46 protein-coding genes and 1 pseudogene (1 of these 47 running past the window's edge) are annotated in these 57,671 nt (G+C 59.2%); 26 read left to right on the plus strand and 21 right to left on the minus strand.

What is annotated here, in order from left to right:
- On the minus strand, positions 1-1,322 hold a 1,322-nt coding region (locus NKJ58_RS28570; RefSeq protein WP_352854457.1), incomplete at its 3' end, for a cadherin domain-containing protein.
- 1,125 nt (positions 1,323-2,447) lie between these two features.
- A complete protein-coding gene (locus NKJ58_RS28575) occupies positions 2,448-2,747 on the minus strand; it encodes a hypothetical protein (RefSeq protein ID WP_352539204.1) in 300 nt (99 codons plus the stop codon).
- A 93-nt stretch (positions 2,748-2,840) separates the two neighbouring features.
- Here NKJ58_RS28575 and NKJ58_RS28580 point away from each other — a divergent pair, with 93 nt between their 5' ends.
- Together NKJ58_RS28580 and NKJ58_RS28585 are read left to right on the plus strand one after the other, a co-directional pair.
- Positions 2,841-3,365, plus strand: a complete 525-nt coding sequence (locus tag NKJ58_RS28580; protein WP_023750889.1) for a hypothetical protein — start codon at positions 2,841-2,843, stop codon at positions 3,363-3,365.
- Between the two features lie 18 nt (positions 3,366-3,383).
- Positions 3,384-3,608 (plus strand): site-specific integrase, encoded by a 225-nt coding sequence (locus NKJ58_RS28585; RefSeq protein ID WP_023707394.1) that lies wholly within the window; start codon positions 3,384-3,386, stop codon positions 3,606-3,608.
- 756 nt (positions 3,609-4,364) lie between these two features.
- Here the strand turns inward: NKJ58_RS28585 and NKJ58_RS28590 are convergent.
- Complete coding sequence (locus tag NKJ58_RS28590; RefSeq protein ID WP_352519623.1) at positions 4,365-4,562, minus strand: hypothetical protein; 198 nt, start codon at positions 4,560-4,562, stop codon at positions 4,365-4,367.
- 451 nt (positions 4,563-5,013) lie between these two features.
- Positions 5,014-5,178 carry a KTSC domain-containing protein gene (locus NKJ58_RS28595; RefSeq protein WP_352519639.1) on the minus strand — a complete coding sequence of 55 codons (165 nt, stop codon included), beginning with the start codon at positions 5,176-5,178 and terminating at the stop codon, positions 5,014-5,016.
- A 661-nt stretch (positions 5,179-5,839) separates the two neighbouring features.
- On the opposite strand from NKJ58_RS28595, the gene NKJ58_RS28600 reads away from it, so the two are divergent.
- Both NKJ58_RS28600 and NKJ58_RS28605 read left to right on the plus strand, forming a co-directional pair.
- Complete coding sequence (locus NKJ58_RS28600) at positions 5,840-6,031, plus strand: hypothetical protein (protein ID WP_023670878.1); 192 nt, start codon at positions 5,840-5,842, stop codon at positions 6,029-6,031.
- A gap of 638 nt (positions 6,032-6,669) precedes the next feature.
- Positions 6,670-6,855 carry a hypothetical protein gene (locus tag NKJ58_RS28605; protein WP_023681021.1) on the plus strand — a complete coding sequence of 62 codons (186 nt, stop codon included), beginning with the start codon at positions 6,670-6,672 and terminating at the stop codon, positions 6,853-6,855.
- Between the two features lie 748 nt (positions 6,856-7,603).
- Here NKJ58_RS28605 and NKJ58_RS28610 read toward each other — a convergent pair.
- Positions 7,604-7,975, minus strand: coding sequence for a response regulator (locus NKJ58_RS28610; RefSeq protein ID WP_023670881.1), 372 nt, complete (start codon positions 7,973-7,975; stop codon positions 7,604-7,606).
- A 486-nt stretch (positions 7,976-8,461) separates the two neighbouring features.
- Here NKJ58_RS28610 and NKJ58_RS28615 point away from each other — a divergent pair, with 486 nt between their 5' ends.
- On the plus strand, positions 8,462-9,154 hold the full coding sequence (locus NKJ58_RS28615) for a N5-glutamine methyltransferase family protein (protein ID WP_023689767.1): 693 nt from the start codon (positions 8,462-8,464) through the stop codon (positions 9,152-9,154).
- Between the two features lie 54 nt (positions 9,155-9,208).
- Here NKJ58_RS28615 and NKJ58_RS28620 read toward each other — a convergent pair whose 3' ends face one another.
- From NKJ58_RS28620 to NKJ58_RS28640, 5 genes are read right to left on the minus strand one after another with little or no spacing between them, the layout of a single operon-like run.
- Entirely contained in the window at positions 9,209-9,475 is a 267-nt protein-coding gene (locus NKJ58_RS28620; RefSeq protein WP_023670883.1) for an acyl carrier protein, read from the minus strand.
- A 55-nt stretch (positions 9,476-9,530) separates the two neighbouring features.
- Positions 9,531-11,087: a class I adenylate-forming enzyme family protein gene (locus tag NKJ58_RS28625; RefSeq protein ID WP_023830100.1), complete on the minus strand. Its 1,557-nt coding sequence runs from the start codon at positions 11,085-11,087 to the stop codon at positions 9,531-9,533.
- The gene (asnB, locus tag NKJ58_RS28630) at positions 11,077-13,104 is read right to left on the minus strand and encodes an asparagine synthase (glutamine-hydrolyzing) (RefSeq protein WP_023815049.1); all 2,028 of its coding nucleotides are present in this window, start codon (positions 13,102-13,104) and stop codon (positions 11,077-11,079) included. The genes NKJ58_RS28625 and asnB (NKJ58_RS28630) overlap by 11 nt, the downstream gene beginning before the upstream one ends.
- Before the next feature lie 6 nt (positions 13,105-13,110).
- Complete coding sequence (gene nadE / locus NKJ58_RS28635) at positions 13,111-14,091, minus strand: NAD(+) synthase (RefSeq protein ID WP_280790677.1); 981 nt, start codon at positions 14,089-14,091, stop codon at positions 13,111-13,113.
- Positions 14,088-16,838, minus strand: a complete 2,751-nt coding sequence (locus NKJ58_RS28640; protein WP_023815051.1) for a non-ribosomal peptide synthetase — start codon at positions 16,836-16,838, stop codon at positions 14,088-14,090. Before NKJ58_RS28640 ends, nadE begins: the two co-directional genes overlap by 4 nt.
- A 341-nt stretch (positions 16,839-17,179) precedes the next feature.
- Between NKJ58_RS28640 and NKJ58_RS28645 the strand changes: the two genes are divergently transcribed.
- Complete coding sequence (locus tag NKJ58_RS28645; RefSeq protein ID WP_023670888.1) at positions 17,180-17,905, plus strand: AAA family ATPase; 726 nt, start codon at positions 17,180-17,182, stop codon at positions 17,903-17,905.
- A 79-nt stretch (positions 17,906-17,984) separates the two neighbouring features.
- Here NKJ58_RS28645 and NKJ58_RS28650 read toward each other — a convergent pair whose 3' ends face one another.
- Positions 17,985-18,197, minus strand: coding sequence for a DUF768 domain-containing protein (locus tag NKJ58_RS28650; protein ID WP_023670889.1), 213 nt, complete (start codon positions 18,195-18,197; stop codon positions 17,985-17,987).
- An 87-nt stretch (positions 18,198-18,284) separates the two neighbouring features.
- Entirely contained in the window at positions 18,285-19,763 is a 1,479-nt protein-coding gene (locus NKJ58_RS28655) for a M10 family metallopeptidase C-terminal domain-containing protein (RefSeq protein ID WP_023681029.1), read from the minus strand.
- An 856-nt stretch (positions 19,764-20,619) separates the two neighbouring features.
- On the opposite strand from NKJ58_RS28655, the gene NKJ58_RS28660 reads away from it, so the two are divergent.
- From NKJ58_RS28660 to NKJ58_RS28685, 6 genes are all read left to right on the plus strand, one after another.
- Positions 20,620-21,846: a glycosyltransferase family 4 protein gene (locus NKJ58_RS28660; protein ID WP_023727383.1), complete on the plus strand. Its 1,227-nt coding sequence runs from the start codon at positions 20,620-20,622 to the stop codon at positions 21,844-21,846.
- On the plus strand, positions 21,843-23,102 hold the full coding sequence (locus NKJ58_RS28665) for an O-antigen ligase family protein (protein WP_023691498.1): 1,260 nt from the start codon (positions 21,843-21,845) through the stop codon (positions 23,100-23,102). Before NKJ58_RS28660 ends, NKJ58_RS28665 begins: the two co-directional genes overlap by 4 nt.
- A 1-nt stretch (position 23,103) precedes the next feature.
- Positions 23,104-25,101: an asparagine synthase (glutamine-hydrolyzing) gene (asnB, locus tag NKJ58_RS28670; RefSeq protein WP_352854461.1), complete on the plus strand. Its 1,998-nt coding sequence runs from the start codon at positions 23,104-23,106 to the stop codon at positions 25,099-25,101.
- Between the two features lies 1 nt (position 25,102).
- Complete coding sequence (locus NKJ58_RS28675) at positions 25,103-27,304, plus strand: GumC family protein (RefSeq protein ID WP_352854463.1); 2,202 nt, start codon at positions 25,103-25,105, stop codon at positions 27,302-27,304.
- Positions 27,305-27,373: 69 nt separating this feature from the next.
- Entirely contained in the window at positions 27,374-29,542 is a 2,169-nt protein-coding gene (locus NKJ58_RS28680; RefSeq protein ID WP_027048988.1) for a polysaccharide biosynthesis C-terminal domain-containing protein, read from the plus strand.
- A 220-nt stretch (positions 29,543-29,762) separates the two neighbouring features.
- The gene (locus tag NKJ58_RS28685) at positions 29,763-30,968 is read left to right on the plus strand and encodes an acyltransferase family protein (RefSeq protein WP_352561497.1); all 1,206 of its coding nucleotides are present in this window, start codon (positions 29,763-29,765) and stop codon (positions 30,966-30,968) included.
- 46 nt (positions 30,969-31,014) lie between these two features.
- Here NKJ58_RS28685 and NKJ58_RS28690 read toward each other — a convergent pair whose 3' ends face one another.
- Positions 31,015-32,154, minus strand: a complete 1,140-nt coding sequence (locus NKJ58_RS28690; RefSeq protein WP_081839761.1) for an NAD-dependent epimerase/dehydratase family protein — start codon at positions 32,152-32,154, stop codon at positions 31,015-31,017.
- A gap of 159 nt (positions 32,155-32,313) precedes the next feature.
- Complete coding sequence (locus tag NKJ58_RS28695; RefSeq protein WP_023689781.1) at positions 32,314-32,991, minus strand: helix-turn-helix transcriptional regulator; 678 nt, start codon at positions 32,989-32,991, stop codon at positions 32,314-32,316.
- Positions 32,992-33,245: 254 nt separating this feature from the next.
- Here NKJ58_RS28695 and NKJ58_RS28700 point away from each other — a divergent pair, with 254 nt between their 5' ends.
- Entirely contained in the window at positions 33,246-34,964 is a 1,719-nt protein-coding gene (locus tag NKJ58_RS28700) for a sensor histidine kinase (protein WP_352519614.1), read from the plus strand.
- 101 nt (positions 34,965-35,065) lie between these two features.
- On the opposite strand, the gene NKJ58_RS28705 is transcribed toward NKJ58_RS28700, so the two are convergent.
- Positions 35,066-35,743: a LuxR C-terminal-related transcriptional regulator gene (locus NKJ58_RS28705; protein WP_023670902.1), complete on the minus strand. Its 678-nt coding sequence runs from the start codon at positions 35,741-35,743 to the stop codon at positions 35,066-35,068.
- 634 nt (positions 35,744-36,377) lie between these two features.
- On the opposite strand from NKJ58_RS28705, the gene NKJ58_RS28710 reads away from it, so the two are divergent.
- The 9 genes from NKJ58_RS28710 to NKJ58_RS28750 all read left to right on the plus strand — a co-directional run bounded on the left by NKJ58_RS28710 (position 36,378) and on the right by NKJ58_RS28750 (position 46,948).
- Positions 36,378-37,106, plus strand: coding sequence for a nucleotidyltransferase family protein (locus NKJ58_RS28710; protein ID WP_023681041.1), 729 nt, complete (start codon positions 36,378-36,380; stop codon positions 37,104-37,106).
- Positions 37,107-37,155: 49 nt separating this feature from the next.
- A complete protein-coding gene (locus NKJ58_RS28715; RefSeq protein ID WP_352519613.1) occupies positions 37,156-38,307 on the plus strand; it encodes a DegT/DnrJ/EryC1/StrS family aminotransferase in 1,152 nt (383 codons plus the stop codon).
- Complete coding sequence (locus NKJ58_RS28720; protein ID WP_023681043.1) at positions 38,304-38,978, plus strand: sugar transferase; 675 nt, start codon at positions 38,304-38,306, stop codon at positions 38,976-38,978. The genes NKJ58_RS28715 and NKJ58_RS28720 overlap by 4 nt, the downstream gene beginning before the upstream one ends.
- A 44-nt stretch (positions 38,979-39,022) precedes the next feature.
- Positions 39,023-40,027 carry an SDR family NAD(P)-dependent oxidoreductase gene (locus NKJ58_RS28725; protein ID WP_023681044.1) on the plus strand — a complete coding sequence of 335 codons (1,005 nt, stop codon included), beginning with the start codon at positions 39,023-39,025 and terminating at the stop codon, positions 40,025-40,027.
- Positions 40,024-41,301 carry a hypothetical protein gene (locus tag NKJ58_RS28730; RefSeq protein ID WP_352519611.1) on the plus strand — a complete coding sequence of 426 codons (1,278 nt, stop codon included), beginning with the start codon at positions 40,024-40,026 and terminating at the stop codon, positions 41,299-41,301. The genes NKJ58_RS28725 and NKJ58_RS28730 overlap by 4 nt, the downstream gene beginning before the upstream one ends.
- Positions 41,288-42,547, plus strand: coding sequence for a polysaccharide biosynthesis/export family protein (locus tag NKJ58_RS28735; protein WP_352519610.1), 1,260 nt, complete (start codon positions 41,288-41,290; stop codon positions 42,545-42,547). The genes NKJ58_RS28730 and NKJ58_RS28735 overlap by 14 nt, the downstream gene beginning before the upstream one ends.
- Positions 42,548-42,618: 71 nt before the next feature.
- A complete protein-coding gene (locus NKJ58_RS28740; RefSeq protein ID WP_352561493.1) occupies positions 42,619-43,533 on the plus strand; it encodes a class I SAM-dependent methyltransferase in 915 nt (304 codons plus the stop codon).
- A gap of 335 nt (positions 43,534-43,868) precedes the next feature.
- Positions 43,869-45,581, plus strand: a complete 1,713-nt coding sequence (locus NKJ58_RS28745; RefSeq protein ID WP_352519608.1) for a type I secretion system permease/ATPase — start codon at positions 43,869-43,871, stop codon at positions 45,579-45,581.
- Positions 45,582-45,652: 71 nt separating this feature from the next.
- Positions 45,653-46,948 carry an HlyD family type I secretion periplasmic adaptor subunit gene (locus NKJ58_RS28750; protein ID WP_352519638.1) on the plus strand — a complete coding sequence of 432 codons (1,296 nt, stop codon included), beginning with the start codon at positions 45,653-45,655 and terminating at the stop codon, positions 46,946-46,948.
- A 171-nt stretch (positions 46,949-47,119) separates the two neighbouring features.
- Here the strand turns inward: NKJ58_RS28750 and NKJ58_RS28755 are convergent, their stop codons facing one another.
- On the minus strand, positions 47,120-48,550 hold the full coding sequence (locus tag NKJ58_RS28755; protein WP_352519607.1) for a coiled-coil domain-containing protein: 1,431 nt from the start codon (positions 48,548-48,550) through the stop codon (positions 47,120-47,122).
- Between the two features lie 775 nt (positions 48,551-49,325).
- On the opposite strand from NKJ58_RS28755, the gene NKJ58_RS28760 reads away from it, so the two are divergent.
- Positions 49,326-49,553, plus strand: a complete 228-nt coding sequence (locus NKJ58_RS28760) for an aminotransferase class I/II-fold pyridoxal phosphate-dependent enzyme (RefSeq protein WP_352519606.1) — start codon at positions 49,326-49,328, stop codon at positions 49,551-49,553.
- A 1,076-nt stretch (positions 49,554-50,629) separates the two neighbouring features.
- On the opposite strand, the gene NKJ58_RS28765 is transcribed toward NKJ58_RS28760, so the two are convergent.
- On the minus strand, positions 50,630-51,097 hold the full coding sequence (locus NKJ58_RS28765; protein ID WP_245275317.1) for a response regulator: 468 nt from the start codon (positions 51,095-51,097) through the stop codon (positions 50,630-50,632).
- A gap of 223 nt (positions 51,098-51,320) precedes the next feature.
- Between NKJ58_RS28765 and NKJ58_RS28770 the strand changes: the two genes are divergently transcribed.
- Positions 51,321-51,617: an ATP-dependent DNA ligase gene (locus tag NKJ58_RS28770; RefSeq protein ID WP_023681052.1), complete on the plus strand. Its 297-nt coding sequence runs from the start codon at positions 51,321-51,323 to the stop codon at positions 51,615-51,617.
- A 309-nt stretch (positions 51,618-51,926) separates the two neighbouring features.
- Positions 51,927-52,172, plus strand: coding sequence for a hypothetical protein (locus NKJ58_RS28775; RefSeq protein WP_023714697.1), 246 nt, complete (start codon positions 51,927-51,929; stop codon positions 52,170-52,172).
- Between the two features lie 1,269 nt (positions 52,173-53,441).
- Here the strand turns inward: NKJ58_RS28775 and NKJ58_RS28780 are convergent.
- A pseudogene (locus tag NKJ58_RS28780) lies at positions 53,442-53,776 on the minus strand (sunset domain-containing protein).
- 798 nt (positions 53,777-54,574) lie between these two features.
- On the opposite strand from NKJ58_RS28780, the gene NKJ58_RS28785 reads away from it, so the two are divergent.
- The gene (locus NKJ58_RS28785; RefSeq protein ID WP_023681059.1) at positions 54,575-54,985 is read left to right on the plus strand and encodes an acetate/propionate family kinase; all 411 of its coding nucleotides are present in this window, start codon (positions 54,575-54,577) and stop codon (positions 54,983-54,985) included.
- 317 nt (positions 54,986-55,302) lie between these two features.
- On the opposite strand, the gene NKJ58_RS28790 is transcribed toward NKJ58_RS28785, so the two are convergent.
- The 3 genes from NKJ58_RS28790 to NKJ58_RS28800 form a co-directional block, all read right to left on the minus strand.
- Complete coding sequence (locus NKJ58_RS28790) at positions 55,303-56,055, minus strand: GGDEF domain-containing protein (RefSeq protein WP_023681060.1); 753 nt, start codon at positions 56,053-56,055, stop codon at positions 55,303-55,305.
- A gap of 165 nt (positions 56,056-56,220) precedes the next feature.
- On the minus strand, positions 56,221-56,928 hold the full coding sequence (locus NKJ58_RS28795; RefSeq protein ID WP_245263023.1) for a thermonuclease family protein: 708 nt from the start codon (positions 56,926-56,928) through the stop codon (positions 56,221-56,223).
- 13 nt (positions 56,929-56,941) lie between these two features.
- Positions 56,942-57,671: the 3' portion of an ABC transporter substrate-binding protein gene (locus NKJ58_RS28800; RefSeq protein WP_352519605.1), read on the minus strand. It continues 470 nt past the right edge of the window; only the last 730 of its 1,200 coding nucleotides appear in the window; its start codon lies beyond the right edge, outside the window — the gene reads right to left on this strand; its stop codon occupies positions 56,942-56,944.

Raw genomic sequence — 57,671 nt, forward strand, 5'->3', positions numbered from 1 at the left:
TCGGTCGAGGTCGCCGTGATGCCGACCGTCGCCCCGTTGGCGACGCCTTCCGAAACCGTGTTGGCCGCGCCATTGCCGTCGGTCGGCTGCGTCGGCGCAACGTCGGTCACATTGATGGTGAAGGTCTGCGAGCTGGTCAGGGTCCCGTCACTGGCAACCGCCTTGATTGTGTAACTGCCGCCACTGCTCTCGAAATCGATCGTGCCGGCGCCCGCGGCGCTCACGCTCACCACGCCGGTGGTCGAGTTGATTTGGAACCGCCCGCCGGCATCGTCGCTCAGCGAGTACGTCACCGTGCCGCCATGGACGTCGCTTGACGAGGCCGTCACCCCGACCAGCGTGCCTGCGGTCGCACCCTCTGCAACGGTGTTGGCCCCGGCGTTGCCGTCCGTCGGCGTCGAGGGTGCCACGTCGGTCACCGCAATGGTGAAGCTCTGGGTAGTTATCCCGCCGTGGCCATCGTTCGCCTGTACCGTAATCGTATGGCTGGTCGCCGTCTCGTAGTTGAGTAGCGAGGCGTTGGCCACCGTCACCACGCCGGTGGTGGCATTGATCCCAAACCGGCCGCCGGCATTGTCGGTTAGGCTGTAGGTGACCGTGTCGCCGTCAGCATCGGTTGCAATCGCCGTGATCCCGACCGTGGTGCCATTGGCAGCGCCTTCCGAAACACTGCCGCCGACGGCACCGTCGCTGTCAGTCGGCGTCGAGGGTGCGTGATTTGTTGTTCCTTGCTCGTTGAGAACTACAATCTGCTCAATACCGGTGATTTTAAGATCGAGCGTCTTGAAGGTGTAGACAGAGCTATCAGCCTGGCCAGTTTGCGCGCTGATGTGTGCGGGAAGCCAAACGTTTTTGACGTAAGCGATCTCTGCCGCAATGGCCGAGTCGCTGAACTGAGCTGCGCTCAGCCAAATCTGCATAGTGTCGACGTCGGGTGTGGATCCAGTCTTACCGAGCTGCGCCGCGCCGTTTCCGCCGTCATACGAATCATAACCCGAAAAAGTGGTCCCGCCCAGCAACGTTTGAGTAGGCACGATGCCATTGGTGGTCTGGTCTGTTCCAGAATACAGCGTCCCGCCTGTCACCGTCTGGGTGGAACTTGTGAATGTGCTGCCAAGGCGGTACTGATTTTCATAGGCCTTATAGATCAGCGTGTCCGTCCCTGATCCGCCGAGAACAGTATCGAAACCGCTACCGCCATTGAGGATGTCATCACCCGATCCGCCATTCAGGCGATCGTCTCCAGCGCCCCCCGACAGTATGTCTACACCGCTACCGCCGACCAGATTGTCGTTGCCGCTTGTACCAGTTGCCGTTGCCATACCCCGTCCCCTATCTCGCTAGTTGTTCTTGTCGATCGAGAAGTGCCGACATTGACCTGCCGCTTGCAGCGGCGTCGCTCAAAAATTGTGAACCTATGAGGGCAAGTTCGCCTTCGCCAACAAACGGCTTGATCCTGGGCGAGAGCGCCGGACCAAATGAGTTCGCATCCAGACCAATGGCATGTGTACCAATGCCAAACGCCCACGCTCGCGAGTCCGGCAAACACAGCTTGATGCCTGCTGAATCTGCGCAGGCAACAGCGGGCTTCTTCGGATCGGTCGAGGCGGAAAACTCATCATTTGGAGAGCAAGTGTGATTTCGGCCAGATCGCAACTCGACCCATCGAGAGATATAATGGTCAGAACGGTGGAAATGGGGACGGGCGCATTTTCGGCTAAGCGGTAGGTATAGTCTCCGCCCTGTGGCGTATCGGGAAGCAACGTCGACATTCCGTCGGCGTTTATGATTTGAGAAGCAGCCATTATAACCCCCTTACTCATACACAGATGCCCCCACATCCGTTTACCGACCGCACTGAAAAGACAAAGCACTCGCTATCAAAACTCGTAGACTTCGTCAGCCCACCAAACCGCCGCTATGTTACGCCTTGCGAACGGCTGACTCAGCAGTACCGTTTACGGATGGCGGCTCGATGTTGATGATGATGATGATGTTGCGACGAGATTGGTCGTCGCGCTGCGTCTCCCCATTGCGTCGGCAAACTCGTCGGCTGCCGATCATGTTTTTAAGAAAATGCTTATATTAGGCGATTATTAACTCTTCCGAGGGGGAGTCGTCAACATTCGACTAGCGTGACAGTTAACAGTCAAAATAAAACGTGCACGGAACCGGCTGCGGACCGCCTTCCAGAAACGCATGCCTCAGCGAGGGGAATGTGTAGCAGCAACGGCCGATCTCATGGACAATTGCGTTTCACTGTGTCGGTTGCTGTAACCTGAGAAGGTCCCAAGAGTCCGAATTTCCGCACCTTGGCCTTGTCTTTCGATCAGGAAGGGCAGGGATGGTCTGATTTCGATGCATCGTCTCCGGTAGGAGAGGTAATTAGGCGCGAGCAATATCCGGTTTCGATCATTCTCAGGCCGGCTCGAATTGTCCTGGAAGTCTTAATTGGCATCGAGAAGGTGATGAGGCTGCCCGTCAAGGATCTGCTCCAAGCAGTTATCCAAAACCTCACGAATCTTTTGGAAAACGCGGCGGCTGAAAAGGCGGGAGCAATCCAAAATGGCCGGCACACTGATCTCCTTCAAAATTGCCGATATTGCGCGCGGATCAAGAGCGCACGCTAAGGCAACATGGAGCCTGGCAGGGTAGAAATAGATCCGGCGACGGGCAAGATCGTGGTCATCGCCGCTACACATACGAGCGAACCGGAAAACCCCGTCGACCAGTATATAAAAAATCATGCGCGTTCGTCTTAAGGGGCTGAACAGCCGCGCCAAACAACTCGCCGACGGCAGCCTCGTCACCTACTAGTGGGCTTGGAAGGGCGGGCCACCTTGCCTGGCAAGCCTGGAGATCCCGAATTCATCGCAGCCTACAAAGCTGCCGCCGCGACCAAGGCCAAGCCGCGCCAGGGCGTGCTGCTGTCCGTGCTGAATGAATTTCAGGCCAGCTCGGATTTGGATGACCTGGCGCCGCGCACGCAAGCCGACTATGTCAAGCTGATCAAGGTTATCGGAAAGAAATTCGGTGACTTCCCGCTGTCGGGCATGAGCGACCGCCGCACGCGCGGCATCTTCATGGAGTGGCGCGACGAGCGCGCCAAGGCATCGCGCCAACAGGCAGACTATGGCTGGCAGGTGCTGGCGAGGATCCTGTCCTGGGGACACGGTCGCGGCCTTGTGTCAGCCAATCCTTGCGAGAAGGGCGGGCGCCTCTATCGCGGCACCAGGGTGGCTAACGTCTGGTCTGCCGCCTACGAGGCCGCATTCTATGCCAGCGCTCCCGCGCACCTGCATCTGCCGCTCACACTGGCCTTGTGGACCGGCCGGCGCCAGGGCGACCTGCTGCGGCTCACTTGACAGCAGTATGACGGCAAGGTGATCCGCCTGCAGCAATCCAAGACCGGAACTCGTGTGGTCATTCCCGTCGGAGGGCCGCTCAAGGCTGCGCTCGAGGCGTTGCGCGACAAGGTCGGGCAGATACTTTTGAACAGCGACGGCGTGCCATGGACCTCAGATGGCTTTCGATCATCGTGGCGCAAGGCCTGCGCCTCGGCCGGGGTGGTCGGAGTGACCCTAAATACATTCGCGGGACTGCTGTAACGCGCCTGGCGCTCGTCGAGGCCTGGGTGCCGGAAATCGCAACGATCACCGGCCACAGCCTTCCTCAACCGAGATCCGGCGCTCGGCGAAAGCGCCATCCGCAAGCTCGAAACGGGAACAAAAATTACCGACCGTGCGTCCGACTGACACGAAATGTTCTAATGATCAAACGGAAAAATCGCTTTCTGGGGAACCTGGATTCGAATCATAGCTGCAGGTCACGTCGCACCTTTACCGGATAGCCGTCGGCATCCTTGCGCTTGTCGAACTGCTTGGCGCGGCGATTGCAGCGGCATCGAAGTAGTCTGCCGGCCAGCGAACTTCACCGGAGGGCAGGGTGCGCTTGCGGACTTTAGCCATTCCTATTCCTCGCGGTACTTTGGATTAGGTTGCGTGGTGTGGGAGCGAGCTTGCCAGACCGGATAGCGTTCCGCCTCTTTCGCCAACTCTCTATCATTTCTTTCCGCGACGCTCCGATGGCCTCAAAACCTCTTGGCCGATGGGGACGTCTCCGGAGGCGTATTCATTCGCAAGCTTGATTGCTTCGCCCAACTTTGGATTGTTGGCGAATGGCGCAAGTTCAACCAAAAGATTGAACAGGTTATCCAGACCGGAACATTAGCGGCGACTAACGGTTAATGTCCGGCAGTGTCCGAGAGCGATGGCGGTACTGGCGCTCGATCTTGTCTATTTTTTCGGCCCGACCCTAGGCGACCTGCTGGGCAGCGTCATTTCGTTGCTGGCGTGTTTGGTGCTTTACAACGCTTTGGCTACGGACCGCCCGAACCGATAGGTCGGGTATAACCCGCGATCGCCAATTCCGAAGCCAAGGTCCAGGGCGACGCCAAGGAACAGCTTGCCGGCCATGTCGATGCGCGAAGGCGCATACAGGGCGCCATGCGTCTGTGCGGGCGCTCTGAGGCCGTTGCCGACGTCATCGAAGATCGTTTCCATCGGTCGAGTCTCCGAATCTGTGAATCCTCTGTTTGATCCGTCAAAGTCTAACGATCAGGGAAGCGCCATGAAAGCACGTGCAGTAACGGTTGATTCAACCATTGCTGGTATAAGTGTGGGGTGGGTGGCGGCTCCGACAGCTCGGGGGTGGAACTGAGTGCCGAAGCCGCCTGCGCAGCCAAGGTTGGGGTTTGACCGCGCCGTCCTATTCTGGGACAGCGCGGTCAACGATTCGTTAAAATTTTCCGGACCTAATTAAGTCGGTGCTAATTGCGCCCTTTGGCCTTTTTGGGTCAGCCGGGAACATCCCCGCTCCGAGGCTGTTCGGTCACACCCGGCTCGTTCTCAGCGGTCCCTGCCGGTGACCAAGATGGCCCCTCACTCATCATGGTCGGCCCGCGCTCGGAAGCAGGCGCGGGCCATCCCTGCACAAACCCGGCGTCTCCAGATGTCAGCGCCCTGGCGCGAGCCGGACTGCATAACGATTGCGGATGTGCCTGTTAAAATAGACGCCCTTGGCAAAGGCAACTTTGAACGCAGCAACGGCATCAGCAGGTACGTCCAAAACCTCGTAATGCTTCCCGCACCACTGCGGCCGTTCTAGAGCATGCCTCAGAACGTTCTCAAACGAGGTTAGCTGGAGTGGACTTCATAGCGTCACGGGAAACATACGGAACGATACGGGAAGATTTCTGATTTTGGCCCAAGAAAAAACTAACAAAATCAAGGATTTTTAGACACCCTCCGGGCCACCAGTCGCCTTCATGCACAAGGCTTTGCGTCGAGGGTAGACAACCTGGTTAGACAGTGGGTTAGACAAACCGCTTCAGAAGCTTCGCCATGCCATCCACGGCGAGCCGCTCCTGCTCCGTCCTTGCTGTAAAGCTCTACGTGGTCCAGGACGTCGTGGCCGAGAATGCCTGCCGATTGTTTCGAGGTCGCGCCCTCCTTGGCCAGGTACTTCCCCAGCGTCTTCCGAAGTCCATGCAGCTTGCAGCCGGGCCCCATGCCCGCCATCTTGGTTCAGTGCGCCATCATGCCGGTCAGCGACTTTCTCAGAGAAGGAATTGCCGTAGGCGTTCAAAATCACCGTGTCGGCCGAACCCCAATGCTTCGGTGAGCACATAGGTGATCGTTAGCGCACTTCAAATGCGATCCGCTGCTCACTAATTACTTGATCCCGTAAATTACATGATCACGTATCGACTTTTGCATTGAAATCCCGAATTCGGTGGCCTTACAAGACCGATGTTGCCATTGCTCGTAGGTCGGCTGTGATGGATAACGTGGTTCCATTCCGCAAGGCCGTGCCTTGCGTCGAAGTGACAGAAACCTGCGGCGAATGGTTCGTCCGCGTGGTTGAGAAAGATCAGGAAATTGCCAGGTCATTCAATCAGGAATCGTTCGCGTTGTCCTTTGCAGAAGGCCAGCGGATACGCCTAGGGCTAGCGAAGGTCGTGCGCCTGTAGGGCGCTGTGGGGCGGCATTGTAGGCATTCAAGCATGAGCGGAACCTAATTTGCAGCCGCAAATTAATGTCCAATGAATGAACTCCCAAACCGGAAAAAACTCGTGCCTGACCCTCAACCTCGGCGCGGCTCCAACAAAGGTGTGTTGCTAGCGGCTGCAGCGCTGCTGTTTGCCTTTCTCGCTCTTATTCTGTTTGGGTTTTTTCAGTAAGTGCGCGCGGCGCCGGCTTCCTAGAGAGGGCAGAGCACCTGCCGACGTGATCTTCGATCGCTCGCGTCCTTGCGGCGGGGCGACTATCCAAGCCGGCTCGGTTCGTCGCTCCTGACGGGTTCGGCGGTCCCACCACAGCAGGATGATCATTCGGCAATTTTTGGCAGCGCCGGTATTCAACTCACGCCCAAAGCGATTGAACTGAAGCTGGCCGTCGATGTCGTGACTGACGCAGCATGAGCCGAACAGGCGAGGCAAGCGCAAGCCTTGGGGCCCAACCTCAGACAGACGAAGCACGCTCGTGCAGTCTGGAGACAGCGCAACGAGTTATTCATTCGGGCGCCTTCGCATCACCAGCGGAACGAAAGAGTTAACTGGCGGTTTACTAGGGAAGGATTGCAGGACGAAAAACATTGAGGATTTCTGCCATGACAATGTTGTTCGAACCACTCGACTCTGAAGGTTACAAGCGCAGCGTGGTCTACCATGCGGCACGCTTGTCCATGCTCCACAATCGAATGCTGAAGCGTTTCGACAAGGTCGATAAAGCGGCTGAAAAGGTTGAAGCCGAGGTGGAGTTGTTTGATGAAGCTGTTCGCACTCTCTACGAATGAGCGGCATGTTGACCGCCGACGTTCCTGCTAGCGCGTATACGGGCGCGGGGTTCACCGTTGCGTCACCAGGCGATGTCGCGCCGCGTATTTGGGCTTGATAAGCACGATCTAATATATACGATTCACCCAGCCGGCCTGGCTCCCCCGCCATCGGGCCGGTCAGGCCCGACGGTTCAACGCACCACCCCAAACGACTGTCGGGCCGCTAGGACTCTCACTGCGCAGCCGGGTTCATGCTTTGCCTTTTTTTCTCGAAAAGCGCGAGCTTGGTCATATAACCAATTCTGATTTTTGCATGGCATTGGGTGCAGTTGAAGTTGGATATCACCTTCAACCACGATCCCTTTTTTATGATGACATGAGAACAGTTTGGACATTCCAGTTCCAGGTACTCGTCCCCCATATCGTTTGAAATCGGCACTACGACACTCCCCAACAGTTGCCCGTGAAACTTGCGCTTCGAGATCGGCCGGCACCTCCGTGCTCAAACCCCGAACGTGGGTCCTTGGCAGATGTTCCGCAATCCGACCTCTGGCGACCGGGATCGGACCTAAGTCCAAATCGCCGCCAACAGGCCGAGAAGTGGAACCCCGGCGGATGCTTTTTGAACGCTGAATTTCCGTCCTCGCCGGTCGTAGTCCGCCGTCCTCATGGCCAAAGCGCCAATGTTGCCCTTTGTGAGACTGACCTCGTCCGGCCTACCAGGTCGCCAGGGCGCAACTCCGGTAATAATGCGGCGGAGCGAATGTCAGCGCGAAGCTGTGCGCAGGGACGCCAACTCGCTGACAGCAGCAAGGATGACAGCATCGGTTGCCGGCTTCGGCAGGAATCTGCAGTCGCGGAAAGCCGCGGGAACGTCGGCGGGGCCAAATCCCGACAAGAAGGCAAAGGGGATGCCTCGCGCCTGCAATATCCTCGCCACCGGCAGACCCGTTTCACCGTTCAGCTGGATGTCTAGCAACGCCACGTCAATCTTGTCCGATTCGACAAGACGCAGAGCGGCGGATACCGACGGCACAGGTCCGACCACCTGATAACCGGCGCGACGCAGCCGCGCGGCAGTGTCCTGCGCGACTAGCCATTGATCCTCAACAATCAGAACACTCACGCTTTCGCTCACGGCCCCTCTCTGCGATTGACCGGAAATGAGATGTCGATCCGAGACCTTCGGACAGTTGTTTCGACATGTCCGCAAACCTATAGGTAACCTCTCCATGCAGCAAGGTGAGGCTGATGCTGGAGCGGAGGCGCTTCCACCGACCACTTGCTGAATTACCGGAGCCGAAGATTAGCGCGTCAATGGAGCTGCGGTCCGCGCCTCCGCTCCATCAGAGTTGGATAGGCGTTTACCCCTCTCCACGATCCACAAAATCTAAAAGCCGCCGTACCGCGCCATTGGCTCTTCAAAGCATGAGCAGCACCTCTCTCTCCATCTTTGGCGACCTGAGATTGCAATCGGTCAATGAGCGTCAGAAGTGCGATGCACCGAGTTTGTGCCTGCAGTTTTTCGAAGGAAAGGCTTGAGAATTCATGATTTCGGAGCAGGTTTGGCTGGCGCATGAGCGCCGCAGATCTATACTGGGGAGATCAAGCGATGGGGTCGGCCATGAGCAAAGAGTTCAGTGTAGCTGATGCCTATGGCGCCGGCCGCGCCATGTTCATGGGACTTGAACTGCTGGTTTCGCCCGGTGCGCTCGTCCCCAGACCTGAGACCGAGTTGCTCGGCAAGACCGCGCTTGGTGTGTTGCATCAGATGAACCTGCCGGCTCCGCGCATAGTTGATATGTGCTGCGGCACTGGGAATCTGGCGTGCGCGATCGCCTACCATGTGCCCAGCGCCCTTGTCTGGGCAAGCGATCTCACCGATGAATGCGTCGAAACGGCACGCCGCAACACCTCACATCACGGCATGGCTGAGCGTCTTTCGGTGCTTCAGGGCGACTTGTTCGACTCTCTCATCGGCCTTGGGTTAGACGGAACTATCGACGTAATCGTCTGCAATCCGCCTTACATTTCTGAAAAGCGGCTCGAGGGCGACCGCGCCCATCTGATCGAGCTTGAGCCGCGCGAGGCGTTTGCAGCCGGCCCTTACGGCCTGAGCATTCATATGCGCGTACTGAAAGACGCACCGCGATACCTGCGGCGTGGCGGCATCCTGCTCTTCGAGGTCGGGCTTGGCCAAGACCGACAGGTAGCGGGTCTGCTGGAACGCAGCAAGGCATTCGAGAACATCCGTTCGGTCTCGAACGAAGCGGGCGAGGGCCGGGTGGTTCTGGGGCAAGTCAAGACGCAGGCATGAATCCTGCGACAATCAGACCAAATACGGGGCTGCTCTGGGCGTTACGCTTACCCATCAGTTCATTTTGCGGATGATGTATTGCTCGATCCCCTGGATGGAATCGAGGTTTTCAGGCAGAAGTTCGCTATCCTCGACGGTAATGCCAAAGGTCTCCTCGATGAAGCCGATAATCTCAAGCACACCCGTCGAGTCGACAATGCCTTGATCGAGCAAGGATGCGTCATCCAGCAATGCCTTGACGTCGCTGACGTAGAAATTCGAAACCAAGAAACTACGAATCTGCTCGCTGTAGATTCCGGTGCGTTCCTTGATGGTCAACATGAATTCGTCCTCCGTGGCGTCACCATTAAATCAGCGACTTGGTTCTGGCCCCGTATCATGACAGCGCCGTTTTCTTGAGTTTTCCCGTGTCCGTCATCGGCAGGTTCGCCACAACGACGATGGATTTCGGGACCATGAAGTTTTCCAGACGCTTCTGGCACTCCTTCTGCAGTTCCCTTTCGCCAATGGCTCTTCCATGCTCCATCACCACAAAAGCTTTCACCGCTTGCCCGAGGAGCTCGTCGGGAACACCTATGACAGCCGCTTCTCGGACTCCTGGAATGTCCATCAGTACATTTTCCACTTCCCTTGGCGCAACCTTCTCGCCTCGCGACTTTATGATCTCATCCCCACGGCCAACGAAGTAGAGGTAACCCTCCGTATCCATCCGGCAGTAGTCGCCGGTGTATAGGACCTGCTCGCCGGGCAGCGGGCCGGGTTTGAGTTTCCTGGCCGTTGCCTCGGGCTTGCCCCAATACCCGTTCATCACCGTTGCGCCGCGAATGACGAGTTGGCCGACAACGCCTGGGCCTATCCGCCTGTCATGCTCGTCAACGATCCACATCTCCGTATTCGGGATTGCGATCCCTACGCTCAATGGCTTTCGCTCGAGGTCCTCTGGCGGCAAATAGGTGCAACGTTTGCATTCGGTGAGACCGTACATCGAATAGATGCGTGCACCCGAAAACAGCTCGCGAAGCATGAAAATATGCTTGAGGGGTAGGGCTGCCGCAGTGTTTGTGACGTAGCGGATGCTCGAGAAATCCTGGTCTTTGAGGGACCTGAGTTCGGAGAGTGCGGCAAAGATTGTGGGCACGCCGGGAAAGCCCGTAACTCCCTCCTGCCTGATCAACCCGAGGATCTGTGCCGGGAAAGCGAACGAGCGTTCGAGCACCAGCCGGGCGCCGGTACGAAAAGCCATGATCATCTGGTACAGTCCATAATCGAAGGCGAGGGGTAGGACATTGAGGATCACCTCGTCCTCGGCAATCGCCAGGTAGGAAGCGACAGACGCGCACGCGGCCATCATGTTTCTGTGCGTCAGCATCACGCCCTTGGGTTCGCCCGTCGACCCGGACGTGTAGATGATGGCTGCCAGATCAACATCGATGCACTGCCGTGCCGGCGGCGTATCCGCGCCATTGGCGAGGGCGGCGTCCCAGCGCACGGCAAACGGCAGCTGGGCGAGTTCGACGTCGTCGATCGGTCCCGATACGATCACCCGCAGAAGTGACGGGCAGCCGCGCGCCGGCTCGCGGAAGATCGCTTGCAGATGGCCGTCCGTGATGAGCGCCGTCGGCCGGCAGTCGTTGAGCAGATAATCGAGCTTGTCGCTCTTGGTGAGCGGGTTGACGATGCACACCACCGCATTCGCCTTTAGCACCGCCCAGAAGCTAACCACCGTCTCGACGGTGTTGTCGGCGAAGATCATCACGCGATCACCGCGAACGACTCCGGATGCGGACAGGTCCCAGGCGATCGCGTTGGCTCGCGTTTCGAGTTCGAGGTAGGTGACACGCTGCCTGTTGCACACCAGCGCCACCTTACTTCCGTGTCGGACGGCGGAATGGGCGAGGTAGTCATGCAGCAATGGTACGGCATCATGCAACATACAGGCGCTCTTCCCGATGTTCGCAGTCGACGTCGACGCTGAGCGTGCATTCGAGCGTTGCACTGGGACAACCCGCGACGAACTGCTGATGAAGAAGTTGGGTCGACAACACGCCGACCAGCGCCATGTTGTCGGCATTGGACAGGTCGCCATCGCCAGTTCTGGCCTGGCATTTGGCAAGCAGGTGCGTGACCCCCTTTGGATCGAAGACATTCGCCTCGCGCAGGGCCTTCTGCGAAACCGCCTCGCGAGCGTAATCCGGAGCGTCTGCGCCGACGAAGCAAAGCGCGTTGGGCGCGCGGAAGGGCTGCTTCTTGCGGGCTACGATCTCGGAGGGCAGGATGGGTGCCGCCATGCGCTTCAGCACGTGCTTTTCGTCGAGGCCGCGGAGTTTGAAGGAGGGCGGCAGCGAATTCGCGAGCCTCACAAGTTCATCGTCCAGGAACGGGAAGCGCCCCTCGACGGAGTGAGCCATCAGCATCCTGTCGCCTTGCGAGGAGAGCAGATAGCCCGACATCAGTGTTTGCACCTCGAGATACTGGTCCTGCGCAAGGGGACTCCAACGGGCAAACTGCGCGGGCAGACGGGCGAGCAACTCGGACACGGCGTCGCGGCCCTGCGTTCGAGCCCGCATATCGGCCGTAAACAAGCGCTTGATGGCCCTGGTGGTTTGCCAGCGGGTTTCATGAGCAAAGCCCGGCGCGTCGTAAGCCTGAATATTTCGCCCGAAGAACTGACGCGCCATCGCCTGCTGTTGCACCGGCGAGCGGGTGAGATAGGGGTAAAGGCGTTCCAGGAGCCGAGAGCGTCGTGTCGAAGTCGGGTGGCGCCCCCAGAAGCGGCGGACCTTGCCTTCGCGGAACAGGTCGTAGCCGGCGAACATTTCGTCAGCGCCTTCGCCGGTCAGCACGACCTTGATTCCACGCTCGCGCACTAGGCGCGAGAGCAGGAAGAGTGGCGCCGGGGCAGTCCTCAGTATCGGGCGTTCGGTGTGTCGGATTACCTCCGGAAAGATTCCGGCTATATCTCTGCGCGAAACGACCACTTCATGGTGCTCACTGCCGGTCGCCTCGGCAACCATTCGCTGGAAGCGGGTCTCGTCATATTCGGCGTCGGCAAAACGCAAGGAGAAGGTTTGGAAGCGATCGCCCGCGAAGCGCCTCGCGAGCGAGGCCACAAGCGAACTGTCCAGCCCTCCGGAGAGGTAGCACCCGACAGGCACGTCGGCGCGCACCATTCTGAGCGCCGTCGCGGCCTCAAGAGCGCTAGACACGCGGTCCACCGCGTCGTTGGAGGACCCGGGGAACTCGCCCTGCCGCGATCCGAAATTGTCGGGATAGGAAGGCTGCCAAAAAATCCGCTCACGAACGGTGCCATCCTGATAGATGCGGACACGACCCGGCTCGAGTTCGTTGATTCCGTGGAAAACTCCTTGCGGCGGAACGACCGTCCAGAGCGTGAACGTCTGATCGATGCCGGCTGGATCAAGGGCGCGAGGTATGGTTCGATCGGCCGCGAAAATGGCTTTCACTTCGCTGGCGAAATAAAGCCGGTGCGCATGCTCGCTGAAATACAGCGGGCAAATGCCGAAGCGGTCGCGCGACAATATAAGACGATTGGCCACTGAATCCCAGATCGCAATTGCCCATTGGCCGTTCATCCGCTCGAAGGCCGTTTCTCCCCACTCACGATAGGCGTGTAGCGCGACCTCCGTGTCGCTGCGGGTTCGGAAGCGGTGGCCGAGCGCCGTGAGTTTTTCACGCAATTCGACGTAGTTGAATATCTCGCCGTTGAACACGATCCACGTCGTATCGCCTGTGTCCGCCATCGGTTGCTGGCCACTGGAAAGATCGACGATGGACAGGCGCACATGCGCCAGCCCCGCGCGTCTGTCCCGGTAGAGACCGCGCCCGTCGGGGCCGCGATGCGCCAGCGCGCCCATCATCTGCATCAGCGCCTGCCGCGAAGGAGAAGCCGCTGTGGCATTCAGCGCCACGATTCCAGCGATGCCGCACATGCTCGGTCAATCTCCGCCTTCCGCGGACAGCAAAGGCCGCGCGTGAAGATAGTGGGCCGCCCTTCGTTTCGCTTCGATGTCCTTGAACACTTTCTGAAGCTGGGGCTCGGTGAGGCCAGCAACCGCCGCGAGCTCATTGCTGGCGACCCCGTGGTTCAGGCCGTAGAGGCATAGATCCATCAGGTGATAGGGCAGCGCGAAATAGAATTCTTCCTGGCTTTGGGTCATGGAAAAGGTGTCGGTGGTCGGTGGCCGCTGCCGGATTTCATCATCCACCTCGAGATATTCCGCGAGTTGATAAACCTGGGTTTTGTAAAGGTGAACGATCGGCATCACGTCGGCGGCTCCGTCGCCCTGCTTGACGAAAAAGCCCTGGTCGTACTCGAGGCGATTTGGAGTGCCGACAACCGCGTATTTGAGGCGGTCGGCGTGATAGTATTCCGTCATCTTGCGCAGGCGCTGCTTGTAGTTTGTCGCAGCAACGATCTGCAGATAGGCAGCTGGCGGCAGACGCACGGTATCTACTTTACCCTGCGGATCCTGGACCGTGAGGCGGGTTATATTGAGCCCGCTGCTCTCCAGAACCGACGCGATCACCAGCTTGCATTTCCACCCTTCCCCATAGTCGGGAACGACGGTCTGGATCGCATCGATCTGCCGGCGGTAGGCCCCAATGGCCTCCAGTGCCGGTGCTATGTCCTCAAGGACGCTTTCAATGCCAAGCTGTGCCGCGACGCGGCGGCCAAGTCTCAGGGAGTCGCCGGAAGAATCCCGCTCCGGCATGAACAGTCCCAGGACCTTGTCTTTCCCGAACGCGCGCATGCACAAGGTCGCGACGACGGAGCTGTCGATACCGCCGGAAAGACCGACAACCACGCCGCGACGATGCAGGGTGCCGAGAACCTGAGTGCGCAAGGTGTCAACGATGCGATCGACCTCCGCGCGGGCATCGAGCGTCAGCATGTCCTTGCTGAATTCCGGAATTATGTCGATGACAAGTCCTCCCTTTTGCGAGATTCGGCGGGGGAATAGGTCTGCACGATGGCCGTCTCGATAAGCGGACGGTTGGTGGCAAGGTTTGGTTCGACGACAAGGTCGATGTGGCTGCCCGTGATCGAAATGACGTCCAGGTGTGCCAAGACGCTGTCCCAGCCCAAGGCCCGCGGCATTCCCTCCCTGCGACATCGGAACAAGGTACCGGAGAGGGGCAGAGCCGGTTTCGGTGCCTCAAGCCATTGGAAGAATGACTTCGCCCTTAAAACCTCCTGCAGTTCCAGTTTGGTCCTGAAGATCGTCGGGTTGAACTCTCCATTGGCAAATCTGTCCAGAATCCTGGCCAGACGCGCTTCGCCGCCCACGGCGACGGTGATCTTCGCAAGGGCTCTGCAAGCCATCCGATGCGCGGATATGCGGTTGGTGCGAATACGATAGAACGTACGGGTAAGTGTCTCCCAATGGTTGCTCGGCTCGTCCAGAAGGCTCGTGTCGAGGATGCCCAGGAACCGCACCGTTCGCCCGGCCTTCATGAGCCGTGCGGCAACCTCGAATGCAACCGCGCCACCCAGAGAATGGCCGAGAAGTCGCACGGGGCCCGCAGGTTGGATGCGGCTTATCTGCTCGAGTGCGGCGCCAGCCATGGCGCTGAGGGTGTTGTGTCCGTCCAGTATCGCCGCAAGGCTCGGATATCGGATCGGGTTTACACGGGCGACTTTCCCTATGGCGGCTGCGAACGCAGCCAGGCTCGGACCATAGCCAACGGACCCTGGAAACAGGAAAAGAACCGGGGGGTGGTGCTTCTTTTCGCGCCCTTCGCCCGACCGTGCAGAGACGACCGCCTCAACCATCTCGTCCAAGCTCATGCCGACGGTGAATGCTTCGAGGCCCAGCTCTTGCCCGATGGCGTTTTCGATCGCCATCACGCAGTGCAGCAGCTGCAGCGAATCTCCTCCAGCATCATCCCAGTTTCCCGTGGCAGTGCCTGTGTTGAGAACCTGCGTCCACGCGTGCTGCACTATTTGACGTGTGTCCTTTGCTCCTCCGGCGGGCGGAGCATCGAGAGTGGACGACCGGGCGACTCGCGCCCTCCTTCCGTGCGAACGATCTATCTCGGCCAGTGTTGCCAAATCGACCTTACCTCCCGACAGGCGTGGGATTGCGTCAACGGGGTGCAATCGCAAGGGACGCAATGGTGCCGGCAAGGTCATTCTGAGGAGCTGGCGAAGGTCGTCTGCAAAAGCGCCGCCTGCGAAGCGCTGGGGAACCGCGAAGGCGATGAGTTCCTGCGCGGCCGTTACCATCACCACGGCATCCGCCACCGAAGGCGCGCAACGCAAGACCCGTTCGAGTTCGGCGGGCTCGATGCGTCGACCATTGATCTTGATCTGGCGCCCTTTGCGGCCGACGATCCTCAAGATGCCATCATCGTCGAGCCGAACGAGGTCCCCGGTCGAAAAAAGCCGAGCCTCGGGATCGTCGGGGTCCGGCTGCGCGGGAACGACCACACCGTTCTCCCAATGACCAAGCAGGACATAGCGGCTTTTGATCAGAAGCTCTCCACTTTCGCCTGGCCCTACATTGCGCTCCGCTTCGTCGACGATAGCGAATGTCATACCAGGGAGCAGCCTGCCGACGGGAACCGACGCGTCTTGCTCGGGCCAGTCAGGCGGCAAGAACCATTGCGAACCGATGGTTTCAGTCGATGAGTAGCCGATCTGGATCAGACACTGGTCCGAAACGGCTTTGCGCAGCAAAGCGATGTCCATCCATGACACTTTCTCCCCACCGATCCGGGCCACTCTGAGCGGCCAGGAAGCGTCGGCGGGCGCCTCAGCCAGGAGGGCTCGAAGCAGTGCCGGCACAAGATAGGCGATCGTCACACCTTCGGACTGCAATCGAGCGCGCGTAGCGCGCAGGCCGACAGCCTCCACTTCGAGAAGATGCAACGTGGCGCCCGTCAGCAGCGCCGCAAAGATCTCCCGGCAACCGGCGATCGTGGCTGGCCCGGTCAGCGGCAGGAAAACGTCATCCGCGCTGATATGGCACGCATCGACATATTGCCGGACCCGCCATAGCAGGCTGCGTTGGCTGTTGACGATTCCCTTGGGGCGCCCGGTGCTGCCCGAAGTGTAAAGCACCAATGCGGGCGCATCGACCGAAACCATAGGGGGCTTATGCTGCTGTTCTGGGTGTTGATCGTTGGACGCCACGGCGGCCGCAATTTCGATCCAGACGATCTCTTGGGCCAATTCGACCGGGCGAACATTTTCGGCGCCTATAATCGCGCCGAGCCCCGCGGCACTGACTATATCGAAAATGCGAGAGGCGGGATCTCTTGTGTTGAGCGGGACCGAAGGCCGTCCCGCCGCCATGGTCGCCAACATCGCCACAGGATACCAAGCGGAGTTTGCTTGCAGGATGCCGATGGCCTGCCCTTCGGGGACGACGGCAGCGATATGAGTTGCCAGCGTCTCGACCGCCCGGAAAAGCTCAGAAAAAGTCAGGCGGTTCGCGCCGTCGCTGATTGCGAGCTTGTCAGGATACCGCCTGGCGACATCTCCAAGGTGGTCGAAGATTGGAGTGTCCGCAAATTTGGCACCCATCTGTCGGTAACGGCGCCAGACTGGCCCCCCTTGGTCAAGATCATATTCGGGAACGACTGACCACTTTCGGGTGGGTCGCAGATCCACCTGTAGGTTTTGATTTGCCACTTCCGAATGCAAACACACTGAGGACATTCAGGGCCCCGCCAAGCTGACGGTCGAACATCGCTCGCCGCGGAGATCTTTTCATCAATCATTCGGATGATGCCTCGATCTTGCCTAGCCAGCGCTTCCCGAGCGTCCTTCAGAAGTTTTGCCATCTGTGTCCAGCACCGGTCGTTTTTCCTTGCAAGCTCCGTCGAGCGCAAGACGGCTTGCCCAGGCGAACGGAGCGATCGGCATCTCCGCTAGAATCCGGGCTCGGTGCCCAGATTCACTGACTGGAACAATCATTCAAATGAACGTTGGTGTGATCTGAAATCCGGCTAAGCTTGATCCGTAGGGGAATGACTGCTCGTTCGGAGACGCTTGAGCATATGATCATCGAGTTGTTTGGGCCGCCTGGCGCGGGTAAAACCACGCTGCTTCGCGGCCTCTGCCAAGGGCTGGCGAGACACGGCATCAATGTGAAGACAGTAAATGGGTATCGCCTGATTGAACCTGGATCGGCTCAGGATGACGCTCCGGAAATCCGCCATGGCATAGGAAGAATTGGCAAAAAGATTGCCACATCCGGTCCTATCTTGCTGTCGACCTTGCCAAAGGACAGTGTCGCGGCCCGGCTTCTGGCATCGATCCCTCTTCGAAGCCGCGTGTGGTCATGGCGAATGAAGGTCGACATCGCCCAACTGTGCCAGTCCTGGCGCCAAGCGCGGGAGTCGCCCGGTTGCTTCATCTTCGAAGAGGGCATGATTCAGGCTTTGTGTGCGCTGGGTGTGCTGGCTAGAACTCCAAGCCTCGACGCGGTCCGCGAGTGCCTGGCGTTCCTGCCGCGGCCGGATCTCGTTGTGCAACTCGACGCGCCCCAGGAAACGTTACGCCGCCGTCTTGTGGATAGGCATGCGCAGCAACCGCTCCTCGAGGTTATGCTGTTCGAACTTGGCGTGGACAAAGGATTAAGGCAGGCCGAAATCTCAAGAGAGGTCGGCGAGTGCCTGCGCCAGGACCGATGGCCGTTGATACAAGTCAATGGTGCTGAACCTCACGACGTGGACGGGGTCGTCGCGCGCGTTCTGGGAGAGCATGTTGGTCATGCTGCCTAGGCTGGCCCATGACCTATGATCCATGACACATTTATGCATTTGGCGCCAAGCCGGGCAGCATCTGCCGCCAAGCGCGCAATCATGTCGAATCGTGCTGATCGAGCACTTCGAGCATGGTCGTCAACATGCTTCCGACTTCCTCAGAGATTTCCTCGGGGCGGATTCCCGCTCTGATGGCATCCGCCGTTGCTTGGTCCGCAAGTTTCGCCGCAAGAGCCGGATCGGCCTTGGTGTAGAGTGGGATCTTATCCTCTACCCATTTCTGCAGGAATTCGATGCCGCGCGCGCTCATACCAAGTACAAGCTCGGCGGGGCTTCTTGGTTCCGTCAGCCATATTCAAGAACGTCAGACCATCTTGCTCAGGCTGACGTCCCACGGTCACGTCACGATGAACGAGGACGCCGTCAGAGCCAGATGTGGCGATAGAGTGGCAAATTGGATCTGATGTGCGCCGCCCGAGCCGTCGCTGTCAAAGGAAAGCGCGCCGGTCGTGCTGTTATAGACGATGTGATCGCCGCTGTCGTGCGCGGCCCTGCCGGCGTAAAACGCCGAAGAGGGAAGGGCGCCTGTATGCAGGCCGGCAAACACGGTGTGGTCGAGTTGGATCTTGTCGTGGCCCACTTTGAAATCGGTGACCTTGTCGATATTGCCGACCTTGAGAGCCGAATCGAAGACAAAGACGTCGTTGCCGCCATGTCCGGTCAGAACGTCTCTCCCGCCACCGCCGTTGATAGTGTTGCTCCCGGAATTGCCATCGATGGTTTGGGCGAATTCGTTTCCCGTGAGCTTGATGGCGGCAGTTCCCAATTTGCTGGTGGTCGCAAGATGCTCGACCTGCGAGCCGGCCGACAGCGCGTAGCTCACCGATGCCAGCACGCTGTCGTTGCCGCTGTGCCGCAGTTCCACCACCTTGTCGCCGGCGTTGTTGACATAGTAGGTGTCGTTGTAGCCGCGGCCCATCATCGTGTCCGCGCCAGCGGTGCCGCGAAGCACATCCGCGCTACCCGTGCCGTAGAAAATGTGATCGCCGGTGCTGGTCGGAGGGACACTTGTGGGCGGAGGCGCTGTGCTGGTAGGCGGCGGCGTCGGTTCGCTGGCCGAAGGACCGCTTGCGGTGCTCTGGTTGTGTTGAAGGAACAGAGCCTGCAGCGTCGGCGAGCTCTCAAGCGCCGTGTCGCCCTGTTGAGAACCCCAAGCATAGGCATAGTCGAAGGCCGGCGAAGGCGCTACCTTGGCCCAGTGGTCCAACATGGTCTTTTCCTGAGCAACGCTGGGCAGGACATAGCGACCGCCCGTGTCGGTCGTCCAGTCGCCGCCGCCGAAGGTCTGATACACGGGAACGACCTGACTGAGCGGGATGCCCGAGGCGACGGCCGCCGCCACAGTCCTGTCGATCATGTTGTAATCAATCGTGCTTGTTCCGGTCCGTACCGGGTAGGGATCCAAGCCGTAATAGTCGATATGCGTGTTGGCAGGATTGAAGGTGTTTGAAAAGTCGGGGTTAGCGGAAGACCCCATGTTCATCATTGTTATGAAGGTCTTGGCGCCGGGCAGGTGGCTGTGGATCCAGTCTGACTCCGCCTTCAGATCAGCGGCGGTGGCATAAGTTCCCCATTTGCCGGTCGGGTCCGGCTCATCGACGAGGAAGAAGCCAAACACTTTCGGATTGCCGATGAAGGGCGTGACCTTCTGGATAAAGGAGGAGGTTGCACCATCTGCTTCATTGAGCCACACCAGGCCTTTCTGGCCGGCCGGCAAGGCGTTGAGCTGGTCCAAGGAAGATACATCAACAAGATTGAATCCGGCTTTCGCGACCTCGGAGGCCGACCCGCCCGAGGCGTAATGGAGTGTTGTCATTGACATACCCTTCGTCCGATTCGGTAGGCGCCCCACACCTGCCTAGGGAAAGGATCCATTAGCGACAAATCAAATACCGGCGTCCCTTGATAGAATCTTTGATCATCGTCCGGAAAACACAACAGCCTCGATGCTACGCTTGCGTCAGAGGTTTGTAGATGATCCAAGTATGTCGGGCGCTCAAGCCTGCAACGAAAGCATTGCAGCGAAGTCTGCCGGAGCGCCTGCGCATTTGCAGTGGCGGCAATCGGCCAATGCGCGCTTCGGTTGCGCGAGCCACCGCCCAAATGCGCGCTTCCGCAGGATTTATTCGAGCTCAGACCGCAAAAGGAACCGCGTCCTGGCGAAGCCTCCCATTGCAGCCGCTCGATGCTCCTCAACGCGGTCGCCTAGCCGCGGGAAGATGCGGCTGGTGGGTCCGACCATATCCAGAGACCGGGTGAAAGCCTGTTTCCAGACGAAGCGATCGGGAGAACTGGCGGTGCGAGTCATCACACCGCCTGGTCGCGATGTTGATCCGGCGAGAGAAGGCGGGCGGAAGTTGCTTTGAACGCGGCGCGCGGACCTTTCGAACACAGCCCTTTTTTATATCCGGCCCGCCGTGTCGTACGCGAAGATGTCGTCCTTGCACCGTCAGACCGGATGATCCAACGCACTGACCGAGGCGACAGCGATTGTGGCTGCATTGCCGCATCGTTGATCAGCTTGCTTCATGCAAACAGACGAGGACAGCACGAAAGCCTCCTCCTAGCGTGGGACTGGCTGTTGTGTGTTCAGGGGCGATGAAACCGGCCATGGAAACCGCGGATAGGATCAGCTGTTTTAAGCGATTGGTATCGCATCCAGGAGCGACAGGATGAGTCCGCATCTGGTTTGCGTTGGCGGCGAGGATCATAGACTAAGAATCCCGTTTCTTTTGGCGCTTCGCGAAAGGGGTTTTCAAGTCACTGCCGTTTCGAGTGATCTCGGAGCCGCCTTTTCACCCCATGGCATTGCCCATCGCCGATTCGGGTTCGACCGCTTTGGCAGCGGCGGTGCAGAATGGGGTGCTGTCAGCGCGATCCGTGAACTGATGTCCGAACTGCGTCCGGACATCATTCAAAGTTTCGACACCAAGCCCAATCTCCTAACTCCACTGGCGGTGCGCGGGCACGTTCCCGTCGTTCGCACCATCAACGGGCTTGGTTGGACATTCTCGTCGCGGGAGCCGCGGGCCCTGGCATTGCGTCCTTTCTTTTGCGGCCTTCAGGGGGTGGCGTCTCGTTGGACAGCCATGACCGTCTTCCAGAATAGTGATGATCAGGCCTTCTTCGAGCGCTACCGGCTGGTGGCTCGCGGCAAAGGGCGACTGATCCGGAGTTCTGGCATCGACCCCGATGCATTCTCGATGGCAAGGTATCGTGGTCCTTCGGCTGCCACGATGCGCGAGGAACTTGGCCTACAATCGGCCCAGGTCATAATATTTGTCGGTCGGCTCACGCGGCAGAAGGGGATTCCAACCCTCATCGAGGCGGTTCCTCGCGTTATCCGCGAGAGGCCCAACGCGCGTTTCGTACTTGTCGGCCCGCAAGACTCCGAAGGTCCGTTTGCCGTCAGCAGAGCCGATATCGAGCGCCATGTTCCCCACGTTGTCGCATTGGGGCCAAGGCGCGACATTCCAGCCCTCCTGGGGATGGCGGATCTGTTTGCGTTTCCGACGCAATATCGCGAGGGAATTCCGCGTGTCCTGCTGGAGGCGGGATTGTCCGGATTACCGATCGTCGCCTCCAACATGCCGGGCTGCAACGATGTGGTTGAGGATGGCTGGAACGGCTATCTCGTGGCGCCGCGCGATGCGGATGGCTTGGCCTCCCGGATAGTCGATATTCTTTCCGACCCCGCCCGTGGCAAGACCATGGGGAGCCGTTCCGTCGGATTCGTGCGGGAGCGGTTCTCGTTGTCGTGGGTCATCGACCAGTATTGCGACCTGTACAAGACAATCCTGGGTGGCAGATATCGCAGCAGGCTTGTTCAAGCTGCGCAGGCGAATCCGAGGGAAGAGGCGGTGCCGAGCCCCCATCGACTGGGCGAGGCGCGGCAATGATGCGTGATGCGCTTCTGGCCTTCGGCGTCGCGATGTCCTACGCGGCGCAACTCAGCATCCCAGGGCTGCCCTTCGGCTACAGCGAACTGTGCCTCACGCTCTGGATAATGCTGTCGATGACGCGAATCCTTGCTGGCGGCCAACTGGAGGTTACGCCGGCACTGGCCAAGCTTGGGCTTTTCTGGCTGATCCTGGCGCTTGCCATGGGCGTGGGTTACATCATCGGTTTTCTGACAACCACGTTGTTCCTGGATCCGTTGTTGCACGACACGCTGGCCTATGTGCTGTTGGCGTGCGTCACCTGTCTGGCCGCTGCGGAGCCCAACGCGTCTTTCCGTTTGCGTCGTATCGCCTGGTGGATGGTTGCTGTCGCGAATGCGGGCTTCATCATTCAGGTAGGGCTTGGTTTCGGCTGGCTCCATCAGGCTGGGGTCGAACCCTGGTACTGGGACCGCTTCTGCGGGTGGTCCGACAATCCGAACCAGCTTGCGCTCTACTGCGCCCTACTCGGTCCACTGGCCTTGCATCTTGCCACAACCACCAGCAATAAATGGGGAAGATGCCTTGCCCTATGCAGCCTCATATTCACCGTTTACGTCGGAAGGCTGACAAAAAGCGATACCTACCTTTATACCACGGTCCTGGCTTGTCTGATCCTTCTCGGGCTGCGGGTCCGGGCCTGGCTGGCGAGCGACGGCAATAAGGCGAGCCTTTCAAGGCAGCTTGCCGTCCTGATGGCCGTTGGCTTCCTGCCGCTGGCCCTGTCTATAGCGCCCTATGCCCTCAGCGAGGCCTCCAGCGCCGAAGACTTCGCCAAGAGCCTGACCAAAGACAAGGGCGGGGAAGCGACTGCCCAAACCGCGGCGCTTCGCCTCTACCTCTGGAATGCAGCCTTGGAGAAGGGGGCACGATCGGGATCGCTTGGACTGGGTCCGGGCCCGCATCTAGATAGTCCGCCCGTGGTCAATCAACAGTTTTTGCCGCGGCCCTTCGAGGCGCACAGCACCATCCTGGATCTCTACACTCAGGGCGGCCTGATTTCGGTTCTAGCCCTGATGTGGATCTTCGGCTCGGCTGCGTTGTCCGCCTGGCGGGCGAAGCTGGACGCTCTCGTGGCGCTCGTGGCATCGATCGCCGTTTTCAGTGCTCCGCATTTGGTCATCCGCCATCCGATCGTGTGGTTCTGTCTGACCCTCTGCCTTGCCGCCGGGACGCCGGAAGCGATCCCCGCGATTGTTCGCCAGAGGAGATGCTAGAATGTGTGGGATCGCCGGAATTTTGTTGGCGCCCGATGCAGCCAACGCAAGTGCGCTCAGGGCCATCGAACCGATGGCGACGACGCTTCGTCATCGCGGACCTGACGGTGAGGCCTTCTGGGTGAGCCGTGAAGGGGGGGTAGCCTTCGGCCACCGGCGACTGGCCATCGTCGACCTGTCCGAAGCGGGTCGCCAGCCAATGCTCTCCGCGAGCGGTCGGTATGTCATCACGTTCAATGGCGAGATATACAATTTTCGCGATCTGCGCCGTGAACTGGAAGGGGCGGGCCATCATTTCCGCGGCGCCAGCGACACGGAGGTCATGCTGTGCGCGATCGAAAGCTGGGGCCTTGATGCAGCCCTCGCGCGCTTCGCTGGCATGTTTGCTTTCGGGCTGTGGGACCTGGAGAACCGAACGCTTCAGCTTGCCCGCGACCGAATGGGCAAGAAGCCACTCTATGTCGCCTTGACACGTGACGCGCTTGTCTTCGCCTCGGAGCTGAAGGCGATCACTTGCTTCCCAGGCTTCATCCCGGAACTCGATGTCGATGCGGCGACGACGATGGTTTCCAACGGCTGGGTGCCGGATGACCGTTGCATTTGGCAGGGCGTGTTCAAGTTGCCGCCTGGTTCAGTCCTGTCGGTCACTGCGGCGCAATTCGCCGACGCCCGAGGCACCGGTTCGCTTGCGCATCGCATTCACCCTTGGTGGTCGCTGGCCGATGTCGCCGGCAAGGGACAGCGCGATCCGATAGCCGCCAGCGACGAGGACCTCGCGACCGAGCTCGACAGCCTGCTCCGACTGGCCGTCAAGGAACGAATGGTTGCAGATGTGCCGCTGGGCGCCTTTCTGTCGGGCGGGATCGACAGCTCGACTGTCGTCGCCCTGATGCAGGCACAGTCCCGAAACCCCGTTCGGACGTTCACCATAGCGTTCGGGGAAGGTGGGTTTGATGAAGCTCCCCATGCGGCCGCGGTTGCTCGGCATCTGGGCACCGATCATACGGAACTTCATCTCTCGCCGGCTGCCGCGCTTGAGGTCATTCCGGAGCTGCCCCGGATTTGGGACGAGCCGTTTGCCGATGAATCGCAGATACCGACGCTGCTGGTGTCGCGCCTCGCGCGGCAACACGTAACCGTGGCGCTTTCAGGCGATGGCGGCGACGAGTGCTTCGCAGGCTATTCTCGACACTTCCTGGCAACCCGCCTCACAAAGCAGCATGAGCTGCCATTGTCATTTCGCCGGCTGTTGGCATCGGGGGCTGGGTTGCTGGCCCAAGCCTCTCAGAAAGATATCTTCGGCAATCTGCCGCTTTCGGCGAATATGCGGCATGGCTTGCGCGGTGACCGCCTGGCTCGCCTTGCCCGCCTGCTCGCGGCGCGAGATGAGGACGAACTCTTTCTGCAACTGACAAAATCTTCAGCCAACGACCTTGTTCATCGCAAGCCGTCGACAGCACCTACCGACACCACAAAGCTCGACGGCCTGCTCTCGCGTCTCCTATTCGCCGACATGACAGGCTATCTACCGGGCGACATTTTGGTGAAGCTCGATCGAGCCACCATGGCCAACAGCCTCGAGGGGCGATGCCCGATCCTGGACCATCGCGTCGTTGAATTCGCCTGGCGCTTGCCAGCCCGTGCCAAAGTCCGAAACGGGAAGGGCAAATGGTTGCTTCGCCGACTGCTTGATCGTTATGTACCACGCCGACTGGTCGACCGGCCCAAGCAAGGTTTCGACGTTCCGGTCGGGACTTGGTTGAAAGGGCCCTTGCGCGGCTGGGCAACCGATATCATTGCCACGATCGGCCGCTCCGGGGACGGGGTCATCGACCGTGAGAAGGTCGACGCATGCTGGCGCAATCATCTGCATGGAAGCCAAGATAATTTCCGCGACCTGTGGCCGGTGCTCATGTTTCAGGCGTGGCGCAACGAAGCCATGCGGCCATCGACGGTCGCCACGCACCCTTCTTACCATATCGAACTGACAGGGGATTGAGATGGAAGGTTCCATAGCCAACCGCGCCCGGCGTCCGCGCGCCAAGCAGATGGAAGTTGGGACACTTGAAACCAATCTGCGCTTGATGCGGCCGCCACGCGAGCCAACGCAATCGTCACCCTTCCACCAGCTCGTCATCATCCTGACGACGCGAAAATGGTTCTTGCTTGCCATGGCCCTTCTGGGCGGCATCCTGGCCGGACTGGCAGGCTTCACCCGCCCGGTGCTGTTCGAGGCAACGACCCAGGTCATTATCGATGCCCCGAGCAGCAGTGCTTCGGGCGGCGTGGCATCCGCCCAGGACTCGCTGGAATCGAACATCGATGATCATCTGACGATGCTCTCCTCGCAAGGCCACCTGCGTCGGGTCCTGGCAGCACTCCGCAAAGCCCAACCAGTCGACGGTAACGGAAAGACCGTCGTCAATGCCGTCCCGCCCGCGGCTGGCTCGTTCCTCATCGATCTCCTGAGCAGGGCCTGGAGACAGGATAACACGGTGGCGGAAAATCCGGACGCAGCGGACGCGCCCGAACTGAAGGCGCTACGCAACGGAATGAGGGTCGGACAAGAGCTGCGATCACGCGTCATCACCATCGGCTTCACCGATCCAAGTCCGGCGCGTGCGGCACTTGTCGCGAACACGTTTGCCCAGGTCTACATTCAAGATCTGGTACAAAAAAGCCGGGCATCGGATCAGGTTAATCTGGATTCGATAGTCGCCAGCCTTCCGCAAGTACAAAGGGATCTTGTCGAAGCGACAGATCGGCTGGAGACATACCGGCTCACGCATGGCGCCGTCGATCAGACTGCGGCCAACAACGCAGCCAGTGAGACAGCGGAACTCGGCCGGCAGATATTCCTATCGAAAGCCAGTCTTTCCGCGTCGGAAGCGCGCCTTCGCCGTATTGAGGACCTGCGCAAGGCGGGCGCCCCGGTCACGGCCATCGCTGAAGAAATCGGGTCGCCCGTGTTGACGGACCTGGTGACACGCCAGTCGGGTGCCGCCGCCGACGGCGATCTGCGCAACGCGATCGCCCGCGAAATGGAGCAAAGCGTTGCCCGAATCGCTGCCGAGGCAAATGTCTACCGGTCTCAGGCTACGGCTCTTGAAAGTCGCAAGGCGATGCTCGACGCGGCCGTGGCCGACACGGCGAGCCAACTTTCGGGGCTGCGTTCCCTTGAGCCTAGGGTAGCCATCGTGACGCAGCATTACAACGAACTCCTGAGCCGGCAGCAGGATCTGATACGTCGCATCGCCGCTCCTTCGCCAGGCGTAGCGGTCCTTTCGACCGCCTGGCCGCCGTCGACCCCCGTGACGTTGTCGCCGATTTTCCTGATTCCCCCCGGCATGGTCGTCTTTGGTCTCATGGGGGCGGTCATTGTCCTGGTCCGCAACGGTTTCAACCAAACCTTGCGCAGTGAAGCCGAAGCCGAGGCCGAGCTTGGGGTCCCGTGCGTAGGACTGCTTCCCAGGGTTGCGGGACTTAATGCCAGAAAGCTGCGGCATCTGGTTCTGAGCCAGCAGAACTTGCCGTTCAGCCGCGCCGTGACTTCGCTGCTCGTCACTGCGGCGCCAACTCAGGGGAAGCGGCAGCCGCCGCATATCATTCTCGTGACGTCCAGCATCCAGGACGATGCCAAGACCGAGTTGGCATGGAGCCTGGCGCTGGCGGCAACGCGGCTGGGAGGAAGAGTGCTTTTCCTCGATCTCGATCGCAAGGATGTACGGCTCACGAACGGGTTTCGTGGTGAATTCAGCACCGACAAGGCCCGGAACTCCTTCGGCGACTATGTGAATGAACGTTGCGTGCTGAAGGATGCAATCACGAGGATGCCGGAAATCGGTATCGACCTCATGGCCGCTCCAGCACCTTCCGATGATCTCCTGACGCTTCTGTCCACCGTCGACAAATGCCAGTTCACCGAGGAGCTGCGTTCGGCCTACGACGTGGTCATCATGAACGGTCCCCTGGGCCTCGGGGGGCCTGAAACCAGGCTGCTTAAGCGCTGGGCCGATTCGGTGCTTTTTGCCGTTCGCTGGGCAAGGACGAGGCGCAGCATTGCCCGTGGTGCTCTGGATGCAATAGGGGCCGGCGGATCCGCCACCGTTCCAGTAGGGAGTGTGCTCACCCGGGTGAACCTGAAGAGGCTAGCCGGCTCCAGGCTCGGAGACAACGCCGATCTTCTGTTGGAGAGGGTTTGAAGATGCGTGTGCGATCTTCAACAGAAGCTCCAGGGAGCGATCGCGCCCCTAAATCGAGCCAGCTACACGATGATCATTGAATTTTTCGGACCTCCAGGATCCGGCAAAACAACCTTCGCACATGCGCTTGCGCAGCAGCTGCGCGGGAAAGGCTATCACGCCAAGGTCGCTCTCAGCTACAAGCCAAGCACCAGGGCCGCCAAATATGACCTCGGAATCTTTCTATTCATATCACGGATCGTATCGGCGATATTTTCAACCTCCAGAATACTGCTTTTTTCGGCAGGGCGAGCCGATGATATTTCCAATTCCTTTGCAATGGTGAGGATGATACCGCCAAGAAACCGAATTTGGCGCGCGCGAATCTGGCGATACATCCTGCACCTTTCGCGTTGCTGGAAGTCTGCTGAGCAATCGCCCGAAATTATAATTTTCGATCAAGGATATGTTCAAGCGATTGGTTCGCTTGCGATGTTTAATGGGAGCACCAACCCCAGAGCGCTGGAAAAGGCGCTCAGCCTCGCACCGGCGGCCGATCTCACCGTCAGGCTCTTGGTGCCAGCTGCGGTCGTGGAAAGTCGCCTTCGTCGGCGGATGGAGCTTGAGCCGCCGGCGGAACGGATTTTCGAGGCCGACTTGAACGTGAACATGCGCTCGTTCGCCGTTTTTGAAGCGATGCATGACCTCCTGACAACATCTGGCCGGGAAATCATCTCCGTCGAAAACACCGATGGTCCATCGACCTTTAAAAGTATTTGTCGGATTGAGAGACAAATACTTTCTGCATTGTCGCGCTTCGATAGGGCGGTCGGCGAAAAGCAAATTGAGTTGCCGGCTCATCGCGCAGATGTAACTGGTTCAGCAACCGCACCGCCGCGCAACAAGGACATGGGCTCGCGGCTCGCTTGGGCAAGCATATTCGCCTTGCTGATCTATATTGGTGGCGCTGGTTTGACCAGTCTTGCCCAGTTGGCAATTGCACGCCTTATCGGACCTCACAACTACGGCATCTATTCCTACGTTCAGGCTTGGACGTCAGTGCTCGCCTATCTGGCAACGCTTGGTTTTAATGTATCATTGTTGCGTTTCCTCCCGGCCTATAGGGCCAGTGGCAGGCTTGATCTGGCCCGCGGCGTGATAAGATTCGCGCTGCAGAGATCGCTGATAGCGGCAACCTTGTTCGGGATGATCGGCGCTGCGTCCGTCCTGTTCCTTTCAGATCCAACGGAAAGAGGGCTTGAGACAAGCATCGTGCTCGGCATGATGGCTGTGCCCTTGGTTACGGCCTATGCTCTCGGAGCCACGCTTGTGCGTGCTTTCGGCGGCGTTGTCTCGGCGTTGTTGCCGGAGCGCATCATGCGAGACGGGCTCCTGCTCGTGTTGGTAGCGCTCCTGGCATTGTCGGGATTTCGAACAGTGGATGCGCCCTCGGTGACGCTGGCGGTGCTTGTGAGTTCCGCTTTCACAGCGGCGCTGGTGTTCATCATCGCTAGGAGGTTTGAACCACCCGGCCTGGGACACGCCAAGCCAAGTTATGCCTCGAGGGAATGGTGGCTTGCCGTCCCCCCGCTCATGCTCATCACTGGGCTCGATGTTTTCGTCAGTCGGGCAGGAGTCCTGGTTTTGGGCTGGACAAGCCATATTGCTGAAGCGGGTATTTTCGCGCTGGCCTTGAATGTCGCGATGCTCGTGGGCCTGTCCCGTATCGCCGTGGCAACCATGTTTTCGCCAACAGCAGCCGATCTCTACGTCAGAGGCGATCGCAGAGGCCTACAACAGCTGTTCGCGCGCGCAACCCTGCTTTCTGCTGGCGGTGCCATCCTGGTGGCCGTCCCAATGATGGTGATAGTCGAGCCGTTCTTGAGCTATTTCGGTGAGGGTTATAGCGCGGGAGCGCCGATCGCACGGGTTCTGATTTTGGGATATGTCTTTGTCGCGCTGTGCGGGCCCCAACAGAATCTCCTGACCATGACTGGAAATGAATGGGCTGCGGCAACGACGATGGTAGCGGGTGCTGTGGCCAATATAATTGCCTGTGCAGCCGGAGTTGCGGTGTACGGCCTGCTTGGCGCTGCGGTGGGTGTGGCACTTGCACTGAGCATCTGGAGCATTGCCATGGCCGTTTATATCCGCAAGCGACTGAAAATCATGCCAGGCTTGGTTTTTGCCTTGCTGTCGATGAGGCCGAGCGCGGTCGATGCCCGTCAATGGCATTGGTTCTTGAGGGCGAGCAAATGAGACCACTGTTTTCGCTACGGTGATCGCCGTCGTTCGGGCAGGAAGTCACGAAGCCCGGATCGCACAAAGGCCATAGGGCTGCGCAGACGCTTCGGCGTATACCTGTTCCGGACACCCGCTCCCCGCGGGCAGCCGATACTTTGCGGGCGGTGTCCGTCATTTGAAGGATGCATCAGTTTCGGAGGTGCACCACGGTGTGCTCACAATCTGCGGAGCATCCATGGAACAAGCCCGAATGGCGAGCGCCTCGGCGCCTGCAGTGCGCCGTCGCTCGGAGAGATCGACGCCTGTCGAGCGCAGCCAACGCGAAACCCTCACCCAGGTCCAGGTCCTGCGCGCCCTCGCGGCTAGTTCGGTCGCGCTGCGACACGCCCAGCATGATGCGGCCACCCTGGAATTACAGGCAGGCCGCACCTTTCAGAGCTGGAATCCGATACCATGGAGCGCTGGAGTCGATATTTTCTTCGTGATTTCCGGGCTTATCATGGTGCATACGTCGCGACAGCTGTTCGCAAAGCCCGGGGGCGCGCGTCTCTTCATTTCCCGCCGGATCGCGCGAATTGTCCCGCTATATTGGGCGCTCACCTCGCTCTACATTGCGGTAGCGGTGGCCGCCCCAAATCTTCTCAACCAGAGCTACGTCGATTTCAGGTTTGTAGTCGAATCCTACTTATTCGTTCCGGCCAGTCGCCCTGACGGCGTCGTTCAGCCGGTCTACGAGTTGGGTTGGACGCTCAATTATGAGATGCTGTTTTACGTGCTGTTCACGGCGACGATCGTGCTGCCCATGCGGTGGGCAGTTACGGTCCTGCTCGCGATCCTGGTTGGGATGGTGCTCTCGGGCGCTCTTGGGGCTCCTTTGCCTGAGCCCTGGGGTTTCTGGACCAATCCGATCATCCTCGAATTCGCTTTCGGCGCGATGATCGGGGTCATGTGCGCCTCAGGCCTGCGGCCTTCCGGCCCAATCAGGGCCTGTATGGCCGCAACGGGACTGGGTGCCCTGATGCTTGCGGCGGCGTTTCCCGATATCTCGGCCGGCTTTGGTCGCTCTGTTGTGTATGGCATTCCGGCGTCTCTAATTGTTTGGAGTGCTGCCTTGGCACCCCCGGGTAAACTGAGGCATGACAGCCTGGCGGCGAGGTGGGCCGCTGGCGTTGGCGATGCGTCATACGCTCTTTACCTCATGCATCCATTCGTGATCCGCGCCATGCGCATATTGTTCTGGCGTACAGGCTTGATCTTTGTGCTCGGCCCGTGGGCCTTCATCGGTTCCGCCTTGGCGATAACCGTGGGCGTGGCATTTATCATCCACCGTCTGTTCGAGAAGCCGCTCACCCGCCATGCGCGGCGCCTTTTGGGGGTCGGGCACGGCACAGGACGGCAGCTTGGGTCCCTTCCATTGCCGGCGTATCCCAAGACGGATTGAAGGCGAGCCGCGACCCTGCCACACCAAGGAAATGCCGCTGTTGTGCTCACAATGCCGTTGCCGGAAGGCCAGCTGGTCGCACCTGTCCGACAGGGCGTGCATGGAATTCCCGATACCATTCCACGAAACGTTGCACGCCGTCCTCCAGTGTTGTCGCCGGTGCGAAGCCAACGGCGCGGCGCAGGTCCCTGACATCGGCGCGGGTTTCCAGGACGTCACCTGGCGGTAAAGGTACGTTGACGCGAACGGCCCGGCGACCAAGCGCCGTCTCGATGAGCGCTATCAGATGGTTGATTTCTTCCGGCCGATCATTGCCGATATTGTACAGCCGATACGGCGCCGAGCTGGTGGCAGGATCGGCAGCGCGACCGTCCCAATCGGGATCCTGACACGGTGGTTTGGCGAGCACGCGAACAACCCCCTCTACGATGTCGTCGATATAGGTGAAATCCCGCCATACGCGCCCGGCATTGGCGATTTCGATCGTTCGGCCCTCGGCGATGGCATGGGTGAAAGTATAGACAGCCATGTCGGGCCTGCCCCAGGGACCATAGACGGTGAAGAAGCGCAGTCCGGTTGCGGGCAAGCCGAACAGATGGCTGTAGGAATGCGCCATGCACTCGTTGGCGGCCTTGGTGGCGGCGTAGAAGCTCACCGGATGATTGGCACCATGATGCTCGGAAAAGGGTATGCGTCGATTGGCACCATATACGGAGCTCGACGAGGCATAAACGAGATGGCTGACGCCGGCGTGTCGGCAGCCCTCCAGAACGTTGAGAAATGCGACTATGTTTGACTCCACATAGGCATGCGGGTCCACGAGCGAATGACGTACCCCGGCCTGGGCGGCCAGATGCACGAAGTGCGATGGCTGGAATTCGCAGAACAGCGCTTTCACCAGCGACCGGTCCGCCAGGTCGAAGCGCATCGGCGTGAACCTCGGCTCGGCGCAGAGCCGTGTAGATCGCGCCTCCTTCAGCTTCAGGTCGTAGTAAGGCGTGAAGTTGTCGACGCCGATGACCTCGGCGCCGAGCCGCAAAAGGCGTAACGCAACATGAAATCCGATGAACCCAGCGGCGCCCGTGACGATGATCGGCCCCGTGTGCGTAAGGGTCGACGCAGCACCATCCTGCAGCCCGTGAACGATATCCGCCAGCTTGTTGACCTTCGAATCTGCTTCGGCCATGGCAAGTCACTCCCGTTTCCAGGTTCCGCGTTCCGCGCCATCTCGGCAGCGCTTGAACGATCGGAAATGGCGCCGCCGGCCTTGTGATCTACGCGACAGCGCGCTCAATGCGGGCCGCCGCTGTCTGAATCAAAGCGGATGCAGACAGCAGTCGATTTCTCATGGCAAAACCGAAATGCGCCCCAAAAGAGCCACTAGTTCCGCCTGACGCCTCGTGTCGGTCTTGGCGAACAGCGAGGCGAGCTGAGAGCGAATAGTCGTGCGACTGAGATGCCAGCTACGGGCGATCTCCAAGGGCGCGTCGCCATGGGCGAGGCGTAGCGCCAACTGCGTTTCCGCGCTGGTCAAACCGAACATCCTTTGCAACGTGCGAGGGTTGGCCGCCGATTTGTTATCCCGGTCCAGCAATGCGACGACGGTTGTCCCGTCCGGTGTAACGACGCCCGTCTCGTTCATGGTCACCGGCCTGTCGCCTCTGCTGTGGATCACTACCCATGAGAGTGAGCCCGGCTGGAGGTGGACCGGAACATTCGCGACCAGCCGCCTCAACCCGGCAGCAAGCTCGACGGCTGTATCAGTTGCTTCGCCCTGGCGTGCGAGGGTGTCCCGAGCGGCAGCGTTCCATTCTATTACTTTCTTGTCTCGGTCCAGGACGAGATAGCCGCAACCCATACGATCAAGCATGCCGGTGATGGATTCCAGGCTGCGTCGTCGAGATCCGCCGACCCTTGCGTCCGGCCGGTCCACAAGGCTTATCGGCCTTTCGTGGCGGGTATCGTTCAATACAATGTATTGCCTGCCTGCAAGCGCATCGTTTCGCGTTTCAATCAGTGTCATCGCTTCCACCCAACCCATTGCTACTGACGCAAATCAAATCTGATGAAGTTGCTGCTTCAACTTGAATTTCCACATACTGCGAGAAATCTGCGAATGGTTTTTCCGCAGCGTCTCTTGGATATATCTTTCTGAAGAGCGCTCCTGACACCATGATTTTATTCGCCGGCAAAGTCATGGCAATCGGGCATTGGGATTAGGTGCCACCCCTTCGGCCTAGTCTCGACGGACTAGACCGAAAGTTGTAGTCTTTGCGCATGGGTTCGGACCTGCGCTGGCTCAAATCGAATGTGTCGAGCACTACGTGGGCTCATCTAGCTTCGCTTTTGGTGTTTGCAGCATCGATAGCATTCGAGGCGATAAGTACGGTATATGGCGGCCAGCCGTTGCCGCTTGTTGCGTTTATCCCCATAACCGTTGTCATCGTGTATCTTGAGGGCCGTTTTGTTGCCATCGCAGCAACGCTTCTGATGGCAGTCGCCGGCTTGTGGATGCGACACCTGTTGGACGGTCACCTCACTGGTGGAGACTGGACCGGGGCCGTCTTCCTTCTGGGTTCGGGTAGCCTGATCGCAGCTGTGTTCCACCGCCTGCGACAAGATCTGCATGGTGCGCTCAGGGTGGCAGAAGCGAGGCTCGGTGCCATCGACGCTGCCGCCTTGGGCTTTGCTAATACCAATCGCCATGGCGAACTGCTGCAGTCGAACAGACGGCTTTTGGAGATGACCGGCTACGCGCACAAGGAACTTGCCCAACTCGAGCTGGAGGAACTCATTGTCCCCGACGATCGAGGTACTGTGCGGAAACTTTTGCAAGATTTGGGCACTGGGACCGCGTCTGCTACGGATATCCGCGTTTTGCGCAAGGATGGCACGGCATTCTGGGCTCACCTGGCCCTGTCTTCGTCGCGGCCGGACGAGGCGCCAAATGAGAGCGTATTCGCGGTGGTTGACGACATTTCCGAGCGACAAGCGGCACGCGAGGCCCTTCGGGCTCAGAAGGAATGGCTCGATCTCGCCGTATCTGCCGGGCGCCTGGGCACATGGCAAATAGACATTGAGGATGGGACAGTCGCCGGCTCCGGCAAGTTCTGGGACATTCTTGGTCTGCCCCCGGCCCCAGTCCGCCGCTTGGAAGAACTCTCGGCCGTAATCCATCCGGTCGACTGGCCGAAGCTGTCCGCCTCGGCAAAGCCTTCATCGGCATTGAACTATGACGTCGAGATTCGTGTCCGGCAAGTGGATGGTCACACACGCTGGATTGCATTGCGTGGACGGCAGGAAGAGCACGGCGACCGCAAAATGCGCATCGGGGTGGCGGCGGATCTGACCGAACGTCGACAAACAACTTTGCTTCGCGCCGCCGTAAAGAGACGCGAGCGCATAATGCGCGAAGAGCGCCATCGGTTCAGCAATGTGTTTCCAGTGATTAGAGCTCTGGTCAACATGATCGATATTCCCGACAATGATGTTGCCAAATACAAGGAGATGTTGATCGATTGGATTCGAACACTGGAGGCGACCCATCGCATCCTTTCTCGTCATGCCAACCTGTCAGGGATGCTCCATGAACTCGTGGATCGGGAATTGCAGCCCTTCAAGGAGACACGCGACATTACGATCAGTGGACCTTCCCTCACTGTGCCAAGCGGCGCCGCCGAGGGCTTGGCGATGATCCTTCACGAGTTGACGACAAACTCGGTGAAACATGGTGCGCTGGGTGACCCGAATGGCAAGGTCGAAGTTAAGTGGCGATTTGCATCCGAGGACGAAGGTGACGACCTCGTGTTCGATTGGGTGGAATCGGGCCGACGGAAGAGTTCAAAAGTCGTACGCCGCGGGTTCGGGTCACTGATAATCGGTGTGGACAGCACGCCGCTTGTCGGGCATTCCCCGAATATGGAAATAACCGAAGATGGCCTTCGATATTCGCTGCGTGTATCGCGCAAAGAAATTGAGGAATTTGGATTGCAATAGAGCCCCTACAAGTCGAAGCCGAATTGGCCAATTAACCGATGGTGTGGGCCCTTTGCTGCGATTTCCTGCAAGCAAACTCGGGCCGGTTCGAGGGGCATACGTCAACTCGCCTGTCTCGTCAGCCAGCTTTGGAGCAACACAGCTGCTTCGGTACGGTTTCTAACCCCAAGCTCACGCAGCACGGCTGCGGCATGGATTTTCGTTGTCGCCTCGGCAATGTCCAGATTACGGGCAATCTCCTTATTCGAGTACCCCTCTGCCATCAGCTTGAGGACGTCCTTCTGTCTAGACGTCAGCCTAGCGACGTCGCCCGAGCCCTCGTGCCGGCGGCTGGGATTTTGAACCGGAGGTGGGGGGGCATGCGATCTCTGGTCGGCAGACGTTCGAGATAGCAGAGATGGCACATAGATCCGGCCAGCGAGGATTTCGTTTACAGCCAGCACGACTTCTTCGTCGCTCTGCGATTTGACGATATACCCGTGAAGTCCGATCGAAAGCGCGGTCAGTATCTCCGAGCGGGAATCATCCCCGGAAACGATCGCAAAGCGAGTGTCAGGATAGGCAGCCATAAAGTCGCTGAGCACTTCCTGATGGAACAGCCCAGGCATGTTCAGATCGAGGATCGCAAGATCGATGGACGCCTGCTCCTCTAAAAGATTGACCGCGGCATCGAAACACGAAGCTTCGAATATTTCGGCGCTTGGAATTCCAGCCATGAGTGCCAGCCGGAGACCACGCCGATATAAGCCGTGATCGTCGGCAATGACGATCCGAGCCATGCAACTACCCCAACGCGTTACTCGGTTCCCGACGAGAAAACCCGCTGGAACCTCCCATTCGCCTATGATCGACAATCCGTGGTGGTCCTAAAATGGCGGCCATCCACTGGTCAACGCATCACAGTGATGTCCGCAGCGTCCCATCCACGCACATCCAGAACGTCTAATATAATACTAAATTGCGAAGCTCATCCATAGATTTTTAACCCTGGCGTGCGGTGCCCGTCCGCAAAACGATGCCGGTTTCCCATTTCTGGGTCCAAAGCCAGCTGTTCAGGACCATCGTAATCATGTGACATCTGTATGTCGCCACCCGCTGTCGCCGGACCTGTAGGCCGGTCCGGCCCTGGCGGATCGCAGCTTTCTTGAAAGCAACTGCTTTCGTTTTTATCGGCGTCATGATCAGTGCCCAATCGCGCTTCTATCGGCTGTTGATCTCGTGGCCATCTAATACCTTGAACGTTTTGAATCCCTACCATTCGAATGCACGACGACAGCCGCCCCGGCTGTCACATACCTTTTCGCATATGATGTTCGGATTGCCGCCGAGGTTTGGCCGGATTTGAGGGTGTGCCCTGGCCGGACAATGGAACACCGATCCCGAACAAAGCCAACTGCAGATCAGGAGGATCGAATGAAAGCGGTGATTCAATGTGGTGGGATGGGTACGCGCCTTCGACCGTTTACATCGGTCCTGCCGAAACCATTAATGCCGATAGGGGCAAGGCCTGTTCTTGAGTTGCTTTTGAAGTGGCTGCGGCGCAACGGCATTGAAGAGGTATATATTACGACAGGGTATCTAGGACATTTGATCCGGAGCGTCTGCGGCGACGGATCGCAATGGAACTTGAAGATCAAATATACCCAGGAAATGGAGCCACTCGGCACCGTCGGACCTCTCTCTCTGATTAGGGATGAACTGAACGAAACATTTGTCGTTCTGAACGGCGATGTCCTCACAGATCTAAGCCTGAGCCGGTTTGTAGCCGCGCACCGCTTGCATAGGGATCCCGTTACGATCGCCACGGCGTGCCGTCATATCAAGATGGACTTCGGGGTCATCGACGAGATCGACAATACCGTCCAGCTCTTCCGGGAAAAGCCGACGCTTTCCCATCTCGTCAGCATGGGGATTTACTGCATGAACCCAGATGTCCTGCGGTTCATTCCGTCCGGGATCCCATTTGGGTTCGATGACCTGATGCTGCAGATGATGCAGGGCGGCACGACCGTGCATGTTTACAAGCATGACGGTCTTTGGCTCGACATCGGTCGTGTCGATGACTTCCAGAATGCACAGGCAATTGCCTGGGAAGATCAGTCGTCCTCAATCGAGGTCGCGGCTGCCGCTGCAGCCGCATGAAAGTCTGATGCAGAGGTCTAGCCACTAACAAGGCTTTCAGGAGGTCAAGATGCTCTTGGTGAGCGCCCCGATCCTAGGCGTGCCAGAGAAGGCAGCCCTGTCGCAGGTGATTGATAGCGGCTGGCTTACGATGGGGGACAGGGTACGAGAGTTCGAACAGGCCTTTGCCAGCATGCATGGCGCGCGAGATTGCGTCGCGGTTGGTTCCTGCACCGCAGCGCTCCATCTTCTCCTCCATGCTTTGGGCATCGGCCCTGGCGACGAAGTACTGGTTCCTTCGCTGACGTTCGTGGCGACGGCGAATGCGGTGCTGTATGTAGGGGCGACGCCGGTCTTCGTCGACATCGAGTCCGTCGACGTGCCGTTGATCTCGGTTGCGGAAGCCGAAGCGCGGTGCACGACGCGCACGAAAGCGGTCATTCTCGTTCACTTCGCCGGGTATCTCGCCGATCGGGAACAATGGCAGCGGTTCGCCCGGCTTCGCGGGCTGCATATCATCGAGGACGCTGCGCACGCGCCCGGGCTTAGGGAAGTCGGGACCTTCGGCGCCGCGGCCGCGTTCAGCTTCTATGGCAACAAGAACATGACAACGGCCGAAGGGGGCGCCGTGATTGCACGTGACCCCGATCTGCTCGACAGGGTTCGCCTGGCCCGCGGGCACGGAATGACCACGGGGACGCATCAGCGGCTGAACAGTCGTACGCCGCAATATGATGTCACGATGCTCGGGTTCAACTACCGAATGGACGAGATGCGAGCGGCAATAGGGCTGGTTCAGTTGCAGAACCTGCAAGAGTGGAACGAAATCAGGCGTATCATAGCTGTCTTGTACCGACGCCTGATCGCGGACCGTTGCCCCGCCATTGTCATTCCATTTAGCGAACCCCGGACGTCGGCTTACCACATCATGCCGATCGTCCTGCCGCGCTACGCGAGCCGGCAGGATGTCATCGACGAGCTGCGGACACAGGGCATACAGACCACCATCCACTACCCGCCGGTGCACCAAATGACGTTCTACCGCGAGCGCTTTCCCGGCGTGAGTTTGCCCCGAACAGAGGATTTCGCTGAGCGAGAGCTCACAATTCCGCTGCACCCCCAGATCACTTCCGCCGCCGTCGAATCAGTCGTGGCTGCCCTGGCAGCCGCGCTCAAAACAGGCGCGCTCAAAGCAGGCGCCCAAAGAGGAACTGCTGCATGAATGCGTTAGACCCTGCCTTTCACCGGATGTTCGTTCCAAATCCTGATCACGGCTTTGCGAGACGCGCAATCGATCTTGCGGTGGCGGGCATCGCTACCGTCGCATTGGCGCCATTGATGCTGCTGATCGCCGGAGCGCTTCTGCTCGAGGGGGGTGGCTCGATCTTGTTCGCTCAGACCCGCATCGGGGCCGGCGGCCGAACCTTCCGCATGTACAAATTTCGCAAATTCGGTGTGAACTGCGGCTCTCAAGGCCTTGCGCTGACGGTCGTGGGCGATACACGCATGACCACCGTTGGCCGCTTTCTCGCAGCGACGAAGCTGGACGAACTACCGCAGCTGTGGAATGTCCTCAAAGGCGAAATGGCGATCGTCGGTCCACGACCCGAGAGCCTGGCTTTCGCCGATTGTTTCCGGGGCGAGCTTAGGGCCGTGCTGCAATACAAGCCAGGCCTGCTGGGTCCAGCCCAGGTCGTTTTTCGGCACGAAGCACATTACTTCCCCCAATCCGTGGATCCGATCGTGTTCTACCGGGAGGTCATGTTCCCCGCCAAGGCAACACTGGACCTCTCGTATTATCCGCGACGCACCATCGTCTCCGACCTCGCGTGGATGGTGCGGGGAGTGCTGGCAGTGGTCGGTTGGGTTCCGGTACCGCCGATCGACGTTTGAATATCCAAGGGAAGCGTTCCAAACAGCCAAGGGAATGCGCAGTGATGAGCTACAATGGAAAGAAAGTCCTGGTGACCGGCGCGGACGGATTCATCGGTTCGCATGTCACGGAGGCGCTTGTTCGCAACGGGGCAGATGTCACAGCCCTTGCCCTTTACAATTCCTTCGACAGCCATGGATGGCTAGACGATCTGCCGGACACCATCCGCAGCCAGTTGAGGCTCGTCCGTGGTGACGTCCGCGACAGTGCGTTCCTTAACCGGATCATGCGCGGCCAAGCCGCGGTTTTTCATCTGGCGGCGCTTATTGCGATTCCATACTCCTACGCCGCTGCCCAGTCCTATGTGGAAACCAACATCCTGGGCACGGTGAATGTCCTCGAAGCGGCGCGCCTATGGGAGACGGAGCGGGTGATCCATACCTCGACGAGCGAGGTCTATGGAACTGCCCAAACCATGCCGATCGGCGAAACACACCCCCTGCAGGGACAGTCACCATATTCGGCATCCAAAATCGGCGCCGACATGATGGCGGAGTCCTACGCCAGGTCGTTCGATGTCCCTGTGGTCATCATGCGACCCTTCAACACGTATGGCCCGCGCCAGAGTGAGCGCGCCATCGTGCCGACCATTATCCGGCAAGTCCTCGACCCGAAATGTCCTGCGATCATGGTCGGGGATACCAGCCCGATCCGCGACCTGACCTATGTCGAAGACACCGCGACAGCGTTCCTGACCGCAGGTCTCGCCCAGCTCGAGTTCGGCCACGCCTACAACGCTGGCAGCCAACGCGCCGCGACCGTCTCGGACGTATTGGCCATTGTTCTTGAGTTGACCGATTGCAAAAAGCCGGTCCGTCGTGATGAAAGCCGCCTGAGGCCGCAAAATTCCGAAGTTCGCGCCTTGCTCGCCGATTCCTCGCGCTTTGAACGCGAGACTGGATGGCGGACACAGACCAGCCTGCGCGATGGGCTGGAGCGAACAATCACGTGGTGGCGCGAGCGCCTTAGTGAAGGCCGGGTACGGCGCGAAGTGGGTTACATGACATGACCCTGGGCGGCCGTCATGCGTTGGCGCTGTTGCTGGCTGCCGGTGCCATATCTCCCAACATCTACGTTGCCGGCGGCCGTCAAAGCAAGGCAGCGGAGGCGGCGGCCACAGCGGTTGTGGACAACCTGCCGGGCTATGTGCACGAAACAAGGGATCCTTGGTCTGGCATGGTTTTCGCACGGATCACCAGACCGGGCGTTCTCGGCCGGGCGGGTGTATGCGGGAAGAAGTACTGCACCCACCGTTACTCAAGCGCACAGGCTTGGAATGCCGACCAGAGCCTGCTCCTGATCGCCAATGGCTGCGGTGGCCTGTGCTTTCTCGACGGACAAACCTACTTGCCTTTGTTCCACCGCAACCGCGCGACCGAATGCGAATGGCATCCCACCGATCCCGAGTTGATGATCTGCGTCGGGGGCCGGCAGATTGCGACATGGGCCCCACGTACCGATCATGAGGACGTCGTGTTCGCCTCCGGAGCGTACTCCAACCTCAAATTTGGACCCAACAAAGGCAATCCGAGCCGCGACGGCAGCCGGATTGCGGTGCGTGCAACGAACAATGACGGCCGAGCGGTGGTTTTTGGCTACGATCTCAAGCAACGGCGGAAATTCCCGGATATCGATCTTGCCGAATTCCCGGGAACGACCGGCTCCTGCTCGATCTCACCACTCGGAATCAACATAGTGTGTTCCCAGCAATTACCGGACGGAATCGAAGCGAGTTTCGTCTTCTCCATCGACGGCATATTGCGCCAGAAGTGGATGGAGCACCATCGACCGGGCCATGGCGACATGACGGTCGATTCCGACGGAAGCGAAATCTATGTCGGGGTCAGCAAATCGGATCCTGACAAATATCAGGTGATCAAGCGCCGCTTGGCTGATGGCAAGGCTACCTCGCTGATGAAATATGGCGAGGCCATGCATGCGTCACTCAGGTCGCTCGGCAGGCCCGGCTGGGTGTTTCTGAGTTATGGCGGCACGCCAGCCGAACTATCGCAGCACCCGGATTGGGCGCCTTACGCTCAGCAAGTCATTGCGCTGCGTCTAGACGGCAGTGGAGAGGTCCGCCGTGTCGCAGACACGCACAACGCGCCCTTCGACTACTGGAGCGAGACGCATGCCTCTCCGTCTCCAGACGGCTCCCAGGTGGTCTGGTCCAGCAACTGGGGCGTGCCCGGTGGCCCGGTATACGATTTCGTTACTCGTGTTGAATGGCCTTTGAAGCCGGTGCTCGACCGGAAGGAGATTGTCGCAAATGACCTTCAGTAGACGATACGTTCTTGGCGCAGTCGTGATGATGTCGCTAACCTCGATGGCTTGCGCAGGCGAGGTCGAGCCCTATCAACTCTCACCTGGCGATACTGTCGAGATAGGAATAGCGCCGATCCCTGATCGGACGCAGCGCGCCGTAGTCCAGATGGATGGCAACATCGCCCTTCCGGAGGCTGGGATGATCATGGTCGCAGGCCTGACGGCGTCCCAACTGCAAAGGCGCATGCAAGAGCTCTTGCCAAGCAAGATTTTTCACGTGCGTCTGACTGACGGGCGGGAGCAGACAGTTACTGTCGAGCCCGACGATGTGACAGCAATCATCGCGGACTATCGCCCGATCTACGTAACGGGCGATGTGCTCACCCCGGGACAACAGGTCTACCGTCCGCTCATGACTGTACGGCAGGCGCTGGCCGTTTCCGGCGGCTTCAGTCTTTTGCGATCACGGGCAAGCCAGGCCGGGCCTGATCCGGTTGATCTCAAGCGCGATTACGAAATGCTCTGGGGAGATTACACGAAAGAATACCTTCACGCCTCCCGCATTCGCGCCGAGCTTCAGGGCCAGGCGGATTTCGACAAGAAGACACCACAGGGATCACCTCTTTCGCCGAGCGTTGTAGCCGCGATGGCACAGGCTGAAGCAGAGGCGCTGAAGGTTGCGCTGAGTGATTTCCGGCAGGAACAGGATTTTCTGGAGAAGGGCCGGACGGACGCTGCCGAGCAAATTGACGTTTTGCAGAAACGCGAGCAAGTCGAGGGCGAGAGCGTGAAGGCGGATGAGCAAGATTTGGCGCGAGTGACGAAGGCATTCGATGCAGGCAATCTGACCAACACCCGGCTCGCGGATGTCAGGCGCGCGTTGCTTCTGTCTTCAAGCGGCGCGCTTCAAACCTCGGTCGAGCTGATGAGGGCGCGGCGCCAGCAGGAGGACTTTGTCAGACAGCACGAACGCAACGACAATCAAAGAAGGATTGGCTTGCTGACGGATCTGAAGGACACCAACGCTCGGCTGGCGGATGTCACCGCCAGGCTCCATGCCGCCAGCGAGAAGCTGCAGCCGACCGGAGCATCCACACAGCCATTGCCGATTGCCGGCGAAACGGTACGGGCCCAGGTGACCATCGTGCGCAAGATCGGCAATGAATGGCGCAAGCTGTTGGTTGACGAAGATGCGATTGTGCTGCCGGGGGATACTGTCGAAGCCAGATTCAGCAGTGAACTGCAAAGTGTGGCAGTCCAATAGGGCGTCAGCCGCAGTCCGTGCGGAGCTTACTGTTCTATCGGGGGGCGAACCCAACTGAACGGAGATCCAAGGTGAGGCGCATTTTCAACCAGGGAGCGACCCTGACACCCTCAACGAACGCGGATCAGATGACGCAGTCGTCAAGTTATGCTTCCCATATGCCGTCAGCGCGAATTGTGCGGTCCAGGTCGCGCGCCGGTGAGTCCGGAAATTGGCAGGAATTTACGTCCAGCAAGGAGAGCAATGCGCAGGGCGGCTGGGTGTCGGACGGCTATAGGACCAGCCATTGCGCGCCGGGCTACGGCCTACATTACAACAAAACGCACAGTTCCGGCTATTATGGCGCGCTTTGGGAGAACATCGAAAAGCCCCTGATCCTCAGCGTTCTTCGCCCCTTGAGCGGAGCGAGCCGAAACTGCCTCGATTTCGCATGCGGAACAGGTCGCATCGCCGAGGTAGCCGCCGGCCTCTTCAGCGAGGTGGTTGGCGCCGACGTTTCCAGAACTATGCTCGACAGCGCTCAAGTACCGCCCAATGTGAGTTTGCGTCACGTCGACGTGACAAGGGAGAAGTTGGGTATGACGTTCGATGTGGTAACCGCATTTCGTTTTTTCCTGAACGCAGAGGATGAACTGAAATGGCATGCACTGAAAGCGATCAATGAGCACCTGAAAGATGGCGGGCGGCTTGTGTGCAACGTTCACATGAATGCGACGTCGCCCGTCGGCCTGACGTGCCGGCTGCTCAATCGAGTGTCTGGACGCACAATTCGCCACACGCTGAGCGTAGCGAGGTTCAAGGCCCTCCTGACTGCCTCGGGATTCACCGTCGAGCAGACGATACCGTACGGTTACCTGCCTCGGCCGGGAAACCTGTTGCCAGGGTTCTGTGAAATGATGATGCAGCCTGTCGAGAAGGCCTGCAGAAGGCTTTGCGTTCCTGGCCAGCTGGCGCAACACTTCCTGGTTGTTGCGAGGAAGCGCTAAAGCGCGAAAATGCCCCGAAAAAGGGCAGGGGGTGGTTTTCTTGGGCCGCTCCGCCCGGCATGAAGCCCCGCCCAAATACCATGGAACGGCAGTTTTCCCCCGATTTAACATGTGGGTTCCGGGTTTCTGAGGGCAGCGCCACGATTTTGCTACATTTTGACTAAAATCCAAGCATGTTAGTGGGGCGTAATATTAGAAGGCTAAGGGGATACGCTCCTGAACAGCAAGAGATTGTCGGTGCCCAGTGGGGCCAGTGAGCTTGCGCAACGATCTCTCACGGGAGGTCGAAACCCATGAACCCTGGTGGAAGGAGTTCGTCGGATTTGCGAGGCGCAATGCTTGGGACCGTGCCTGGCCTGGTAGGCGTCGGCATCTTCTCGGCAGTCATAAACCTTCTCGCCCTGACCGGCTCGGTCTATATGCTGCAAATTTACGATCGCGTTTTACCTTCGCAGAGCGTTCCGACGCTTGTCGGGTTCACCATCGGAATGCTGGGTCTTTACGCTGTCTACGGGCTGCTGGATTTCGTGCGGCTGCGCCTGCTGGTTCGAGTGGGCAATCGTGTCCATAGGAATTTGAAGCAGAGGGTGTTCGGCCTCTCGCTGTCCTTGCCGCTCATTGGCGGGCAGGATGCGAACCGGATACAGCCCCTCCGTGATCTCGATCAGCTACGCGGCTTCCTTTCCGGAATGGGGCCGACTGTTATATTCGACGCTCCGTGGATTCCATTTTACCTGCTGATCATCTATTTCCTGCATCCTGCGCTCGGTCTGTTGTCCACAAGCGGTGCGATCATTGTCGTGCTGCTCACGGTCATGGCGGAAGTTCTTGGCCGCACATCGGTGACACGCGCGTCCGAGACGCTGGTGTCGCAACGCAATCTCGCCGAATCCGGACGCCGCAACGCGGAGGTCGTACGCGCGATGGGCCTTTCCGCACGGCTTGCCCACCGCTGGGGCGAGATCAATAACGCATATCTGAGGCACCAAGAGAAGCTTTCCGACGTCGTCGGCGCCACCGGGGCACTCTCTAGGGCACTGCGTTTGGCCTTGCAGTCCTGCGTTCTTGGACTGGGTGCCTACCTGGTGATAGGAGGCGAAGCCTCGCCAGGCGTGATCATCGCATCCTCCATCTTGCTGGGCCGCTCATTGGCTCCTGTTGACGCCGCTATCGCGAACTGGCGAGGCTTCGCCGCGTTCCGGCAAAGCTATTCGCAACTGGCAACGGCCCTGGCCGCTTTTCCTGACCGGGACGAACATATGGAACTTCCGCGCCCCCAAGCGGAGCTTGCGGTCGAGGACCTGACTATAGCGCCACCGGGCCAGCAAAAACCGACGGTAGCCAATGTCAGCTTCCGCCTGGCTGCAGGGACGGGAATGGCCGTTGTCGGCCCGAGCGGTTCTGGCAAAAGCACGCTTGTGCGCGCGCTGGTGGGCGTCTGGCAGCCACTTCGCGGCACGGTGAGGCTGGACGATGCCTCGCTTGACCAATGGGACCAAGAACGTCTTGGCGCACATATTGGCTACCTGCCCCAGGACGTCGAACTGTTTGATGGAACGGTTGCCGATAACATTTCGCGATTTGGCGGGAAGGGCGACGCCAAGGGCGTGCTGGCAGCTGCCAAGGCAGCGGGCGTCGACAAAATGATCCTGCGATTGCCGAACGGTTTTCAAACTCGCATGGGCGAGGGAGGAACAGCGTTGTCGGCTGGACAGCGGCAACTCGTAGGGCTTGCCAGGGCACTTTACGGCGATCCGTTTCTCGTCGTTCTGGACGAGCCGAATTCAAATCTGGACGTCGATGGTGATACCGCCTTGGCCGGCGCGATCCTGGCAGTGCGCAGACGTGGAGGCATCGTCATCGTAGTTGCGCACCGTCCTTCTGCCCTTACCAACATCGACAGGGTACTCGTAATGTCCAATGGGATGCTTCACGCCTTCGGCTCACGCGAGGAGGTCCTGGCCAACGTCATCCGCCCCTTTGCTGCGCCTGTTGAACGCCCGGCAGCGGCCGTCGCGATGCACAAAGGGCTGAGCGGTCATGCATGAGGGATATTTTTTTGTCTGAGGCGACGATGGCTCCATCGGCCCCGATCGGCAATGGGAGCCGGCGCAACGCGATGATTTCGGGCACGCGCGATGGAATCAGGGCCAACCTGATCCTGGGGGCGGCGGTCACGGTTACGTTAATTGCCGGCGGCGGGCTTTGGCTCGGTCTGACCAAGATTGCTGGCGCGGTAATTGCGCCTGCGACCGTGGTGGTCGAGAGCAACATAAAGAAGGTCCAGCATCTGACGGGCGGCACGATAGGTGGCATCTTCGCGCAAGACGGGGATCATGTACGGGCCGGCGATGTGATGGCACGGTTGGACGACACACTGACACGGGCCAATCTGCAGATAATTAGCAAGGATCTTGATCGGGCAACGGTTCGGCTTGTGCGGCTGGAGGCAGAGCGGCAAGGCCTGTCGGAGATGCAGCTTCCGTTCAGCCTTCAAGCGCGAATGAGCGAGCCGGAACTGGCTGCGCTGGTGAACGGTGAGCGCACGCTGTTCGAAAGCCGCGCTACGGCCCTCAACGGGCAGAAGGCACAGTTGCAAAGCCGCTCAAAGCAACTCGAACGCCAAGTTGAGGGCCTCAAGGCGCAACAGACCGCGGAAGAACAATCCGTGGTCCTGCTGGATGGCGATCTTGTCGATGTACAGGCGCTTTTTACAAAGAAGCTGGTGTCCAAAGAGCGACTTAGCAACATCAGACTGGATGCCACCCGGGCGCACGGAGAATCAGGGCGCCTCGCGGCGGCAGTTGCCGAGGCGCAGGCCCGGATCAGCGAGACCGAATTGCAGATTCTTCAGCTCGATGAACAAAGGCGTAGTGACGTAACGAGCGAACTTCGTGAAACGGAAGCCAAGCAGACCGAACTCAGCGAGCGCAAGGTTGTGGCACAGGACGAACTGGCCAAAACCACCATCCGCGCGCCGCAATCGGGAACCGTACAGGAATCTTCCATTCACACGATCGGCGGCGTGATTGCCGCGGGCGAGGTTCTGATGATGATTGTCCCTGACACCGGCAACCTTGTCGTCGACGCCCTGATTGCGCCGTCGCGCATAGATGACGTTCGTCCAGGTCAGCGGGTCTCGATCCGGTTTCCGGCTTTCGACGCCGGCACCACGCCTGCCTGCCAAGGGTCTGTCAAGCGCATCTCGGCGGACCTGATAAAAGATCAACAGCGCCAGCTTTCTTATTTCTCGGCGCGCATCAATGTCGAAGACAAGTCCACCTGTCTGACCGATGCCAAAGTGCTCAAACCCGGTATGCCAGCGGAGGTTCACATAAGTACGGACGAACACAGCGTCTGGTCTTATCTGCTGAAGCCGCTTACCGACCAGATGTCGAGGGCTTTCCGGCAATGACATGGCGGCTGTGAGCGGTCGACCGCGGGAACACGGCAGGCGTGCTTGCTGACATATTAGGGTAGGCGACGTGAGGCCGACAGGGGTGACGCCGGCGGCCGACGCGCGAGGCTCGTCTGGGATATTGTCATCGACAGGAGTGACTGCCTCGGGAGGAGAGGTTCTTTGCTCCTACAACGCGGCGAGGGCCCTGCGGCGGCCACGGCGCGCGGCATGCACCGTTCGGTCTGCAGTCACCGCTACATTTGCCACGTCAGATGTATGCGGCAAGGCGTTCGCGCTTCCATGCGACCTCTTGTAGGGCAGCAATTCCCTGACCCGAGCATTGACCGAGGCAATTTCGACCCGCAAGTCCTCGCATTCCTGCCGTCTCACATCGAGTTCGATCTGATCGGACGCCTGCTGCATGGACAGTTGCGCAAAATCTGCGGCGATCTTGGAAAGGTTCACCTTGTTGGTTTCGGCCTCCTCGGTGAGTGCGGCCAACCTTTCGTCGGTCACCTGTTTTTCCGCCAGGGCGTCGCTCCATTGTAGCTGGAGCCTGGCGATCTCGGCCGCGGCCTCGGTGTTTGCGATTGAGGCGAGTTCGAAGCGCGATTGGAGACTTTGAATTTCTGAGCGCAATCCTCGGTTCTCAGCCTGGCAGCGTTTAAGCTCGCCATCCATGTCCGCCTGCATAATCCTGGCTGCTTCGGTCACCTCCCATAGCTTCGCCTGCGCAACCTCGAGTGAGGTGTGCAATTTGATTGCCTCTTTTTCGCTCTTGCCGAGCGCACTCAGCATTTCGGAATTTCGCGCAGCTTCGTTGGCATGGATCGTCGAGAAGGCATCCAGCCTATGCCGTGCCTCTTCCTCCCGCTTCATGGCCTTTTCCAGGTCAATGGACAGGCTCACATTCTTTTCACGCAGCTGTTTGTTCTCTCGGGAGCGCCTGTCGGCCTCGACATTTGCGGCGGCAAGCATGTTCGTGAGGTCGCCAAATTCCGCTTCGTTCTTTGTGGTGGTGTTCGCCGCTTCGACCAGCTCCAGCCTTGCCGCGGCCAACGCGCCACGGAGCACTTCACACTCTTGAACAAGGCTTGCCTGGCGCTGCTGCAATGTCTCGATGGTGCCTTGACGCTCACAGTACCGTCTGTTCAGGTCATTGAGTGTTTCCGACAAGTTCCTTTGATCTGCGATCAGATTTTGATTCGCCAACTCCAGTTCGTTCGCACGGAGAATGTCCGCGTGAAGGATGTGAAAAAACTCGAACGTCAGTTGACATGTGCTTGTAATTTCGGAGATTTTTGCGTTGATCTCCTCGAAATGGAGCTTGGCATCGTGGAACAAGCCGTTAAACGAGCTCACGGCAGCAATTCGGCTCTGCGTATGTGAGGTCATCCGATGCGCTGGTATCGGCGAGCTATCATCGTCGTCGCCGGCACCGTCCTCGCTTGGTACGCTGTCATCCTGTTCGTTGTTGTCGCCTGCCATGTTTGGCACGTCGGCGACATCCTCCAAATCGAGGCACTGGTCGACAGCGTTAGCCAAGTCAGCTTCGAGATCGTCGAACGACCTCTCCACATTGTCCTCGGCGCGTCTGATCAAATCCCTGAACTTCATGACTTCATCCCCTGCAGCCGCATGCCCGGAACCATTGAGGCACGAGGACTGAGATGCTTTTGTATCGAGAGCTCAACTCAGCGTCTTCGTTCAATCAAACGATGCCAGGGCGCCGGCGCCGCGAGGAGCCGAGAGCTGCGATTGGAAGGCCCTACATCGGTCTAGGTGCCTGCTGACTTATTCTTGAGGACTGCGCGGCTCCCCTTCTTGCCATCGTCTTGGCGTCAATGGTGTGTTGCCTGGGCACATTAACGCTCAGGTGCAGAAGCCCCGACGAACGGCCCGGCACAGCCTCTTGTGGGGCGCATCAGGCGGCCGGGCCTAACCGGCGGTTGAGTGTTTTGGTTTGCCGGCTGACTCACCATGCGACATTGGCGAGGCAAGCGCATCATTCGAACGAATTGGGGACCGGCCGCCTGGCCGCTCAATCACACTAAGCTTCCGTTGCCGGAGCTGGCGACGAGGTGCTTTGCCTCGAGCCTTGGTATCTACATACGAAGCGGCAATACGCGCCGATGGAGCAGTGGTCCGACCCGTCAAACTATCGCTGCAAAATGCGCGGCGGAAGGCATCCGAGGATATTCTCCGTTCAGCGGTAGGAGATCGAACGCGGGCGATCTTGCTGAATTCCCCAAACAATCTCGGCGGATATGTGTTCGGCAAGGAGGATCATTGCCACATTTGCCGAGCGGCACAATCTACGGATCATCAGCGATGAGGTTTACCGCAGCACAGTGTTCGACGGCGAGTTCCCTCAATAGCATCCATTCCCGGAATGAGAGAGCGGACGATAATTGTGAACAGCCTGTCGAAGTCTCATGCAATGACCGGCTGGAGGCTAGGGTGGACGCTTGGGCCGGTCTCGGCATCAGGTCATTTGGAAAACCTTGCACAATGCATGCTCTTCGGATCGCCGACCTTTATTCAAGATGCCGCAGCGGTGACTCTCGATGAGGCGGTGACGCAGAGATGCGGTTCTTTTCGGACGCCCTTCTGCCGTTGATGTTGACCAATGCTGTGCGGATGTTCGCCGGGGATATGCGTGAACCTTATCGTCCGCTGCGGCGCTCAATTTGCTTGGGGTTCTTGGAACCGTTCCGAACTTTCTCCTTGCGCCTCCGATCGAGTTGCGCGTGCTCACGCGGGGCGCTGAGGTGTCTCGATCCGCAGTGGCGCGGCACTATGCGACGAAGCCTATCAGCTCAGTTGAAATTTGTCCCCAGCGGACGGGAACGACGCTTGGCCATGTTAGTTGATGTGAATGGAGCAGCTAAGAAAAGATCTGGCATTGCTTACGCGACCCGGCTTCTGGATAGCTTTCGGCATTTTGTTGCTGCTTTACGGGATTCAGGTCTTTTTTCTAATTCGGACATGCCAATGCCTTTAGCCTGGAACATCGATACCCTAGCTAGCTGAAACGCGGTCTGTCCATCTCCCGGCGGCTGCGCCGATAGCGTTGATCAACGACATATTCATTTATAAGCCTGCTACTGCCGGGGATGCCGAGGTTGGCAGCGCCTGCATCGTTGATTACGCACGTGGCGCTCCCCTCAAGGTAGGTGGTTACCATTCTCGCGCAGCCGGTGAGCATTGGAGCCCGCACTGTGTTGGACGTGCGCTCATGCGTCGGGAATTTCTTATAGACAGGGGAGAGTCTGTCAGGCTGGAAAATCACAAGCTATCCCGCGAATGAGGAAGCAAAAAAGGTGCAAGACCAGATCGATTTCTTCCAGGCAACTCGGTCCTCGCATCATCGCCGATCAGCGGCCGTACCGTCGAGAACCAAAATGCGTACGATCCCAGCCGGTCGGCTTCGACCAAAACATGCGGACTACCGGGCGGGGACAGTCGGTGCCGCGTCCCGTCCTGTGGCCGGCGCTATGCTGACGCTCCTACGGTATCCCGTTCACCGCCCGCGGCAGGAGGGCGAATTTCCTCCGTCCTGCGCGCGACAACCGTCCACTGTTGCGGCCGCACGCAGGACTGCGGCTTATACGCCGTTCTTCCTCTGAGCGGCGTCCAGTTCGCAGGGCCAATCACCATTGGTATGCAGACGAGCCTCTCGGCGTCTGACAGAGATCAATTGCGCTTTGCACCAGGGTTCCTGGATCGTAAGCTCCAAACACGCTGCAGTCGCCTGATATGGTCCACTACGTTGGCCGGCTCATACGGCTTCGCAAGGTGCGGGCCTTCCTGACAAAGGTCGCCCGCCGCGATCGCAGTTCGTTCTACTGCGGCAGAAAGCACTATTTTGACCTCGGGCTTGTTCTCGCGAACCCACTTCGACAATTGGAACCCGTTCATGTTGCCCGGCAGGTCAACGTCACACAAGACGGTGTCCACACCGAACTCCGCATAGTTCAACGCTTGTTGCGCCTCACGTGCGAAATGGGCCTCAATCACCCTGTAGCCACAGTGGCGGAGATAGTCCGCGATGACGCATCGGGCGATGACGTCGCCGTCAACCACGAGGATCGTTTGGCTCTGTTGGTTCGGGGCTTCCATTGACGGAGAACGGTCAGCAACCGGCAGGGTTCCACGCATCATGACCTGCGCGGGGATGCCGACCGAAGATCGCGGCGAGATCCTGCACGAAATGATCCCTGCCGGCGGGCGCATTCAATCAGCGGAGCGATGCCGCACTGGTGACGCCGTTTGCCACCTGGTCGACGAGACGGGCTAGAAGGCATGGTCTCGAAGCTCAAGGGCAGTCATATCGCAGCGGCAAACGAGCGCTTGGCGCAAGATCAAGTGCTTTGAGGAAAAGGAAATGCAAATCATCGGTGCACAGCGCGAGCGCGGCAAAGCTACCCAGGTGATCATGGCTGAAAAGGGCCTCTACAAAGGCGGCGCACTCGTCAACTTCAATGCCGATGAGCGGCAAGCGCTTTGGGATCGCGTCCAGGGCAAGGTTGGCCGCCCGGTCCCGAAGGGGCATAAAAAGGACAAGGCCGAGTGGCTGAAGCCCGGACTGGTTGGCTGGGTCAAGACCCTCAAAGGCGAAGAGAAGCTGCGGCACGCAAGGCTGCTGGATTTCCGGGAGGATGATGCAAATGGCCATGCCTAAGAAAGATCAGGAACGCGCCACCTACGCTTGGATGTACGGCGCCCAAGCGCGCAAGGATGGCAAGGAGCGTGAGGTGCCAGCTTACTGGCAGGAACATGCTGCAGGGCTTTGACGGTGTGGCGATGGACGGTTTTGGCAAGACCAAGACCGTCAACGACGAGATGGAGGCCGAGGTCGACGAAGCCGCCGTCGAGCGCCCCGACAAATAGCCATTTGGCGTATGAATCTGTACGGTCGTTTTTGATTGAAGAAAGGGTTTCGGCGGGCCTATAAAGATTGCGTTTACCATTGCCTTTTTGGGAGGATGCGATGGTTGCAACGCCCATAGATATCGCTCAAGCGGCCACTGCGACTACGGCTACCTTGCTGAAGTGGCAGAAGTCCATGGAGGAACGCGCCACGTTTCGCCAGAACATGGATCAATCGCGCAGGGCGATCCAAGCCTCACGCGAACTGCTGAAGCGCCTTCGCCAACGTCATCGCGACGAGATGTCGGAAAGTTCGGAAAATGCCGACCCGTCTACTGCGCCGATATCGCAACGCGCCGGCAGTTAGCGGGAGGCGACCAGAGCCGATGTGATGGGGAAAGTTTCAGTGGGCTGTTCCTGGGGTCGGCAACGAAGTTTAAGCCTTGTCAACCAGCGACTTTTTTCGCCCGCGTGGAAGTGCCACATGTCTTTCGACAAGGCGCACGTGCTCGGCCTCGACAGTCACCAATGGCCGGAGGCTGACGGTTACCTTGTCCCCCGTCGATGCGTGTGACAGGGCCGATCAATTCCATATGCTGGCCAATTACAGCCTTCGAAGTCGAATCGACAACAGAATGCGGGAAGTCGTAGGAGGGGATCGTCACGCTTATGCGATCGGGCGTCACCCGGCCGCGCACAATCGCCGTGACTGCGACCTCGTCGCCAACTTTGATACTTCCCCGAGCCATGCCCAAGACTTTGGAGCAGCCGGCACCGGCGTCAAGATGAGGGGGAGCTAATAAAACCCCTCCGCGCCGCGATTGTGACGCGGGGCGATCCGATCGCCGCCAGCGACTTAGCAGACCAATTGATGACAGCGGCCGAGAAGCCTGGCATCCCTGCCGACCAAATCAACGGCGAAATCGAAAGCGTCTTCGAACTGCTCTTAGAGGTGATGCGGCGCGAGAGTTGCGCGAGGAGAACCAGCCCGGAGGCTTCTCCGGGGCTGTGCCGGTCCTGTCCCGTTCCAGCGGATGAACTGCGCCTGCTGGCAGGTGACCGTCTCAATCGACTTCAACAGGGGTCCATGGGCCTCAGGTAGAGCTTGGCAGCGCTCCCTGTGGTACGCCAGGAGCGGCCCGGCGATGCTCTTGTGCAGCGCTTCGGCTGCCGCCAGGAAGCGCTTCGATTTCAGCCCGGGAAAGCTGTTCGGAAGGTTTGTTCTGGCCATTGGCGCTCTCCATTGAGGGCGTCGCCGCAACGAGGACCATAATCCTACATGCCAGGCCGTCTGACAAGCGCCTCGCCGGCCTTACCCGAAGGAAGACGCAGGGCCACGGCGCCAAGCGGAGCCATCAGGAGCAACCCGCAAAGATGAGCAACGGCAGGCCCGGCGACCTCCTTTGGCACATGGGACAAACAAGAAGGGCGCCGAGCCTTACCGGCGCTGCTTTGTGAGGGAGACGACGCCGGATGATGAGAGTATGCGATCATGCTAATGTCTGCGAACCATGCGAATGAAGGAAAGCCGCGTGGCAGTGCCAATCAACGACGTTGAGACCAAGGTCGGCGGGTGCGATCAGGTTCGGACCATGATGACGGGCTGGCGGGCCTGCACATGGTGGTGGCTACCGCGCTACCGCCTTGCTTTGCGCCAGCCGGCGGCCCATGCCTCTGCCTCGCTGCACAGCCAGCGCTCGCTGTACTGAAACTGATCGTCGTCTTCCAGTAATGCTCCTGCCCTGGAACGTGATAAATCGCTCATCGGTACTGGTGGAAATGTTGCCCTTGATATCGCAGCTCCCCGCGCCGGCCGTGCGGGTGCCACTCAGCCAGCCAGCTGGGATGAGCCGGTCAGGGAACCATCACCAGCGCCGGCAGACATTGCCGTCGCCACATCCACCGCCCCTTTGCGTTCTTGCGCCAGCGGTCGGCCTGATCCGCACCTTGATGACGCTGGACTTTGCCCACGCCCTCTCCCCCGAGTGCAGAATGCTTCCAAAGCGGTAGCGAGTCCAGACCGGAACATTAGCGCCGACTAACGGTTATTTCGGCAGTGTTCCGAACCGTGATTGGTAGAGCGTTGGTGGCGTTTCATCTTGTCTATTTTTCCGGCCTGACGGCAGACCAGCTGCTAGGCAGCGCCGTTTCTATGATAGTGTGTTTGCTGCTTTATCACGCTCTAGCTACGGACCCTTAACTGATGGTCCACTTCCCGGCTACCCGGCAATCGAAGGTCGCGCGACGTTCCCGACTTTTTCAGCATGATGAGAAGCGCCTCTAGGATTTGTTGTGCGCCCGTAGCCAGTGCCCATGCATTCGCGACGATCTCTTGCTCACGCTCTGTCATCCTGCCCTCCTAAAATATGTGGTTGGAGCGTGCTTTAGAAAGCTTCGCCCCAGCAGGGGCGTGCTTGACGATTTCGGCGAACAGAAAAAGTCGCCGGCTCCCGCCCGACCAGGCCGGGATGGTCGTTGGGAAATTTGTTGACGGCGCTCGTGTTCACCTCACGTCCAACGCGGTTGAACTGCAGCTGACCGTCGAAGTCGTGGCTGAGAATGTCTTGAGGCTGGTCCTTTGGTCCCCGGGTCCAGCCAGGCGTCATAGTATGCCTGGTAGAGAATGAGAGGCTGTTGATCATGTGATGATGGTGCAGCTGGTTATGTCGAGATTGGAATTGTAAGCCCAAAGCCCGGCGAACGAGAAAGGCGCGTGGGCTGGCTGGGGCAAAGCGCGCAGCTGAATGACCGGAAGCTGCAGACGGACGATTGGTCACCCTTCTCTACGAGCAATCCGGCCTGCTCGGAGTGTCAGGGATATCCGGTGATATGCGGACGCTAATCGACTCCGATGATCCTCTTGCCGCCGAAACAGTCGATCTCTTCGTCTATCGTATCGCACGCGAGATCGGGTCGCTGGCCGCTGCGATAGGCGGACTGGACACGCTGGTGTTCAAGGCAGGCCTAGGCCAAAACGCCCAATATATTCGAGAGAGGGCCGGGGCTGTGGCCGGCTGGCTTGCGGTTAATATCGACCACAAGCTGAATGGACGAGGCGACGAGGTCATCAGCCTTGCTGGTTCCGACGTCGACGTGCTTGTGATCCCCACGGATGAAGAGAGAGCCGTGGGGATCCAGCTGCTATCTGTGCGCCCTCAAGCTTTGTCGCTCGTGCCCTGAGCGCCGAACCTGATGCTACTCGCGCGGCGGGTGTCTCGACCTGTCAGGAGTTCGGCGGCAGCAGCATGGTCCGATAGCCGGCCATCAAGACGATCAAGGTTGCTGCAACCAGCGGCAGCCAGAACTTGGTCGGTCCGGCAAATACTGCCAGCGATGCGCGGCGATGCCGTCAGCACCGTCAGGAACCAGACCTCCCACGGGTTGAAACCGCCCATGGGTCAATCGTCCGGTTTGGCAACAAGGGCCAAGATGATCGCTGCCGCAGCCGTTCGGCAAGACATTTGCGGCGGTGTTCCTCCGGCAACGACTTGTTTCAGCTAGTTGTGGAGGTGCGACAATTGAAATCCGGGCTGGCGTTCGACGCCGGATAACAGCGATTCCGCCGATCGGAACATGTCCTCGAATTCCAACTCGTTTTCAAACACCACGCCGCCGACGCTGATGGTCAGCGTGTCCGCGGTTCCTTTTGGCGCGAAATAGGCTTGGGCCACGCGCGCCCGGATACGGTCGCCGATCTCCCTGGCGTCGTCTTCTGTCGCACCGGGCAGAAAGACCCCGAACATGGAGGTTCCGATCCGGCCCACCAGATCTTCCTTGCGTACCGATGACTGGATGGTCGAGGCTATGAGCCGCAAGGCTTCGTCACCCCAGCCAAGGCCGAAGCGCAGATTGATGGATCTGATGTGTTCGGGATGAATGACCAGGAAGGCGCCAGATCTTGGACCAGACGATTCCGGCCTGGTTGCTCTCCTTTCGACCATCGACGTGAAGACTGTCCGGTTGAGGCAGCCTGTCAGGCTGTCAAAGGTCGCCGACTTGTTGAGTTCTCTTCGATAACGGACGAGCTCGGTCCGCTGCAGTCCAATGAACAGGAAAAGTGGGCCACCGACGATGACCGGCAACAGGATCGCTGTGACCATGCTGCGGCCGAAGGGCGCCAAGGCTTCCGAGAACAGAAGCAGATAATTTAGGCCAACCGAGAGGAGCAGAATGCCCGCCGATCCCAGGGCAGTCAGCCATGCGATATCTTTCCATTGCCGGGGCGAGCTATTCGCCATTGGTGTCATCATTAGCCAATCTCCCGCCTGATCGGCTGTCATAAGGCCAAGGTGCTGCACTTTCAGTTTCGAGGAAACATACAATTTTAGTAATGGCGCAATCACCTACCATCGGCCCGAAATCAGCCCTTCAAAAGCAAGGCTACGGCGGCAAAAGCAACGACACCGAATTATCGGCTATTGCGGCGGGCCGAATATCCCCATCTGCGCGTCTCTGGCCACTGCCTCCGCCTTGCCATAGATGCCACTCGCCAAGGCCGTCGCCCAGCCATTGGAAACAAGCCACGCGCCGACATCCTGCTTGCCCAAGCTGCACGGTGCCGCAATGGCAAAACGATCGATTTCCGGCGGCACGACGCATTTCAGCGCCCGGCCGCGCAGCCAGGAATTGAACGTCGCGCGCGCACGCTGGCCGCAAGGCCAGGCGATGCCACGAAAGGAACAGGTCTCATCCAGGTCAATGCCTTGGATCCCGCTGATGGCTACCTTGCGCCCCATCGATTCGAAGGTTGCCGACGAGGTGGCAACCGGTTGGTACAGCAGGACCTCTTTCCAATCCTTTGGCATCCGCATCCCTGCAGGCGAAGCCAGACCAAGGTCGCTGAGCGGCAGGCGCGGCTCGACCCGTTCGATTTGCGCCGGATCAAGCTGTGGCGGCGCGATAAGGTCCTGAGCAATCTTGCGTGCCCGTCCCCGCCATGGCGTATTGGCGGCGCTCGGAGGTGGTCGCATTGCCTGGCTATGATCGATGGATTGACGTGGCGCTGGCCGATTGTTCGGAAGCAGATCTGCGGCCCGGATGATCAACAAGACCCCGGCCAGGAGGAGCAGGCTTCCGAGCGCTATCAAGCGATTGTGCCTCAGCCAGCCCATCAACTCAAGCAAGGTTCCTTGCCCCTCAATACCCCGATGTCGATTTGGCGACCAGCTTGAGTGCACCTTTTTGAACCTGATAGAAGGGCATGGATCGCTCACTGGAGCCATCCGCCCGAAACCGGAACAGGCCGGTCGATCCGCGAAATCCGCTCCGATTTTCGAGCACCTGCTTGCTGAAGCCGTCAGGCCCGGCCGAACTTGCAATTCCTGCTGTCAGGGCGACCATATCATAGGCGTAGGCGACATTGGCGTCGGCTGGATAATTGTAGGTCGTCTTGAAGCGGTCGGCGATCGGGCCGGTTTCCGTTGGGTCGAGCGTGGCGATGTAGGAGCCTTCAAACAGCGGCTCCATCGGATGTTCCAGCCAGCGGTTGGTTCCAACGACGGCAATTGCTTTTCCAGGAATGCCTTTCGTTTTGAGCGCCGCAAGGATCGGCGCCGGATTGTCGTCGCCGCTGGCGATGATGATGGCATCGGGAGCCTCGACCAGCGAGCCCACATCATTGACCACTTTGGTGCCGCCATCGCCGGCCGGATACGGAACGGTGACGGCGAGCGTCGCGCCATAGATGCTGAGACTGTTGGCGACCCGCTTTTCAACCACGCTGGCATTCGCGCCCGCCGGAACGAGCAACACGAACTTCTTGCTGCCTTTGGCCGCCAGGCCGGCTGCGCCCGCGGCCGCGCTGTCGGCCTCGTTGAGGCGCACCGCATAGACGCCCGGGCCGCCGGCGAAATTGTCGGCCAACGCC

The organism is Mesorhizobium sp. M0139, assembly GCF_040322455.1.
In the GTDB taxonomy this organism is placed as follows: Bacteria; Pseudomonadota; Alphaproteobacteria; order Rhizobiales; family Rhizobiaceae; genus Mesorhizobium.

What these genes read in the sequence shown, in the direction of transcription:
- NKJ58_RS28775 (WP_023714697.1), top strand. Translation starts at nt 51,927, where the DNA reads ATGGTTGCAACGCCCATAGATATCGCTCAAGCGGCCACTGCGACTACG.
- NKJ58_RS28575 (WP_352539204.1), bottom strand. Translation starts at nt 2,747, where the DNA reads ATGATTTTTTATATACTGGTCGACGGGGTTTTCCGGTTCGCTCGTATG.
- asnB (WP_023815049.1), bottom strand. Translation starts at nt 13,104, where the DNA reads ATGTGCGGCATCGCTGGAATCGTGGCGCTGAATGCCACAGCGGCTTCT.
- NKJ58_RS28695 (WP_023689781.1), bottom strand. Translation starts at nt 32,991, where the DNA reads ATGACACTGATTGAAACGCGAAACGATGCGCTTGCAGGCAGGCAATAC.
- NKJ58_RS28710 (WP_023681041.1), top strand. Translation starts at nt 36,378, where the DNA reads ATGAAAGCGGTGATTCAATGTGGTGGGATGGGTACGCGCCTTCGACCG.
- NKJ58_RS28725 (WP_023681044.1), top strand. Translation starts at nt 39,023, where the DNA reads ATGAGCTACAATGGAAAGAAAGTCCTGGTGACCGGCGCGGACGGATTC.
- NKJ58_RS28655 (WP_023681029.1), bottom strand. Translation starts at nt 19,763, where the DNA reads ATGACAACACTCCATTACGCCTCGGGCGGGTCGGCCTCCGAGGTCGCG.
- NKJ58_RS28615 (WP_023689767.1), top strand. Translation starts at nt 8,462, where the DNA reads ATGAGCAAAGAGTTCAGTGTAGCTGATGCCTATGGCGCCGGCCGCGCC.
- NKJ58_RS28685 (WP_352561497.1), top strand. Translation starts at nt 29,763, where the DNA reads ATGGAACAAGCCCGAATGGCGAGCGCCTCGGCGCCTGCAGTGCGCCGT.
- NKJ58_RS28765 (WP_245275317.1), bottom strand. Translation starts at nt 51,097, where the DNA reads ATGATGCGTGGAACCCTGCCGGTTGCTGACCGTTCTCCGTCAATGGAA.
- NKJ58_RS28735 (WP_352519610.1), top strand. Translation starts at nt 41,288, where the DNA reads ATGACCTTCAGTAGACGATACGTTCTTGGCGCAGTCGTGATGATGTCG.
- NKJ58_RS28665 (WP_023691498.1), top strand. Translation starts at nt 21,843, where the DNA reads ATGATGCGTGATGCGCTTCTGGCCTTCGGCGTCGCGATGTCCTACGCG.
- NKJ58_RS28720 (WP_023681043.1), top strand. Translation starts at nt 38,304, where the DNA reads ATGAATGCGTTAGACCCTGCCTTTCACCGGATGTTCGTTCCAAATCCT.
- NKJ58_RS28690 (WP_081839761.1), bottom strand. Translation starts at nt 32,154, where the DNA reads ATGGCCGAAGCAGATTCGAAGGTCAACAAGCTGGCGGATATCGTTCAC.
- NKJ58_RS28715 (WP_352519613.1), top strand. Translation starts at nt 37,156, where the DNA reads ATGCTCTTGGTGAGCGCCCCGATCCTAGGCGTGCCAGAGAAGGCAGCC.
- NKJ58_RS28730 (WP_352519611.1), top strand. Translation starts at nt 40,024, where the DNA reads ATGACCCTGGGCGGCCGTCATGCGTTGGCGCTGTTGCTGGCTGCCGGT.
- NKJ58_RS28680 (WP_027048988.1), top strand. Translation starts at nt 27,374, where the DNA reads ATGATCATTGAATTTTTCGGACCTCCAGGATCCGGCAAAACAACCTTC.
- NKJ58_RS28640 (WP_023815051.1), bottom strand. Translation starts at nt 16,838, where the DNA reads ATGTCCTCAGTGTGTTTGCATTCGGAAGTGGCAAATCAAAACCTACAG.
- NKJ58_RS28600 (WP_023670878.1), top strand. Translation starts at nt 5,840, where the DNA reads ATGGATAACGTGGTTCCATTCCGCAAGGCCGTGCCTTGCGTCGAAGTG.
- NKJ58_RS28660 (WP_023727383.1), top strand. Translation starts at nt 20,620, where the DNA reads ATGAGTCCGCATCTGGTTTGCGTTGGCGGCGAGGATCATAGACTAAGA.
- NKJ58_RS28645 (WP_023670888.1), top strand. Translation starts at nt 17,180, where the DNA reads ATGATCATCGAGTTGTTTGGGCCGCCTGGCGCGGGTAAAACCACGCTG.
- NKJ58_RS28770 (WP_023681052.1), top strand. Translation starts at nt 51,321, where the DNA reads ATGCAAATCATCGGTGCACAGCGCGAGCGCGGCAAAGCTACCCAGGTG.
- NKJ58_RS28700 (WP_352519614.1), top strand. Translation starts at nt 33,246, where the DNA reads ATGGGTTCGGACCTGCGCTGGCTCAAATCGAATGTGTCGAGCACTACG.
- NKJ58_RS28675 (WP_352854463.1), top strand. Translation starts at nt 25,103, where the DNA reads ATGGAAGGTTCCATAGCCAACCGCGCCCGGCGTCCGCGCGCCAAGCAG.
- asnB (WP_352854461.1), top strand. Translation starts at nt 23,104, where the DNA reads ATGTGTGGGATCGCCGGAATTTTGTTGGCGCCCGATGCAGCCAACGCA.
- NKJ58_RS28625 (WP_023830100.1), bottom strand. Translation starts at nt 11,087, where the DNA reads ATGTTGCATGATGCCGTACCATTGCTGCATGACTACCTCGCCCATTCC.
- NKJ58_RS28745 (WP_352519608.1), top strand. Translation starts at nt 43,869, where the DNA reads ATGCTTGGGACCGTGCCTGGCCTGGTAGGCGTCGGCATCTTCTCGGCA.
- NKJ58_RS28650 (WP_023670889.1), bottom strand. Translation starts at nt 18,197, where the DNA reads ATGAGCGCGCGCGGCATCGAATTCCTGCAGAAATGGGTAGAGGATAAG.
- NKJ58_RS28590 (WP_352519623.1), bottom strand. Translation starts at nt 4,562, where the DNA reads ATGGAAACGATCTTCGATGACGTCGGCAACGGCCTCAGAGCGCCCGCA.
- NKJ58_RS28790 (WP_023681060.1), bottom strand. Translation starts at nt 56,055, where the DNA reads ATGATGACACCAATGGCGAATAGCTCGCCCCGGCAATGGAAAGATATC.
- NKJ58_RS28760 (WP_352519606.1), top strand. Translation starts at nt 49,326, where the DNA reads ATGAGAGAGCGGACGATAATTGTGAACAGCCTGTCGAAGTCTCATGCA.
- NKJ58_RS28755 (WP_352519607.1), bottom strand. Translation starts at nt 48,550, where the DNA reads ATGAAGTTCAGGGATTTGATCAGACGCGCCGAGGACAATGTGGAGAGG.
- NKJ58_RS28705 (WP_023670902.1), bottom strand. Translation starts at nt 35,743, where the DNA reads ATGGCTCGGATCGTCATTGCCGACGATCACGGCTTATATCGGCGTGGT.
- NKJ58_RS28750 (WP_352519638.1), top strand. Translation starts at nt 45,653, where the DNA reads ATGATTTCGGGCACGCGCGATGGAATCAGGGCCAACCTGATCCTGGGG.
- NKJ58_RS28605 (WP_023681021.1), top strand. Translation starts at nt 6,670, where the DNA reads ATGACAATGTTGTTCGAACCACTCGACTCTGAAGGTTACAAGCGCAGC.
- NKJ58_RS28620 (WP_023670883.1), bottom strand. Translation starts at nt 9,475, where the DNA reads ATGTTGACCATCAAGGAACGCACCGGAATCTACAGCGAGCAGATTCGT.